Origin of the sequence: Amycolatopsis kentuckyensis, assembly GCF_041679295.1 — a bacterium.
GTDB lineage: Bacteria > Actinomycetota > Actinomycetes > Mycobacteriales > Pseudonocardiaceae > Amycolatopsis > Amycolatopsis kentuckyensis_A.
Window position 1 is genome coordinate 1 of sequence record NZ_JBGDMD010000021.1, and the last position, 53,999, is coordinate 53,999.

General features: G+C 69.6%; 61 protein-coding genes and 4 tRNA genes. 16 read left to right on the forward strand and 49 right to left on the reverse strand.

Annotated elements, in window-relative coordinates:
* Nucleotides 1–242 precede the first annotated feature (242 nt).
* The 7 genes from ACERZO_RS48175 to ruvC all read right to left on the reverse strand — a co-directional run bounded on the left by ACERZO_RS48175 (nt 243) and on the right by ruvC (nt 6,772).
* Nucleotides 243–761 carry an adenine phosphoribosyltransferase gene (locus ACERZO_RS48175; RefSeq protein ID WP_372672739.1) on the reverse strand — a complete coding sequence of 173 codons (519 nt, stop codon included), beginning with the start codon at nt 759–761 and terminating at the stop codon, nt 243–245.
* A gap of 1 nt (nt 762) precedes the next feature.
* Nucleotides 763–1,992, reverse strand: coding sequence for a protein translocase subunit SecF (gene secF, locus ACERZO_RS48180; RefSeq protein WP_372672740.1), 1,230 nt, complete (start codon nt 1,990–1,992; stop codon nt 763–765).
* A 1-nt stretch (nt 1,993) separates the two neighbouring features.
* Nucleotides 1,994–3,778: a protein translocase subunit SecD gene (gene secD / locus ACERZO_RS48185; protein ID WP_372672742.1), complete on the reverse strand. Its 1,785-nt coding sequence runs from the start codon at nt 3,776–3,778 to the stop codon at nt 1,994–1,996.
* Nucleotides 3,779–3,997: 219 nt separating this feature from the next.
* Entirely contained in the window at nt 3,998–4,402 is a 405-nt protein-coding gene (yajC, locus tag ACERZO_RS48190; protein ID WP_372672743.1) for a preprotein translocase subunit YajC, read from the reverse strand.
* Between the two features lie 119 nt (nt 4,403–4,521).
* Nucleotides 4,522–5,589 carry a Holliday junction branch migration DNA helicase RuvB gene (ruvB, locus tag ACERZO_RS48195; protein ID WP_372672744.1) on the reverse strand — a complete coding sequence of 356 codons (1,068 nt, stop codon included), beginning with the start codon at nt 5,587–5,589 and terminating at the stop codon, nt 4,522–4,524.
* Between the two features lie 8 nt (nt 5,590–5,597).
* The gene (gene ruvA / locus ACERZO_RS48200) at nt 5,598–6,191 is read right to left on the reverse strand and encodes a Holliday junction branch migration protein RuvA (RefSeq protein ID WP_372672745.1); all 594 of its coding nucleotides are present in this window, start codon (nt 6,189–6,191) and stop codon (nt 5,598–5,600) included.
* Nucleotides 6,188–6,772 carry a crossover junction endodeoxyribonuclease RuvC gene (ruvC, locus tag ACERZO_RS48205; RefSeq protein ID WP_372672746.1) on the reverse strand — a complete coding sequence of 195 codons (585 nt, stop codon included), beginning with the start codon at nt 6,770–6,772 and terminating at the stop codon, nt 6,188–6,190. The genes ruvA and ruvC overlap by 4 nt, the downstream gene beginning before the upstream one ends.
* A gap of 74 nt (nt 6,773–6,846) precedes the next feature.
* Here ruvC and ACERZO_RS48210 point away from each other — a divergent pair, with 74 nt between their 5' ends.
* A complete protein-coding gene (locus tag ACERZO_RS48210; RefSeq protein WP_372672747.1) occupies nt 6,847–7,287 on the forward strand; it encodes a cupin domain-containing protein in 441 nt (146 codons plus the stop codon).
* Here ACERZO_RS48210 and ACERZO_RS48215 read toward each other — a convergent pair.
* The 5 genes from ACERZO_RS48215 to ACERZO_RS48235 all read right to left on the reverse strand — a co-directional run bounded on the left by ACERZO_RS48215 (nt 7,284) and on the right by ACERZO_RS48235 (nt 10,721).
* A complete protein-coding gene (locus ACERZO_RS48215) occupies nt 7,284–7,832 on the reverse strand; it encodes a DUF4262 domain-containing protein (protein ID WP_372672748.1) in 549 nt (182 codons plus the stop codon). The genes ACERZO_RS48210 and ACERZO_RS48215 overlap by 4 nt on opposite strands.
* Nucleotides 7,833–7,918: 86 nt before the next feature.
* A complete protein-coding gene (locus ACERZO_RS48220; RefSeq protein ID WP_086675256.1) occupies nt 7,919–8,674 on the reverse strand; it encodes a YebC/PmpR family DNA-binding transcriptional regulator in 756 nt (251 codons plus the stop codon).
* A 41-nt stretch (nt 8,675–8,715) separates the two neighbouring features.
* A complete protein-coding gene (gene pdxT, locus ACERZO_RS48225; protein WP_372672749.1) occupies nt 8,716–9,333 on the reverse strand; it encodes a pyridoxal 5'-phosphate synthase glutaminase subunit PdxT in 618 nt (205 codons plus the stop codon).
* Nucleotides 9,334–9,708: 375 nt separating this feature from the next.
* Entirely contained in the window at nt 9,709–10,029 is a 321-nt protein-coding gene (locus tag ACERZO_RS48230) for an AzlD domain-containing protein (RefSeq protein ID WP_257925815.1), read from the reverse strand.
* The gene (locus tag ACERZO_RS48235) at nt 10,029–10,721 is read right to left on the reverse strand and encodes an AzlC family ABC transporter permease (protein WP_372672750.1); all 693 of its coding nucleotides are present in this window, start codon (nt 10,719–10,721) and stop codon (nt 10,029–10,031) included. Before ACERZO_RS48235 ends, ACERZO_RS48230 begins: the two co-directional genes overlap by 1 nt.
* A 69-nt stretch (nt 10,722–10,790) precedes the next feature.
* Between ACERZO_RS48235 and ACERZO_RS48240 the strand changes: the two genes are divergently transcribed.
* Nucleotides 10,791–11,354 (forward strand): helix-turn-helix domain-containing protein, encoded by a 564-nt coding sequence (locus ACERZO_RS48240; RefSeq protein ID WP_086675259.1) that lies wholly within the window; start codon nt 10,791–10,793, stop codon nt 11,352–11,354.
* A gap of 4 nt (nt 11,355–11,358) precedes the next feature.
* Here ACERZO_RS48240 and pdxS read toward each other — a convergent pair whose 3' ends face one another.
* From pdxS to ACERZO_RS48255, 3 genes are all read right to left on the reverse strand, one after another.
* Nucleotides 11,359–12,300 carry a pyridoxal 5'-phosphate synthase lyase subunit PdxS gene (pdxS, locus tag ACERZO_RS48245; RefSeq protein WP_372672796.1) on the reverse strand — a complete coding sequence of 314 codons (942 nt, stop codon included), beginning with the start codon at nt 12,298–12,300 and terminating at the stop codon, nt 11,359–11,361.
* Between the two features lie 75 nt (nt 12,301–12,375).
* The gene (locus ACERZO_RS48250) at nt 12,376–13,359 is read right to left on the reverse strand and encodes a DUF5937 family protein (protein WP_372672751.1); all 984 of its coding nucleotides are present in this window, start codon (nt 13,357–13,359) and stop codon (nt 12,376–12,378) included.
* Nucleotides 13,360–13,389: 30 nt separating this feature from the next.
* Nucleotides 13,390–14,832 carry an FAD-binding oxidoreductase gene (locus ACERZO_RS48255; RefSeq protein ID WP_372672752.1) on the reverse strand — a complete coding sequence of 481 codons (1,443 nt, stop codon included), beginning with the start codon at nt 14,830–14,832 and terminating at the stop codon, nt 13,390–13,392.
* 130 nt (nt 14,833–14,962) lie between these two features.
* Here ACERZO_RS48255 and ACERZO_RS48260 point away from each other — a divergent pair, with 130 nt between their 5' ends.
* Entirely contained in the window at nt 14,963–17,071 is a 2,109-nt protein-coding gene (locus ACERZO_RS48260; RefSeq protein WP_372672753.1) for an elongation factor G-like protein EF-G2, read from the forward strand.
* A 54-nt stretch (nt 17,072–17,125) separates the two neighbouring features.
* On the opposite strand, the gene ACERZO_RS48265 is transcribed toward ACERZO_RS48260, so the two are convergent.
* From ACERZO_RS48265 to ACERZO_RS48325, 13 genes are all read right to left on the reverse strand, one after another.
* Nucleotides 17,126–17,629 carry an XdhC family protein gene (locus ACERZO_RS48265; protein ID WP_372672754.1) on the reverse strand — a complete coding sequence of 168 codons (504 nt, stop codon included), beginning with the start codon at nt 17,627–17,629 and terminating at the stop codon, nt 17,126–17,128.
* Nucleotides 17,630–17,648: 19 nt separating this feature from the next.
* Nucleotides 17,649–17,900, reverse strand: a complete 252-nt coding sequence (locus ACERZO_RS48270) for a hypothetical protein (protein WP_372672755.1) — start codon at nt 17,898–17,900, stop codon at nt 17,649–17,651.
* On the reverse strand, nt 17,897–18,166 hold the full coding sequence (locus tag ACERZO_RS48275) for a hypothetical protein (protein WP_372672757.1): 270 nt from the start codon (nt 18,164–18,166) through the stop codon (nt 17,897–17,899). Before ACERZO_RS48275 ends, ACERZO_RS48270 begins: the two co-directional genes overlap by 4 nt.
* A 1-nt stretch (nt 18,167) precedes the next feature.
* The gene (locus tag ACERZO_RS48280; protein ID WP_372672759.1) at nt 18,168–18,650 is read right to left on the reverse strand and encodes an NUDIX hydrolase; all 483 of its coding nucleotides are present in this window, start codon (nt 18,648–18,650) and stop codon (nt 18,168–18,170) included.
* Nucleotides 18,647–19,792 carry a glycosyltransferase family 4 protein gene (locus ACERZO_RS48285; protein WP_372672797.1) on the reverse strand — a complete coding sequence of 382 codons (1,146 nt, stop codon included), beginning with the start codon at nt 19,790–19,792 and terminating at the stop codon, nt 18,647–18,649. The genes ACERZO_RS48280 and ACERZO_RS48285 overlap by 4 nt, the downstream gene beginning before the upstream one ends.
* A gap of 17 nt (nt 19,793–19,809) precedes the next feature.
* A complete protein-coding gene (locus ACERZO_RS48290; RefSeq protein WP_372672760.1) occupies nt 19,810–20,727 on the reverse strand; it encodes a phosphatidylinositol mannoside acyltransferase in 918 nt (305 codons plus the stop codon).
* Nucleotides 20,724–21,350 carry a phosphatidylinositol phosphate synthase gene (gene pgsA, locus ACERZO_RS48295; RefSeq protein WP_372672761.1) on the reverse strand — a complete coding sequence of 209 codons (627 nt, stop codon included), beginning with the start codon at nt 21,348–21,350 and terminating at the stop codon, nt 20,724–20,726. Before pgsA ends, ACERZO_RS48290 begins: the two co-directional genes overlap by 4 nt.
* 89 nt (nt 21,351–21,439) lie before the next feature.
* On the reverse strand, nt 21,440–21,970 hold the full coding sequence (locus tag ACERZO_RS48300) for a MarR family winged helix-turn-helix transcriptional regulator (RefSeq protein ID WP_372672762.1): 531 nt from the start codon (nt 21,968–21,970) through the stop codon (nt 21,440–21,442).
* A gap of 62 nt (nt 21,971–22,032) precedes the next feature.
* Nucleotides 22,033–22,575, reverse strand: a complete 543-nt coding sequence (locus tag ACERZO_RS48305; RefSeq protein ID WP_372672763.1) for an HIT family protein — start codon at nt 22,573–22,575, stop codon at nt 22,033–22,035.
* Nucleotides 22,572–24,599 carry a threonine--tRNA ligase gene (gene thrS, locus ACERZO_RS48310; protein ID WP_372672764.1) on the reverse strand — a complete coding sequence of 676 codons (2,028 nt, stop codon included), beginning with the start codon at nt 24,597–24,599 and terminating at the stop codon, nt 22,572–22,574. The genes ACERZO_RS48305 and thrS overlap by 4 nt, the downstream gene beginning before the upstream one ends.
* A gap of 134 nt (nt 24,600–24,733) precedes the next feature.
* The gene (locus tag ACERZO_RS48315) at nt 24,734–25,348 is read right to left on the reverse strand and encodes a malonic semialdehyde reductase (RefSeq protein ID WP_372672765.1); all 615 of its coding nucleotides are present in this window, start codon (nt 25,346–25,348) and stop codon (nt 24,734–24,736) included.
* A gap of 628 nt (nt 25,349–25,976) precedes the next feature.
* Complete coding sequence (locus tag ACERZO_RS48320) at nt 25,977–27,503, reverse strand: sugar transferase (protein ID WP_372672766.1); 1,527 nt, start codon at nt 27,501–27,503, stop codon at nt 25,977–25,979.
* A gap of 702 nt (nt 27,504–28,205) precedes the next feature.
* Nucleotides 28,206–28,277 (reverse strand) — tRNA-Val (locus tag ACERZO_RS48325).
* 394 nt (nt 28,278–28,671) lie between these two features.
* Here ACERZO_RS48325 and ACERZO_RS48330 point away from each other — a divergent pair.
* The 4 genes from ACERZO_RS48330 to ACERZO_RS48345 all read left to right on the forward strand — a co-directional run bounded on the left by ACERZO_RS48330 (nt 28,672) and on the right by ACERZO_RS48345 (nt 29,477).
* Nucleotides 28,672–29,097 (forward strand): SsgA family sporulation/cell division regulator, encoded by a 426-nt coding sequence (locus tag ACERZO_RS48330; RefSeq protein ID WP_033293569.1) that lies wholly within the window; start codon nt 28,672–28,674, stop codon nt 29,095–29,097.
* Nucleotides 29,098–29,233: 136 nt separating this feature from the next.
* Nucleotides 29,234–29,306 (forward strand) — tRNA-Gly (locus ACERZO_RS48335).
* 24 nt (nt 29,307–29,330) lie between these two features.
* Nucleotides 29,331–29,401, forward strand: a tRNA-Cys gene (locus ACERZO_RS48340).
* A 1-nt stretch (nt 29,402) separates the two neighbouring features.
* Nucleotides 29,403–29,477, forward strand: a tRNA-Val gene (locus ACERZO_RS48345).
* 49 nt (nt 29,478–29,526) lie between these two features.
* Here ACERZO_RS48345 and ACERZO_RS48350 read toward each other — a convergent pair.
* Together ACERZO_RS48350 and ACERZO_RS48355 are read right to left on the reverse strand one after the other, a co-directional pair.
* Nucleotides 29,527–30,738, reverse strand: coding sequence for a tyrosine-type recombinase/integrase (locus tag ACERZO_RS48350; RefSeq protein WP_372672798.1), 1,212 nt, complete (start codon nt 30,736–30,738; stop codon nt 29,527–29,529).
* Nucleotides 30,739–30,895: 157 nt separating this feature from the next.
* Nucleotides 30,896–31,228, reverse strand: coding sequence for a helix-turn-helix domain-containing protein (locus ACERZO_RS48355; protein WP_372672767.1), 333 nt, complete (start codon nt 31,226–31,228; stop codon nt 30,896–30,898).
* Nucleotides 31,229–31,457: 229 nt separating this feature from the next.
* Here ACERZO_RS48355 and ACERZO_RS48360 point away from each other — a divergent pair, with 229 nt between their 5' ends.
* Both ACERZO_RS48360 and ACERZO_RS48365 read left to right on the forward strand, forming a co-directional pair.
* The gene (locus ACERZO_RS48360; protein ID WP_372672768.1) at nt 31,458–31,889 is read left to right on the forward strand and encodes a histone-like nucleoid-structuring protein Lsr2; all 432 of its coding nucleotides are present in this window, start codon (nt 31,458–31,460) and stop codon (nt 31,887–31,889) included.
* 170 nt (nt 31,890–32,059) lie between these two features.
* Entirely contained in the window at nt 32,060–33,034 is a 975-nt protein-coding gene (locus tag ACERZO_RS48365) for a hypothetical protein (RefSeq protein WP_372672769.1), read from the forward strand.
* 574 nt (nt 33,035–33,608) lie between these two features.
* Here ACERZO_RS48365 and ACERZO_RS48370 read toward each other — a convergent pair.
* The 6 genes from ACERZO_RS48370 to ACERZO_RS48395 form a co-directional block, all read right to left on the reverse strand.
* Complete coding sequence (locus ACERZO_RS48370) at nt 33,609–34,115, reverse strand: trypco2 family protein (RefSeq protein WP_372672770.1); 507 nt, start codon at nt 34,113–34,115, stop codon at nt 33,609–33,611.
* A gap of 2 nt (nt 34,116–34,117) precedes the next feature.
* Nucleotides 34,118–36,538: a CHAT domain-containing protein gene (locus ACERZO_RS48375; RefSeq protein ID WP_372672771.1), complete on the reverse strand. Its 2,421-nt coding sequence runs from the start codon at nt 36,536–36,538 to the stop codon at nt 34,118–34,120.
* 336 nt (nt 36,539–36,874) lie between these two features.
* Entirely contained in the window at nt 36,875–37,150 is a 276-nt protein-coding gene (locus ACERZO_RS48380) for an ImmA/IrrE family metallo-endopeptidase (RefSeq protein WP_372672799.1), read from the reverse strand.
* 21 nt (nt 37,151–37,171) lie between these two features.
* Nucleotides 37,172–37,423, reverse strand: coding sequence for a hypothetical protein (locus tag ACERZO_RS48385; RefSeq protein ID WP_372672772.1), 252 nt, complete (start codon nt 37,421–37,423; stop codon nt 37,172–37,174).
* Between the two features lie 30 nt (nt 37,424–37,453).
* A complete protein-coding gene (locus tag ACERZO_RS48390; RefSeq protein ID WP_372672773.1) occupies nt 37,454–37,633 on the reverse strand; it encodes a hypothetical protein in 180 nt (59 codons plus the stop codon).
* Entirely contained in the window at nt 37,630–37,908 is a 279-nt protein-coding gene (locus ACERZO_RS48395) for a helix-turn-helix domain-containing protein (protein ID WP_372672775.1), read from the reverse strand. Before ACERZO_RS48395 ends, ACERZO_RS48390 begins: the two co-directional genes overlap by 4 nt.
* A gap of 53 nt (nt 37,909–37,961) precedes the next feature.
* Here ACERZO_RS48395 and ACERZO_RS48400 point away from each other — a divergent pair, with 53 nt between their 5' ends.
* Nucleotides 37,962–38,603 carry a hypothetical protein gene (locus tag ACERZO_RS48400; RefSeq protein WP_372672776.1) on the forward strand — a complete coding sequence of 214 codons (642 nt, stop codon included), beginning with the start codon at nt 37,962–37,964 and terminating at the stop codon, nt 38,601–38,603.
* 279 nt (nt 38,604–38,882) lie between these two features.
* Nucleotides 38,883–39,686 carry a hypothetical protein gene (locus ACERZO_RS48405; RefSeq protein ID WP_372672777.1) on the forward strand — a complete coding sequence of 268 codons (804 nt, stop codon included), beginning with the start codon at nt 38,883–38,885 and terminating at the stop codon, nt 39,684–39,686.
* Between the two features lie 164 nt (nt 39,687–39,850).
* Here ACERZO_RS48405 and ACERZO_RS48410 read toward each other — a convergent pair whose 3' ends face one another.
* Nucleotides 39,851–39,982: a hypothetical protein gene (locus ACERZO_RS48410; RefSeq protein WP_372672778.1), complete on the reverse strand. Its 132-nt coding sequence runs from the start codon at nt 39,980–39,982 to the stop codon at nt 39,851–39,853.
* A complete protein-coding gene (locus tag ACERZO_RS48415; protein ID WP_372672779.1) occupies nt 39,937–40,461 on the reverse strand; it encodes an extracellular solute-binding protein in 525 nt (174 codons plus the stop codon). The genes ACERZO_RS48410 and ACERZO_RS48415 overlap by 46 nt, the downstream gene beginning before the upstream one ends.
* A 525-nt stretch (nt 40,462–40,986) precedes the next feature.
* On the opposite strand from ACERZO_RS48415, the gene ACERZO_RS48420 reads away from it, so the two are divergent.
* Together ACERZO_RS48420 and ACERZO_RS48425 are read left to right on the forward strand one after the other, a co-directional pair.
* Nucleotides 40,987–41,199, forward strand: coding sequence for a helix-turn-helix domain-containing protein (locus tag ACERZO_RS48420; protein ID WP_372672780.1), 213 nt, complete (start codon nt 40,987–40,989; stop codon nt 41,197–41,199).
* Nucleotides 41,200–41,315: 116 nt separating this feature from the next.
* Nucleotides 41,316–41,969: a GntR family transcriptional regulator gene (locus tag ACERZO_RS48425; RefSeq protein ID WP_372672781.1), complete on the forward strand. Its 654-nt coding sequence runs from the start codon at nt 41,316–41,318 to the stop codon at nt 41,967–41,969.
* Here the strand turns inward: ACERZO_RS48425 and ACERZO_RS48430 are convergent, their stop codons facing one another.
* From ACERZO_RS48430 to ACERZO_RS48460, 7 genes are all read right to left on the reverse strand, one after another.
* Nucleotides 41,970–43,445 carry an aldehyde dehydrogenase family protein gene (locus ACERZO_RS48430; RefSeq protein WP_372672782.1) on the reverse strand — a complete coding sequence of 492 codons (1,476 nt, stop codon included), beginning with the start codon at nt 43,443–43,445 and terminating at the stop codon, nt 41,970–41,972. It abuts the gene before it with no gap.
* Nucleotides 43,442–44,332, reverse strand: coding sequence for a dihydrodipicolinate synthase family protein (locus tag ACERZO_RS48435; protein WP_372672783.1), 891 nt, complete (start codon nt 44,330–44,332; stop codon nt 43,442–43,444). The genes ACERZO_RS48430 and ACERZO_RS48435 overlap by 4 nt, the downstream gene beginning before the upstream one ends.
* A complete protein-coding gene (locus ACERZO_RS48440) occupies nt 44,329–45,717 on the reverse strand; it encodes a flavin monoamine oxidase family protein (protein WP_372672784.1) in 1,389 nt (462 codons plus the stop codon). Before ACERZO_RS48440 ends, ACERZO_RS48435 begins: the two co-directional genes overlap by 4 nt.
* Nucleotides 45,714–47,054, reverse strand: coding sequence for an MFS transporter (locus ACERZO_RS48445; RefSeq protein ID WP_372672785.1), 1,341 nt, complete (start codon nt 47,052–47,054; stop codon nt 45,714–45,716). The genes ACERZO_RS48440 and ACERZO_RS48445 overlap by 4 nt, the downstream gene beginning before the upstream one ends.
* Before the next feature lie 252 nt (nt 47,055–47,306).
* Complete coding sequence (locus tag ACERZO_RS48450; RefSeq protein ID WP_372672786.1) at nt 47,307–48,620, reverse strand: FMN-binding glutamate synthase family protein; 1,314 nt, start codon at nt 48,618–48,620, stop codon at nt 47,307–47,309.
* 12 nt (nt 48,621–48,632) lie between these two features.
* Complete coding sequence (locus tag ACERZO_RS48455; RefSeq protein ID WP_372672787.1) at nt 48,633–49,313, reverse strand: glutamate synthase; 681 nt, start codon at nt 49,311–49,313, stop codon at nt 48,633–48,635.
* The gene (locus ACERZO_RS48460) at nt 49,301–50,170 is read right to left on the reverse strand and encodes a glutamine amidotransferase (RefSeq protein ID WP_372672788.1); all 870 of its coding nucleotides are present in this window, start codon (nt 50,168–50,170) and stop codon (nt 49,301–49,303) included. The genes ACERZO_RS48455 and ACERZO_RS48460 overlap by 13 nt, the downstream gene beginning before the upstream one ends.
* Between ACERZO_RS48460 and ACERZO_RS48465 the strand changes: the two genes are divergently transcribed.
* Complete coding sequence (locus ACERZO_RS48465; protein WP_372672789.1) at nt 50,169–50,546, forward strand: alpha/beta hydrolase; 378 nt, start codon at nt 50,169–50,171, stop codon at nt 50,544–50,546. The two genes, ACERZO_RS48460 and ACERZO_RS48465, sit on opposite strands and share 2 nt — an antisense overlap.
* 104 nt (nt 50,547–50,650) lie before the next feature.
* The gene (locus tag ACERZO_RS48470; protein ID WP_372672790.1) at nt 50,651–51,064 is read left to right on the forward strand and encodes a hypothetical protein; all 414 of its coding nucleotides are present in this window, start codon (nt 50,651–50,653) and stop codon (nt 51,062–51,064) included.
* 78 nt (nt 51,065–51,142) lie between these two features.
* Here ACERZO_RS48470 and ACERZO_RS48475 read toward each other — a convergent pair whose 3' ends face one another.
* The 3 genes from ACERZO_RS48475 to ACERZO_RS48485 form a co-directional block, all read right to left on the reverse strand.
* Nucleotides 51,143–51,625: a DUF3592 domain-containing protein gene (locus ACERZO_RS48475; RefSeq protein ID WP_372672792.1), complete on the reverse strand. Its 483-nt coding sequence runs from the start codon at nt 51,623–51,625 to the stop codon at nt 51,143–51,145.
* Nucleotides 51,626–51,730: 105 nt separating this feature from the next.
* Nucleotides 51,731–52,618 (reverse strand): pentapeptide repeat-containing protein, encoded by an 888-nt coding sequence (locus ACERZO_RS48480; protein WP_372672793.1) that lies wholly within the window; start codon nt 52,616–52,618, stop codon nt 51,731–51,733.
* A 105-nt stretch (nt 52,619–52,723) separates the two neighbouring features.
* Entirely contained in the window at nt 52,724–52,936 is a 213-nt protein-coding gene (locus ACERZO_RS48485; RefSeq protein WP_372672794.1) for a hypothetical protein, read from the reverse strand.
* Nucleotides 52,937–53,243: 307 nt separating this feature from the next.
* Between ACERZO_RS48485 and ACERZO_RS48490 the strand changes: the two genes are divergently transcribed.
* Nucleotides 53,244–53,366, forward strand: coding sequence for a hypothetical protein (locus ACERZO_RS48490; protein ID WP_372672795.1), 123 nt, complete (start codon nt 53,244–53,246; stop codon nt 53,364–53,366).
* 44 nt (nt 53,367–53,410) lie between these two features.
* On the opposite strand, the gene ACERZO_RS48495 is transcribed toward ACERZO_RS48490, so the two are convergent.
* Entirely contained in the window at nt 53,411–53,680 is a 270-nt protein-coding gene (locus ACERZO_RS48495) for a hypothetical protein (RefSeq protein WP_372672800.1), read from the reverse strand.
* Nucleotides 53,681–53,999 lie beyond the last annotated feature (319 nt).

Below are 53,999 nucleotides of genomic sequence, written 5' to 3' on the forward strand. Positions count from 1 at the left end.
CCCACCACGAACAAGCCCACCACGAACAAGCCCACCACGAACAAGCCCACCACCCCGATGCCCGATTGTGACTACGGCCGGCAGTACCGCGTCAAGGCGGGAAAGATGCCTTGACCCGGCACCGCCGGCCGTGTTCTGGCTTCGGATCGGGGTTGCGGGGAGGCCTGGGTGGGGTGCGGTGCGGGTTGATGCCTGCCCCGCCCTGGCCGCTCTGGCCCGAGAACCCGGCCTTGGCAGCCCTCTCAGCAGGTCTTCAGCGCGTGGACCTTTCGGCCGCCCAGTACCTCGCGGCCGCCGAGTGCGCCCAGTTCCAGGACCACCGACACGCCGTCGACCTCGGCTCCCGCGTCCTCCAGGAGCTTGCCCGTTGCCGCTACCGTGCCGCCTGTTGCCAGGACGTCGTCCAGGATCGCGATGCGCTGGCCCGGCTTCACCACGCCGGCCGGGAGCTCGACCGTCGCCGTGCCGTACTCCAGCGCGTAGTCCACCCGGCCCGCCACCTGCGGTAGCTTGCCCGGCTTGCGGATCAGCACCACGCCGAGGCCGCGGGCGTACCCGACGGCCGCGGCGAGGAGGAACCCGCGGGCTTCCACACCCGCGAGCGCCTCGACACCGGGTTCCAGCGTTTCCGCCAGCGCGTCGGTGACCGCCTTGAACGCGCCCGCGTCCGCGAAGAGCGGGCTCAGGTCGCGGAACAGCACGCCGGGCTCCGGGAAGTCCGGCACCTCGGCGATCAGGCCGAGGGCGTCGTCCAGCTCCACGTCAGCGCTTCCGCTTGCCCGCGGGCTTACCGGACGGGCGCTGCTTCTGGATCCGGGCGGGGACGCTGGCCGCGGCCGCGTACGCCCGCTCCTTGCGCAGCTCCTTCGCCAAGGCGTCGTCGTCCGAGGCGTCGAAGTCCTCTTCGCCCGCGGCCTTGCGCTCCTGGGTGACGCGGCGCTGGCGGACCCGCTCGGCCTGCTGCGCGTACTTCGGGTCGCGCATCTTGAAGTCGACCAGCAGCGGCGTCGCCAGGGCGACCGACGACAGGACGCCGACCAGCGTACCGGTGAGCTGCACCAGCGCGAGGTCCTGCAGTGTGCCCGAACCGAGCAGGACGTACCCGACGATCAGCAGGCCCAGGATCGGCAGCAGCGCGATGAACGCCGTGTTGAACGACCGCATCAGGGTCTGGTTGAGCGCCAGGTTGGCGGCCTCGCCGTAGGTGCGGCGGGTCAGCCCGAGCAGGCCGCGCGTGTTCTCGCGGACCTTGTCGAACACCACCACCGTGTCGTAAAGCGAGAACCCGAGGATCGTCAGCAGGCCGATCACGGTCGCCGGGGTGACCTCGAAACCGATCAGCGAGTACACGCCGGCCGTGACGAGGATGTCGTGCAGCAGCGAGACGAGCGCCGCCGCGGCCATCCGCAGGTCGAAGTAGATCGCCAGGAAGATGACCACCGCGACGAGGAACACGCCGAGCGCGATCAGCGCCTTCTGCGAGATCTCACCGCCCCAGGACGCGCTCACCGCGCTGTCGCTGATCGCCTGCACGCTGGGCTGGCCGTTGGTGCCCTTCGGCCCCAGGTCCTGGAACAGGCCCTGCTTGACCTTCGCGACGTCGGCCGCGTTCAGCGTGTCGGTGCGGATCTGGATGGTCGACGCCGCGCCGGTGCCGACCTTCTGCGCCTCGGCCGCCGGGCGGCCGAGTGCCTTCTCGAACGAGTCCTTCGCCTGCTGCTCGGTGATCACGCCGTGCGTGCCGTTGGCGGGCATCTGGATCTGCGTGCCGCCCTCGAACTCGATGCCGAGGTTGAACCCGCGGATGATCATCGACGCGAGGCACACCAGCACCAGCGCGCCGAAGAAGACGTACCAGCGCTTGCGCTTGCCGACGACGTCGAAGGCGCCGGTGCCGACGTAGAGCCGGTGGAAGACGCTTTCCTTCTTGCCGGGCTTGGCGGCCACCTTGGTGTTGCCTTCGGCGTCCGTGCCCAGTTCTTCGACCCCCACGTCAGGCCTCCTTCACGTTCGCGCGGCCGACCGTGGTCGACTTCTTACGCTGCGAACCCACTTGCTGCACGGCGCCGAGACCGAGGTGCCTCGGATTGGACAGGAACGCGTTCTTCGACGTGGACACCATGGCCACCAGCGGGTGCGTCACCAGGTACACGACGACCAGGTCGAGCACCGTGGACATGCCGAGGGTGAACGCGAAGCCCTGGACGTCGCCGACCGCGATGACGTACAGGATGGCCGCGGCCAGGAAGCTCACCGCGTCCGAAGCCAGGATGGTGCGCCGGGCGCGGACCCAGCCGCGCGGCACCGCGGACCGGAACGTCCGGCCCTCCCGGATCTCGTCCTTGAGCCGTTCGAAGTAGATGACGAACGAGTCCGCCGTGATACCGATGGCGATGATCAGGCCGGCGATGCCCGCGAGGTCCAGCGTGTAGCCGATCCAGCGGCCGAGCAGCACCAGCACCGCGAACACCAGCGCGCCGGACAGGGCCAGCGACAGGATGGTGAGCACGCCGAGCAGCCGGTAGTAGAACAGGCAGTAGATGAAGACGACCAGCAGGCCGATGCCGCCGGCGATCAGGCCGGCCTGCAGCGAGGCCAGACCGAGGGTCGCCGACACCGTCGTGGCGTCCGAAGAAGCGAACGACAGCGGCAGCGAGCCGTACTTGAGGATGTCCGAGAGGTCCTTCGCCTCGGACTGGGTGAACTTGCCGGTGATCTGGGTGTTGCCGTCGAGGATCGCCACCTGGATGTTCGGCGCCGACACGACCTGCGTGTCGAGGACGAACGCGGCCTGCTGGTTGACGTTCTTCGAGGTGAAGTCCGCCCAGATCTTGGTGCCCTCGCTCTTGAAGCTGAGGTTCACCACCCACTGGCCGCGCTGCTGGTCGTAGCCCGAGGTCGCGTCGGCGATCTCGGTGCCCGGCAGGAACTCCGGCTCCAGCAGGTACTTGTAGGTGTCGTGGTCACCGCAGGCGACCAGCGGCAGCTTCGGGTCGTCGTTGCCCTCGAGGGGATCCTTGGCGTTGGGTGCGCAGGTCAGCGCCGCCATCGCCTTCGCGAGCAGGTCCTGGTTCGGGGTGCCGTCGGCGCCGATCAGGTCCTTGTTCTGGCGGACCGCCTTCGCGGCCTGGATCTCCTGCGCGGTCTGCGCGTCCACCGAGCCGTCCGCGGGGGCCGGGGCCTGGCTCGACGCCGGCGGCGGCGTGGTGCTGCTGCTCGGCGGGGCCGGCGTGGTGCTCTGCTGCGGCGCGAGGGCGCCTGCGGCACCGCCACCACCGGCGGCCGGGCTCGACGGCGGCGCGCTCGACGAAGCGGGCGGCGCGGAGCTGCTCGGGGCGCCCGAGGTCGGGGTGCCGGTGGCCGGCGGCGGGGTCGTGGTCTGCGGCGGCACGACCGGCTGGGTCGCGTTCGCGACGACCTTGCGGAAGCCGAGCTTCGCGGTCTTGCCCAGGTTCTTCGCCTGGTCGCCCTGTTCGCCGGGGACGGTGATGACGACGTTGTTGCCGTCGAGGAGGACCTCGGTGCCGCTGACGCCGATCCCGTTGACGCGGCGCTCGATGATCTGGCGCGCCTGGTTCAGGGATTCCCGGGTGGGCTGGCCGCCGTCGGGGGTGCGGGCGGTGAGCGTGACCCGGGTGCCGCCTTGCAGGTCGATGCCCAGCTTCGGGGTCGGCTTGTGGTTGCCGGTGAGGAACACCAGCGCGTACAGCACGATCACGATCAGGGCGAAGAAGGCGAGATAGCGTCCCGGGCGGAGATGCCCGGCCGATGATGCCACGGTGCTTCGGTCTCCTCGGACTGGGTTGCCCCAACTATGCGGTGCCCGCCCGGAGGGTTACCGGGAGGGACTGTGTGCGATTCACTCCCGGGCACGGGTATGACGGCGGACACGCACGCAGCACCGAGACAGTACTCGGTGCTGCGTGAGCCCGGCGTGCGAGGCCACACCGACTTTCGTCGGGCGTTTCCGCGGCCCGCCCCAGGGTGCCGCGGGGGCCTACTTCTTGCCGTGCTCCAGCGGCGGGGCGACCTGAGCCGTGGTCTGCGGCTCCTCGTCCTTGATGCCGGAACTCGTCTCGATGATCGACTCCTCGGCGGGGGCCTCCGCCTCGTCCGCGGTGTCCTCGTCGGTCTCGACGACCGGCTCGACCTTCTCGCGGACCGCCAGCCGCAGCCAGGTGGTGACGACGCCCGGGGCGATCTCGATGTCGATCGTGGTGTCGCCCGAAGCGTCGGCGACGGTGCCGTAGAGACCGGAAGTGGTCATCACGCGGTCACCGGGGGCGATGCTGTTCTGCAGCTCCTGTTGCGCCGCCTGCTGCTTCTTCTGCTTCCGCGTGCTCATCACCAGCGGCACGGCGAGGACGAGCACGAGCAGCAGGGGCAGCAATAGCTGTTGCATGATTCTCCGTTCGACGGACACCGGGCCCAGCCGAAATGTCCGGTTTTTGGGTATGTGCTCCTGTCAAGTGTGCCAGGTACCAGCGCGGACGCCAGCACCCACCCGCCGGTGCGGGCCGTTCAGTCCTGCTCGGACGGCGACGGCCCGCCCTGGTCCGGGCGCCCCGGGAGGTCCGCGGGGGGCACCATGCCGAGGTGTTCCCACGCGGTCGCGGTGGCGACCCGGCCGCGCGGGGTGCGGGCGAGCATACCGGCGCGCACGAGGTAGGGCTCACACACCTCTTCCACGGTGGTCGCCTCCTCCCCCACGGCCACCGCCAGGGTCGAGATGCCGACCGGTCCGCCACCGAACGACCTGGTCAGCGCGGTGAGCACGGCCCGGTCGAGCCGGTCGAGCCCCAGCTCGTCGACGTCGTAGACGGCCAGCGCGGCGCGGGCGACGTCGCGGGTCACCTTGCCGTCGGCGCGGACCTCGGCGTAGTCGCGGACGCGCCGCAGCAGCCGGTTCGCGATCCGGGGCGTGCCGCGCGAGCGGCCGGCGATCTCCGCGCAGCCGTCGCGGTCGATCGGGATCTCGAGGATCGTCGCCGCGCGGCGGACGACCAGCTCCAGCTCGGCGTCGGTGTAGAACTCCATCTGCCCGGTGAAGCCGAACCGGTCGCGCAGCGGGCCGGTCAGCGAACCCGACCGCGTGGTCGCCCCGACCAGCGTGAACGGGGCGATTTCCAGCGGGATGCTGGTCGCGCCCGGGCCCTTGCCGACGACGACGTCGACCCGGAAGTCCTCCATCGCGAGGTAGAGCATCTCCTCGGCGGGGCGGGCGATCCGGTGGATCTCGTCGATGAACAGGACGTCGCCCGGCGCCAGGTTGGACAGCATCGCGGCGAGGTCGCCGGCCCGTTCCAGCGCGGGCCCCGAGGTGATCCGGATGGCCGCGCCCAGCTCCGCGGCGACGATCATCGCCATTGACGTCTTGCCCAGCCCGGGCGGGCCGGAGAGCAGGACGTGGTCGGGCGGCACCCCGCGGCGGCGGGCGCTCTCGAGCACCAGCTCCAGCTGCTCGCGCACGCGCGGCTGGCCGACGAACTCGTCGAGCTTGCGGGGCCGCAGCGTGCCCTCGACGGTGTCCTCGCCGGTCTGGGCCCACGCCGAGAGGGCTTCGTCTTCCTCCACGGCTTCATACTCCACGGCCGCGCCTACCGCTTCCGGCCGAGGGTGGCCAGCGCGGCGCGCAGCACGCTCGCGGTCGTGTGGCCGTCACCGTCGGCGAGGACCTTGTCGACGGACGCCTCGGCCTGCTTGGCCGGGAACCCGAGCCCGGCCAGCGCCTCGACGACCTCCGAGCGGAGCGCGCCGGGCGCGGTGACCGCGGGCGCGTCGCCGGAGCCGAGCGCGGTGACCTTGTCGCGCAGTTCGAGGGTGAGCCGTTCGGCGCCCTTGCGGCCGATGCCGGGCACCGAGGTGAGCACGGTGATGTTGCCTTCGACCAGCGCGGCGCGCAGCTTGTCGGGGTCGAGCACGGCGAGGGTGGCCAGCGCGAGCCGCGGCCCGATCCCGGACACCGTCTGCAGCAGCCCGAACAGCTCGCGCGCGTCGGCGTCGGCGAAGCCGAACAGCGTCAGCGAGTCCTCGCGTACGACCAGCGCGGTGTGCAGCCGGGCTTCTTCGCCGCGGCGCAGGGTCGCCAGCGTCGCCGGGGTCGCCTGCACCGCGAAGCCGACCCCGCCGACCTCGACCACGACGTGGTCCAGGCTGACCGAAAGGACTTCTCCGCGTACGGACGAGATCATCGTGCTGCTCCAGGGTTCTTGGCTTGTTTCGCCGCCGCGGCGAGGCGGGCTTTGTGCGTACGGGCCATCTCGGCCGCCCGGGCTTCGGCTTCGGCGAGCCGGGCCCGCATCGGCTCGCGCCAGAGGTGGCAGATGGCGAGGGCGAGGGCGTCCGCGGCGTCGGCCGGCTTGGGCGCGACCTCGAGGTTGAGCAGCCGCATCACCATGGCCGTGACCTGCGCCTTGTCCGCCCGGCCGGAGCCGCTGACGGCGGCCTTCACCTCGCTCGGCGTGTGGAAGACGACCGGCAGGCCCCGGCGCGCGGCGGCCAGGGCGACGACGCCGCCGGCCTGCGCGGTGCCCATCGCGGTCCGGACGTTGTGCTGGGCGAAGACGCGCTCGACGGCCACGGCCTGCGGCTGGTACTTGTCCATCCACCGCTCGACCTCGTCGGAGATGCCGAGCAGGCGGTGGGCCAGGTCGGCGTCGGGCGGCGTCCGCACGACGTCGACGGCGACGCACCGGACGGCCCGGCCCTTGCCGCCGTCGACCACCCCCAGGCCGCACCTGGTCAGACCGGGGTCGACCCCGAGCACCCGCACCCGCTTTTCCCTCCGCCGCGAACACCAGTTCGAGCCTGCAGGCTACTGGGCGCGTCTGCGGCAGGATGGCAGACATGCCGGAGCCGTCCGATTTCGTCACCCACCTGGGGCTGGCGCCCCTGCCGGTCGAGGGCGGGCGGTGGGCGCAGAGCTGGCGCTCGGCCGCCGGGTCCGCGATCTACTACCTGCTCGCCGCGCCGGAGCGCTCGGCGCCGCACCGGCTGGACCGCACCGAGGTCTGGGTGCACCACGCCGGGGCGCCGGCCGCGATGCTGCTGCTGCACCCGGACGGTTCGGTCGAGCGGCCGGTGCTGGGCACCGACGTCGCCGCCGGCGAGCGGCCGCAGGTCGTCGTGCCGGCGGGGACATGGCAGGCGGCGGTCACGCGCGGTCCGTGGAGCCTGCTGGGCACGGTCGTGGTGCCGCCGTACACCGACGACTGCGTGGAGTTCCGCGCCGCCGCCGACCTGGCTCTGCAGTACCCGGAAGCGGCCGCCGACCTGCGGGAGTTCTAAGGGCCGTCGACGCCCGGGGTCCAGCTTTCCGGGTCGCCGCTCTCGGTGAGCACCAGCTGCCACTGCGCGAAGCCCTCGGGCGCGTCCGGGTGCCAGGGGAACTTGCCCTCCGGCGTCGCGACGATCAGCTGCAGCGCCGGGAAGTCGCCGTCCGGGTAGATCAAGAAGGCCGTGCCGAAGTACTCCGGGTAGTGGCCCTTGTTGACGCGCTCGAGGACGACCGGGACGCCTTCGAAGAAGTCGTCGTAGCGGCGGCCGACCTCGAAGATCTCGCCGTTGGCCGCGCGGTCGACGTAGGCGTCGAGCAGCACCTGGCCCATCTGGTCGGGCAGCCCGACCACGACGGCTTCCGGCACGTGGTGCAGGGCCCACGCGCAGGCGGTGAAGCAGTAGCCGGCACCCTCGTCGTCCCCGGCGACCGTGATGACCGCGTTGCCGCGCTCCTTCGCCTGCGTCTCGATCCATTCGATCAGGCGCAGTTCTTCGGCGGACAGTTCGGCGGTGATGTCGGCGGAGGCGGGGGTCGTCGAGGTCACGGCGCACATTCTGCCTGAGGATCCCGCGGGAACACAGGGCCCGGGCCGGAAAGTTTCCGACCCGGGCCCTGTTTCCTTGCGGAGCAAGGGAAAACTCAGCCGACTTCGGCGAGCACCTCGTCCGAAACGTCGAAGTTCGCGTAGACGTTCTGGACGTCGTCGCAGTCTTCGAGGGCGTCGATCAGCTTGAAGACCTTCTTCGCGCCGTCGGCGTCCAGGGGGACGCTGACGGTCGGGAGGAACGTCAGTTCCGCCGACTCGTACTCGAAGCCGGCCTCCTGCAGGGCCTTGCGCACCGGCACCAGGTCGCCGCCCTCGGAGACGATCTCGAAGCTCTCGTCGAGGTCGTTGACCTCTTCGGCGCCCGCGTCGAGGACCGCCATGAGGACGTCGTCCTCGGTGGCCTCCGCCTTCGGCATGAGCACGACGCCCTTGCGGTTGAACATGTAGGCGACCGAGCCGGGGTCGGCGAGGGAGCCGCCGTTGCGGGTGAGCGCGGTGCGGACCTCCATCGCGGCGCGGTTCTTGTTGTCGGTGAGGCACTCGATCAGCACGGCCACGCCGTTGGGGCCGTAGCCCTCGTACGTGATGTTCTGCCAGTCGGCGCCGCCGGCCTCTTCACCGGCGCCGCGCTTGCGGGCGCGCTCGATGTTGTCCTGCGGGACCGAGTTCTTCTTGGCCTTCTGGATGGCGTCGTAGAGCGTCGGGTTGCCATCCGGGTCGCCACCACCGGTGCCCGTGCGGGCGGCCACCTCGATGTTCTTGATCAACCGCGCGAAGAGCTTGCCGCGCTTCGCGTCGAGGTTGGCCTTCTTGTGCTTCGTGGTGGCCCACTTGGAGTGGCCGCTCATCTCTCCTCCATCTGTTCCGTACCCCGGCCGGGCACCGCGTCTCAGGCTGCCTTCCGCGCGAGGTCGACGAACAGCCGGTGCACCCGCACGTCGGGCGTCAGCTCCGGGTGGAACGCGGTCGCCAGCACCGCCCCCTGCCGGACCGCGACGATCCTAGCGGTGCCGCCGTCCACACCGGGCACGCCGCTGACGGTGGCCAGCACCTCGACGCCGTCACCGGCCTTCTCGACCCACGGGGCCCGGATGAAAACGGCGTGCACTTCGCCTTCGACGCCGGCGAAGTCCAGGTCGGCCTCGAAGGAGTCGACCTGCCTGCCGAAGGCGTTCCGCCGCACGACGACGTCGAGGCCGCCGAGCTGCTGCTGGTCGGGCCGCCCGTCGAGGGTCTGCCGGGCCAGCAGGATCATCCCGGCGCACGACCCGAAGGCGGGCATGCCTTCGGCGATCCGCGCTTTGAGCGGTTCGAGCAGCTCGAAGCTCTCCAGCAGCCGCGACATGGTGGTCGACTCGCCACCGGGCAGCACGAGACCGTCCACTTCAGACAGCTCCCCGACCCGCCGGACGGGCACAGCGCGCGCACCGGCTTCTTCCAGCATGGCGACGTGCTCCCGCACGGCGCCTTGCATGGCGAGCACACCGATGACCGGTTCCGACGACACCCGACCTCCCGAAAGACCTTCCCACCAGCCTAGACGCTCTGTCAGTTCACTTGCGCGGCAGGTCAACCCCGGTCCCGCCGCCCGCCGCCCGGGTCTTGAATGAGTCATTCAGGACCTCCGGAGACCTGAATGAGTCATTCAAGACGTCCGGCACCCCACCGAGCGCCCCAAGGCGGCCTTGGTTGCGTCTCACGCACCCAAGGTGGCCTTCGGTGCGTAAGACGCACCGAAGGCCACCTTGGGACGCTGGCAACCCGCCAACAACGCCTTGTCCGAGCCGCGGCCATCCGAGCCGCCGGCCGAGAGCATCGCCGCGAATGGCGCATTCGCGGCGCCGGAGGTCCCGAAGCGTCATTCGCGACCTCCGCCGGCCGATCAGGGAACCCCGGCCAGCCTCAGCAGCGCCGCCGTCGCCGCCGCGGCCACCACCACCAGCACGAACGGTGCCTTCCGCCACGCCAGCACCCCCGCCACCAGCACCCCGGCCGGCCGGGCGAAGCCGGCGAACCCGTGTCCCTCCGTCAGCGCGCTCACCGCGACCAGCGCCGCCAGCAGCACCACCGCCGCCAGTGCCATCAGCCTCTCCGCCCGCGGCGACAGCTTCACCCGGCTGCGCAGCACCGGCCCGGCGAACCGGAACGCGAACGTCCCCAGTGCCAGCACCGCCGTGCCGACCAGCAGCTCCACCCCGTCCATCAGCTCACCTCCTGCAGTTCCGGCTCCTTCGCCACGGCCCCCACGACGACGCCCGCCAGCGCGAGCAGCACCGGCAGCCCGGCCGGCAGGAACGGCGTCGCGGCCAGCGCGACCACCACGCCGACCAGCACCGGCAGCCGCGCCGCCCGGTCGCGCAGCGACGGCAGCACCAGAGCCAGCAGCACCGCCGGGAACGCCGCGTCCAGGCCGAACACGTCCGTGTCGCTGATCGCCGTCCCCGCGAACGCGCCCGCGACCACGCCGAGGTTCCAGCAGGCGAACAGGCCGATCCCGCACGCCCAGTACGCCGCCCGCCGCCGGCCGACCTCGCGCTGGGCCAGCGCGAACGCCACCGACTCGTCGATCATCAGGTGACTGCCCGCCAGCCGGGCCGCCCACCGCTCGCCGAGCACGTCTCCGATCGCGAAGCCGAACGGCAGGTGCCGCGCGTTCGCCAGCAGCCCGGCGAGCACCGCGGCGAACGGGTTGCCGCCCGCGGCCACGATCCCGATGAACATGAACTGCGACGCGCCGGCGAAGACCAGCAGCGACATCAGCATCGGCAGCCACAGCGGGAAGCCCGAGCTCACCGCGATGGCCCCGTAGGACACCCCCACGAGACAATCGGCCAAGCAGACCAGGCCGATGTCACGGGCCAGGCCCCGATCGAGTGTTCGCCATATCGAACGCATGTGTTCTATGGTGAACACAGGGACCCATGTTCGTCAAGGCGAACAGAACGACCGATGGAGCGAACAGCAATGTCGCAGGAAACGACGGGCGCGCCGCTGGAGATCATCGCGGCGTCCCTGCGTCGCGAACGGACCCGCGCGGGCCTCTCCCTGACCGAGGTCGCGCGCCGCGCCGGGCTGGCCAAGTCGACGCTGTCCCAGCTCGAGTCCGGCACCGGCAACCCCAGCGTCGAGACGCTCTGGGCGCTCGGCGTCGCCCTCGACGTCCCGTTCTCGCGGCTGGTCGAGCCCGAACGGCCGAAGGTCCGCGTCATCCGGGCGGGCAAGGGCCCGACGGTGTTCGCCGAACACGCCGACTACGCGTGCACGCTGCTGTCGGCCTGTCCCCCGTCCGCGCGGCGGGACATGTACCTCATCCGGGCGGAACCCGGGACGCCGCGGCGGTCCGACCCGCACATGACCGGCGTGATGGAGCACATCGTGCTGTGCGCGGGACGCGCCCGGGTGGGCGTGCTGGAGGCCCCGGAGGAGCTGAACCCCGGCGACTACATCTCCTACCCGGGCGACGTCCCGCACATCTTCGAAGCCCTCGAGCCGGGCACTTACGGCGTCGAGATCTCCGAGTACGTCTAGCGGATCACCAGCCGCGCTCGGCGAGGCGGTGGGGCTCCGGGAGCTCCTCGACGTTGATGCCGACCATGGCCTCACCCAAGCCGCGCGAGACCTTCGCGAGCACGTCCGGGTCGTCGTAGAACGTCGTCGCCTTGACGATCGCCTCGGCGCGCTGGGCCGGGTTGCCCGACTTGAAGATGCCCGAGCCGACGAACACGCCCTCGGCGCCGAGCTGCATCATCATCGCCGCGTCGGCCGGGGTGGCGATGCCGCCCGCGGTGAACAGCACCACCGGGAGCTTGCCGTTCTGCGCCACTTCGCGAACCAGCTCGTACGGCGCCTGCAGCTCCTTCGCCGCGACGAACAGCTCGTCCTCCGGCAGCGACGTCAGCTTTCGGATTTCGGCGCGGATCTTACGCATGTGTGTGGTCGCGTTGGAGACGTCGCCGGTGCCGGCCTCGCCCTTGGAGCGGATCATCGCCGCGCCCTCGGTGATCCGGCGCAGGGCCTCGCCCAGGTTGGTCGCGCCGCAGACGAAGGGGACGGTGAAGGCCCACTTGTCGATGTGGTTGGCGTAGTCGGCCGGGGTGAGCACCTCGGACTCGTCGATGTAGTCGACGCCGAGGGACTGCAGCACCTGCGCCTCGACGAAGTGGCCGATGCGGGCCTTCGCCATCACCGGGATCGAGACGGTCTCGATGATGCCGTCGATCAGGTCGGGGTCGCTCATCCGCGCGACGCCGCCCTGGGCGCGGATGTCGGCGGGCACGCGCTCCAGCGCCATGACCGCGACCGCGCCGGCGTCTTCGGCGATCTTGGCCTGCTCGGCGGTGACCACGTCCATGATCACGCCGCCCTTGAGCATCTCGGCCATGCCGCGCTTCACCTTGGCGGTGCCGGTGACGGACTGGACGGTGCCGCCGGTGGCGGTGGTCTGCTGCTCGGACACGACGAGGCCTTTCGACACGAAATCGGGGGGGGGGGTACGCATCCGAGGGTAGGTCCGTGGTGGACCCTTCAAGCAGGCCAGTACGCGGGTATCTCAGGAGTCCACTTCCGGCACCCCCGCGACCAGGACTTCCGCAGCCCGCGTGCGTGCGTAGAGCACGTGACGTCCGGCACGGTGCCCGCTGACCAGGCCCGCGGCCTTCAGGATGCCCAGGTGCTGCGACACCGCCCCGGCGCTGAGCCGGGTCCGGCGGGCGAGCTCGGCGGTGGACGCCGGCGCGGTCAGCTCGGTCAGCAGCATGGCCCGGCCGCGGCCGACGACGGCGGCCAGCGCGCCGGGCGCGGTGGCGGTGCCGGTCTCCCAGAGCGTGGCGATCCCGCGCGGCGGGTAGCGCAGCACCGGCTGCCACCGCGGGTCGGTCTTCGAGAACACCCGCGGCCAGACGAACGCCGAGGGCACGAGCACCAGGCCGCGCCCGTCGAGCGGCACGGCCGCGTGCAGGTGGCGGTGCGCGACCGTGAGCGTGCCGCCCTGCCAGCGGACCAGCGGCGTCAGGTCGTTGAACAGCTCCGCGGCCCCGCCCTGGGCCAGCATCCGCGACCGGTGCAGCACGTCGGCCTCGAGCAGTGCGCGGATGCGCGGCCAGTCGGGCGCGAGCACGAGGTCCCAGTACCGCTCCATCAGCGTCGCGAGCCGGTCGAGCCCCGCCTCGGGCTCGCGGTGGAAGCGGTTCAGCGCGGGCGTGCGCGGCCCGGCCATCGCGTCCAGCTCGCGCCGGACGACCCGGGGCGGCACGTCGCGCAGGTCCGCGAGCTCGTCGGCGAGCTCGGGCAACGGCGTCGACGGCGTGGCGGCGAGGAAGCCGGGCAGGTGCCGCAGCGGGACGAGCTCGCGCAGCAGCCCGATGTCCAGCCCGGCCGCGTCGAGCGCGGCGGTGGCCCGCTTGACCCACGGCAGGTGCAGCGCGTGCTCCCCCGGCTGGTTCAGGACGCGGACGCTCGCCACGACCTCCCACGCCGGGGAGAACGCGAACCGGGTGTGCGCCAGGTCCTCTGTGGAGAATGCCAGGTCGAGCACGCGCTGCCTCTCTGCCGAGTGCCGCGGAGCTTACGTCTCTCCGATATGGACAGTCGAGCGGGGCGCCGAAAGCCCTTGCGGGAAAGCGAAAATTCCTCGCGGGTCATACTTCCGGGCGATCGCGAGCAGCCTCGGCAGGTTCACCCCGTAGTAGGCCTCCGCCCAGTGCGGCATCTCCGGGTCGAGGTAGTTGACGTAGCCGGTGCGGCCGAACTCCGGCCCGAGCCCGTCGCGCACCGCGGCGAGCGACCGCCGCGCGCCGGCCTCCCCGCCTTCTTCGGGCGCCGCGCCGTGCAGGAACTGGAGGCTGGCGAGCGCACTCCGGTACGGGAAGGCCGTTTCCCGAGCGCCGACGCGCGCGATGGCGCCGCCCGCCGAGTCCACGATCGTGCGGACGCCGGGGTCGCGGGTCAGCACGCCGACCACCGCGCCCGGGTCCGCGAGCGGCCGGGTCAGCATCCGCGACGTGCCGATGTAGGTCCCCCGGTCCGCGGCCGCCGACGGCCGGGACTCCTGGTCGTCGAACGAGCGCATCGCGCTCAGGTGGTCCTCGACCGCCTCCTCCCACTTCGTCGGCGCGGTGCCGACGCGGCGGACGAGGTCTTCGAGCAGCGCGTGCATCCGCGCGCGCGGGCCGAGGAAGGTGCCGCCGAGCGAAGCCTCGTTCCAGGCCAGGCCCATCCCCGACCACAGCTCGTCCGGCGCCGCCGGCTGCCACTCCTGCCACGCGGCGAGCAGCGCCGCCCCGGCGGCGGGCGGGAACTGGAGGGCGAAGGTGGCGACGTCGGCGACCGGCACCGTCCGGAAGGTGAAGCCGGTGACGATCCCGAAGTTGCCGCCACCGCCGCCGCGCAGCGCCCAGAACAAGTCCGGCTCGGCGGTCGCCGACACCGTCCGCACCCGCCCGTCGGCCGTGACGATCCGCGCCGCTTCCAGGTGGTCGCACGTCAGCCCGTACTTCCGGTCGAGCACGCCGACCCCGCCGCCGAGGGCGAGCCCGGCGATGCCGACCGTGCCGCAGCTGCCCGCCGGCAGGACCCGGCCGGCCGCGGCGAGCGTCGTCGAGATCGGGCCCAGCCGGGCTCCGGCGCCGACCGCCGCGCGACCGTCCGGACGCACCTCGATGCCGGAAAACCGGCTCAGGTCCACGACGATCCCGCCGTCCACTGTGGAATAGCCCGGATAGCTGTGCCCACCGCTGCGGGCCGCCACCGGCAGGCGGTGGCGCGCGGCGAAACCGACGGCCTCCTGGACGTCTTCGACGCGCGCGGCACCGACGACGGCGGCCGGCGTCCGGTCGTCGTACATCGTGAAGAAACCCTGCTTGGCCTCGGGATAGCCCGGGTCGCCCGGCCGGAAGAGCGGCCCCGAGAGCCGCTTCCGCAGCCGTTCCCAGTCGTCCGGCGGCGGCCACCCCGCCAGGCCCGCCACCGGCACCGCTCCGGAAATCCGCAAGAAAGCCCGCCTGTCCACGTCACTCCCCCTGCCCCGTGTCCCCCCGGGCATTCGGCTGGTCCCGGGGGCCCTGCCTTGCCGTGACCAGGGTAGCGGGTGTGTGATCGAGGACACATCCCGTACACGAGCCGTTCGCCGAGGAGTCGTCATGGCAGACAAACAAGCCAAGAACGCCGACACCGGGGCCGCCGTCGCTGTGGACGACCCCGCCAAGGTCCGCAACGTCGTGCTCGTCGGCCCGTCCGGCTCGGGGAAGACGACCCTCACGGAGGCCTTGCTCGCGGCGTCCGGCACCGTCCCGCGCGCGGGTTCGGTGGTCGAGGGGACGACGGTGTGCGACCACGACCCGGCGGCGGTGCGCCAGCAGCGGTCGGTCGGCCTCTCCGTCGCGCCGGTGCTGCACCAGGGCCACAAGATCAACCTGATCGACACGCCCGGGTACGCCGACTTCGTCGGGGAACTGCGGGCCGGGCTGCGCGCGGCCGACGCGGCGCTGTTCGTCGTCTGCGCCGCCGAGGGCGTCGACGCGGCGACGGTCGCGGTGTGGGAGGAGTGCGCGGCGGTCGGGATGCCGCGCGCGGTCGTCGTCTCCCGGCTCGACCACCACCGGGCCGACGCGATGGCCGAGATCGCCGCCTGCCAGGCCGCGTTCGGCGACGGCGTGCTGCCGCTGTACCTGCCCGCGGGCAACGGCCTGGTCGGGCTGATCACCCAGCGGTACTTCGACTACTCCGGCGGGCACCCGCCGAAGCTCGGCGAACCGGACCCGGCCGACCTCGAGCGGATGGCCGAGGCCCGCAACGAGCTGATCGAAGGGATCATCGCCGAGAGCGAGGACGAGTCCCTGATGGACCGCTACCTCGCCGGCGAGGAGATCGCCGAGGAAACCCTCATCGCCGACCTCGAAACCGCCGTCGCGCGCGGGTCGTTCCACCCGGTGATCCCGGTGTGCGCGACCAGCGGGATCGGCCTGGCCGAGGTGCTCGACGGGATCGTCCGCGCGTTCCCCTCGCCCCTGGAGCACAAGCCACCCGACGTCACGACGCCGGACGGCGCGGAGCACGCCGCCATCACCGCCGACCCCGCGGGCCCCCTCGCCGCGGAGGTCGTCCGGACGGCCGTGGACTCCTACGTCGGCCGGGTGTCCCTCGTCCGGGTGTTCTCCGGGACGCTGCGGCCCGAGCGGCCAGTGCACGTGTCCGGGCACGGCCTCGCCGAACGCGGCCACGAGGACCACGACGCCGACGAGCGCGTCGCGCACCTCTACTCCCCGCTCGGCGCGAACCTGCGCGAAGTGCCCTACTGCGTCGCGGGCGACCTCTGCGCGCTGACGAAGGTCGGCTCGGCCGAGACCGGCGACACCGTCTCCTCGCCGGACGAGCCGCTGCTGATGGAACCGTGGGCGATGCCGGAGCCGCTGCTGCCGGTGGCGGTGGTCGCGAAGACCCGCAGCGACGAGGACACCTTGGCGCGCAACCTTTCCCGCCTGGTCGCCGGCGACCCGACGCTGCGGCTGGACCGCAACGCCGAGACCGCCCAGCTAGTGCTGTGGTGCATGGGCGAGGCGCACGCCGACGTCGTCCTCTCGCGGCTGCGGGCCGGCGGCGCGGACGTCGAGACCGAACCGGTGAAGGTCAGCCTGCGCTCGACGTTCACCAAGCCGGCCAAGGGACACGGGCGGCACGTGAAGCAGTCCGGCGGGCACGGCCAGTTCGCCGTCTGCGACATCGAGGTCGAGCCGCTGCCGCGCGGCGGCGGGTTCCAGTTCGTCGACAAGGTCGTCGGCGGCTCGGTGCCCCACCAGTTCATCCCGAGCGTCGAGAAGGGCGTGCGGGCCCAGCTGGCGCGCGGGCTGGCCGACGGGCACCCGGTGGTCGACGTGAAGGTGACGCTGGTCGACGGGAAGGCCCACAGCGTCGACTCCTCCGACGCGGCGTTCCAGACGGCGGGTGCTTTGGCGTTGCGCGAGGCGGCGGCAAACGGGCACATCACGATGCTGGAGCCCCTGGAGGAGGTGGCGATCCGGCTGCCGGACGAGCACCTCGGCACGGTGCTGGGCGACCTGTCCTCGCGCCGGGGCCGGGTGCTGGGCACCGAGGCCGGCGACGGCGGCCGGACGGTGATCCGGGCGGAGGTCCCGGCGACGGAGCTGGTGCGCTACCTGATCGACCTGCGCTCGATGACGTCGGGCACGGCGACGTTCACCCGTCGCCACGCCCGCTTCGAGCCGATGCCGGAAGGGATGGCGGTCCACTGACCCGGTCGTGAGTGAGAAACAGTGTTCTAACACTGTTTCTCACTCACGACCGGGTCAGAAGTCGAAGCCGCCGGGGCGGTTGTTGCGGTCGGCCAGGAGACCGGCCAGGGTCGCGATGGCGATCTCCGGCGGCGTGCGCGAGCCGATGTTCAAGCCGACCGGCCGGTGCACGCGCGCGATGTCGTCGTCGGTCACGCCCAGCCCGCGCAACGCGGCCACGTGCGGACCGGGGTGCCGCGGGTTGCCGAGCACGCCGATCCAGCGCGGGTTCCCGCCGAGCGCCGCCTTCAGCACCTCGCCGAGCTCGGGCCGGTGGTGGTCGGTGACGACGACGTCCGCGGACGCGTCGAGCGGCGGCAGCGTCGTGTCCGCCTCGATGCCGTCGGGGACGTCGGTGGCGCGCGCGGCGTCCGGCTCGAACAGCGCCACGTGGTAGCCGAGGTCGCGGGCGAACTTCAGCAGGTACCGCGAAACCGGCGACGCGAACACCGCCACCAGGGTCCGCACACCGGGGTCCGCCTCGGCCGTGCCGTGGGCGACGTCGCAGGTCTCGCTCATGCCGCCCAGTCTGTCAGCTTCAGATCTCTTCGAGCACGCTCAGCCGGAAGTGGAACGTCGACGTCCGGCCCTCGACGATCACCAGGTACCCGCCGGCCCCGCGCAGGACCTTCCGCGACTTCGGCGCCCACGGGTAGGCTGGCTCGTACTCCCGCGCGAGCCGCAGCGCATCGGCTTCCGCCGTCTCCTGGTCGGCGCAGGAGAACGTCTCCGACAGCGACCAGTTCCGATCCGAGCCGCGCTGTTCCTCGACGACCACCCACCAGCTCATTCGGGTGCCGCCACGGTCTCGCCGAGCGTGACGCGGAAGTGGAACGTCGCGGTCCGGCCGGTCGCGATGACGAGGTAGCCGTCGCCGACCCGCAGGACCTTGCGCTCCTTGACCCCCGACGGGTGGACGGGTTCGTGCTCGAACGCGAGCCGCCGGGCCACCTCGTCGGCGTGGGCGCGGTCGCCGCCCGCCGGCTTCGTCTTGGTGACGTTCCAGGCGCGGGCGTCCCCGCCGCCGCGCTGCTCTTCGACGACCACCCACCACATGTCAGACCTCCGGTTCGGCGAACTCGAAGTACTCCGGCAGCGGTGCCGTCCCCGCCAGCCGGAAGTACCGCACCTTGCGCCGCCGCCGCAGGCGCAGCGTGTCGCGGACGGCGTCGTTGTGGACGCGGCGCGCGATCACCACCCGGTGCTCGGCGTCGGTCAGCTCCTCGGCCAGCTCGGCGGGCAGGCCCGTCCGGTCGACGCGGCTCAGCTGCAGCGTCAGGTCGCCTTCTTCGGCCTCGCGGTCCGCGCGCGGCGCCGCTTCCGCGCGTTCGGCCGACGTCCGCAGCTCGGTGTCGCCCAGCACCACCGCGACCGCGCGGGCGACCACCGCCCGGCGGGCCAGCGCGGCGTCGAGCGCGGCCCAGCCCGCGTCCATCCGGACGTGCAGGCGGTCGAGCCGGTTCGCCGTCGCCACCAGGAAGAGCCCGCCCAGCACGACGACCAGCGCCAGCAGGGGAAGCAGCCAGCCGAGCACGCTCACCGGGCCGGCTCCCGCTCCGGCGCCGCGACGCGCCGCGGGTCGGCGGCCACGGCCGTCTCGTAGACCCGCAGCACCTGCGTGGCCACCACCGACCAGTCGAACATCGTGACGCGCTCCCCCGCCGCCGCGGCCAGCGACGCCCGGCGCGCCGGGTCGCCGAGCAGCTCGCGCAGCCCGTCCGCGAGGGCCGCGGGGTCACCGGTTTCGACGAGCATCCCGGCGTGGCCGTCGTCGAGCACCCGGCGGAACGAGTCGAGGCCGCTGGCCAGCACCGGGGTCCCGGCCGCCATCGCCTCGGTGAGGATCATCCCGAAGCTCTCGCCGCCGGTGTTGGGCGCGCAGTAGACGTCGACGCTGCGCAGCGCCTGGGCCTTCACGACGTCGTCGGCCTGCCCGAGCAGCTCCAGGTGCGGCGCCAGCTCGGGGCCGGCGTCGCGGCGCAGCTGGTCTTCGTCGCCGCGGCCGACCACCACGAGCCGCAGGTCCTCGAACTCCGGCAGGATCCGCCGCAGCGCTTCCAGCAGCACGCCCATGCCCTTGCGCGGCTCCCCGAACCGGCCGACGAACCCGACCGTGCCGCCGGCCCGCGGGTAGCCCGGCAGCGGGGTCGCCGAGGAGAAGAACTCGACGTCGACGCCGTTGGGGATCTCCACGGCGTCGCCGCCCGCGTGCTCTACCTGGACCCGGCGGGCCAGGGCGGACACCGCGATCCGCGCGGTGATCTTCTCCAGCAGGGGCCGCAGCACCGGCTGGAACGCCGAGAGCGTGCGCGAGCGCGTGGTCGCGGTGTGGAACGTCGCCACGATCGGGCCGTCGGCGATGAGCAGCGCGAGCAGGGAGAGGCTCGGCGCGGCGGGCTCGTGCAGGTGCAGGACGTCGAAGTCGCCGTCGCGGATCCAGCGCCGGACGCGCGCGTAGGACACCGGGCCGAACTGCAGCCGCGCGACCGAGCCGTTGTACGGGATGCCGAGCGCCTTGCCGGCGGGGTGGACGAACTCCGGGAGTTCGGCGTCTTCGTCGGCGGGCGCCAGCACGGACACCTGGTGGCCGCGGGCGAGCAGCGCCTTCGTCAGGTCGATCACGTGCCCCTGGACCCCGCCGGGCACGTCGAACGAGTAGGGGCAGACGATCCCGATCCGCATCGGGCGCGCGCCCACGTCTAGCTCGCTTCCTCGAGGCTGACCCGCTCGCCGGCCTCGAGGTCGGCGGGCCAGAACTTCTGCAGCATGTGCCAGTCGGCCGGGTGCGCGGCGATGTCGCCGGCGAAGATGTCGGCCAGCGCCTGGGTGGCGGCCGCGACCTCGGCGCGTGCGGTGACGCGGATGCGCGGGTGCAGCCGGATCTGCCAGCCGTCCTCGGTGAACCAGCAGCCGGCCGGGATCAGCGCGGCACCGGTCGTGGCGGCCAGCCGCGCCGGGCCGCCGGGGAAGCGGGCCGGCTCGCCGAAGAACTTCACCGGGATCCCGCTGGTCGTCAGGTCGCGGTCGCCGACCAGGCAGACGGCCTTGTTCTCGCGCAGCCGCTTCAGCAGTACGCGCATCGCCGAGCTGTCGCCGGTCAGCGGCACGATCTCGAAGCCGAGCGACTCGCGGTACTCGACGAACCGGCGGTAGAGCGACTCGGGCTTCAGCCGCTCGGCGACCGTGGTGAACCCGCCGAGGTAGTCGGCGAGCCAGACGCCGGCGATGTCCCAGTTCCCGCTGTGCGGCAGCGCCATCACCGCGCCGTTGCCCTCGGCGAGCGCGGCGTCGAGGTTCTCCACGCCGGTGATGGAGGCCGCGACCTTGGCGCTGACCTCCTTCTGGTCCATCGACGGCAGCCGGAACGTCTCGTGCCAGTACCGGGCGTACGAGCGCATCGCGCGGCGGGTCAGCTCGTCCATTTCGACCGGGTCGGCCTGCGGCACGACGCGGGCGAGGTTGGCCCGCAGCTGCCGCACGCCGCCGCCGTCGCGCCGGACGGCGAGGTCCGCGCCGAGCGAGAAGACCGTGCCGCCGAACCCCGGAGGCAGCCAGCCGGCCAGCTTCCACCCGGCCGCGTAGCCGAAGGCGCTCAGCCGTTCCGACAGCGCACTCATGCCGGCTGCTCCCCCGCGGCGGCTTCGCGAGCCGCCTTCGCCACCGCCGCGAAGCGCTGCCCCAGGGTGATCACGGAGCCGGCGGCCAGCAGCCAGAGCGTCACGTCCACGGTGTACGGGATGCCGAAGCCGTGCAGGCCGGTGCCGACGAGGGCGATGATCAGCCGCTCGGCGCGTTCGACGAGCCCGCCGTCCACCGGCAGGCCGGAGGCGTCGGCGCGGGCCTTGACGTAGGAGATGACCTGGGCGAGCACCAGGCACAGCAGCGCCGCGGCGGCGGCCGGGTGGTTGTCGTCGACGACGAAGCACCACCAGGCGATCGCGGCGAACAGCGCGCCGTCGACCAGCCGGTCGCACGTCGCGTCGAGCACCGCGCCGAAGGGCGTGCCGTAGCCGCGGGCGCGGGCCATGGCACCGTCGAGGATGTCGAGCATGGCGAAGCCCCACACCGTGAAGGTGCCCCAGAGCAGGTAGCCGTTCGGGAAGAAGACGAGGGCGCAGACGATCGCGCCGGCGGTGCCGAACACGGTCATCACGTTCGGGGTCAGCCCGGCGCGGACCAGCGCCTGGCCGATCGGGTCGGTGACGCGGGAAACGGAGGCACGCGCGAAGATATTGAGCATCGGTTCGTCTGAGGCACCTGGCTACGAGGGTCGGGTGGGCGAATGCAGCCTATCCACCCGCTCCGGTGAACCCGACGCGCCGCCCCGGCTCAGCCCGATTTCGGCAGCGCGACGACGTCGGCGCGGTACTCGCGCGCCTCCTCGGCGGCCTGCGCGGCGGCGCACTTCGGCGAAAGCCGCTGCCGGATGGCGGCGCTGATTTCCCCGAGCGCGGTGACCTGCTCGGGCGTCAGCGGGTCGAAGAGGCTCTCGCGGACGGCCTCGACGTGCCCGGGCGCGGCCGCCTCGAGCGCGGCGAAACCTTCGTCGGTGAGGACGGCCCAGGCCCCGCGCTTGTCCGTCGGGCAGGCTTCGCGGCGCACCCAGCCGTTGGCTTCCAGGCGCGCGACGGCGTGCGAGAGCCGGCTTCGCGACGCCTGGCGGGCGTCGGCGAGCTCGCTCATCCGCAGCCGGCGGCCGTCGGCCTCGGAAAGCGCGACGAGGACCTCGTAATAGGTGTGCGGCATGCCCGAGTCGTGCTGCAGCTGGCCTTCGAGGTGCGCGCTGAGCATGCGGGTGGCCGCGTTGAACTCACGCCAGACGCGCTGCTCGTCGTCGCTGAGCCATCGGGTTTCGGACATACCCCCATCATACCCTCGGTTGAACACTCAATAAGGGCTTTCCGGGTGCGCCGAATCGGTGCTCACCAGGCGTCGGCCAGCAGGTCCCGCGTTTCGCCCAGCAATTGCGGCAGCACCTTCGTCTGCCCGATGATCGGCATGAAGTTCGCGTCGCCGCCCCACCGCGGCACCAGGTGCTGGTGCAGGTGCGCCGCGATGCCCGCGCCCGCGATCACGCCCTGGTTCAGACCGATGTTGAACCCGTGCGCGCCCGACACCGCACGGATCACCTTCATCGCGTGCTGGGTGAACTCGGCGACCTCGCGCGTCTCCTCGACCGTCAGCTCGGTGTAGTCCGCGACGTGCCGGTACGGGACCACCATCAGGTGCCCCGGGTTGTACGGGTACAGGTTCAGCACCGCGTACACCGTTTCGCCGCGCGCGACGATCAGGCCCGTCTTGTCGTCCAGGGACGGGATGCGGCAGAACGGGCAGCCGGTGTCCTCGTCGTTCTCCGGCTTGTCCTGGCCCTTGATGTAGGCCATCCGGTGCGGGGTCCAGAGGCGCTGGAACGCGTCCTGGACCCCGATGCCCTGCTGCTCGACGAGCTCGGGACCCTCGCTCACCGAACGACCGTCTCCAGCGCGTCGGCCGACGGCGACGCGTTTTCGCGGCGCTCGACCCAAGCCGCGATCGCCTCGACCGCCTTCGCCACCGGCACGCCGTTGATCTGGCCGCCGTCGCGGAAGCGGAACGACACCGCGCCCGCCTCGACGTCCTTCGCGCCGGCCAGCAGCATGAACGGCACCTTCTGCGTGGTGTGCGTCCGGATCTTCTTCTGCATCCGGTCGTCGCTCGCGTCGACCTCGGCGCGGATACCCTTGGCGCGCAACGCCTTCTCGACGTCCTGCAGGTACTCGACCTGGTCGGCGGTGATCGGGATGCCGACCACCTGCACCGGCGAGAGCCACGCCGGGAACGCGCCCGCGTAGTGCTCGGTCAGCACGCCGAAGAAGCGCTCGATCGAGCCGAACAGCGCGCGGTGGATCATCACCGGCGTCTGGCGCGAGCCGTCCGGCGCGGTGTACTCGAGCTCGAACCGCTTGTTCTGGTTGAAGTCCAGCTGGATCGTCGACATCTGCCAGGTACGGCCGATCGCGTCCTTGGCCTGCACCGAGATCTTCGGGCCGTAGAAGGCGGCGCCGCCCGGGTCCGGGACCAGCTCGAGGCCGGAGTCGACAGCGGCCTGCCGCAGCGTTTCGGTGGCCTCCTCCCACTCCCAGTCCTCGCCGATGAACTTGTCGGAGTCACCGCGGGTGGACAGCTCGAGGTAGAAGTCGGAGAGGCCGTAGTCGGCGAGGAGGTCGAGGACGAACTTGAGCAGCGACCGCAGCTCGCCCGGCATCTGCTCCTTGGTGCAGTAGATGTGTGAGTCGTCCATCGTCAGCCCGCGCACGCGGGTGAGGCCGTGCACGACGCCCGACTTCTCGTAGCGGTAGACGGTGCCGAACTCGAACAGCCGCAGCGGCAGCTCGCGGTAGGACCGCCCGCGCGAGCGGAAGATCAGGTTGTGCATCGGGCAGTTCATGGCCTTGAGGTAGTAGTTCTCCTCGTCGAACTGCACCGGCGGGAACATCGTGTCCGCGTAGTACGGCAGGTGGCCGGAGGTGTGGAACAGCTCGCCCTTGCTGATGTGCGGGGTGTTCACGAACTCGTAGCCGGCCTCTTCGTGGCGGCGGCGCGAGTAGTTCTCCAGCTCGCGGCGGATGATGCCGCCCTTCGGGTGGAACACCGGCAGGCCGGAACCGATCTCCTCGGGGAAGGAGAACAGGTCGAGCTCGGCGCCGAGCTTGCGGTGGTCGCGGCGCTCGGCCTCGGCGATGCGCTCGAGGTGGGCGTCCTGCGCCTCGGTGGACTCCCACGCGGTGCCGTAGATCCGCTGCAGCTGCGGGTTCTTCTCGCTGCCCCGCCAGTACGCGGCGGCGACGCGGGTCAGCTTGAACGCCGGGATGAACTTCGTCGTCGGCACGTGCGGGCCGCGGCAGAGGTCACTCCAGACACGTTCCTTGGTGCGCGGGTCGAGGTTGTCGTAGATGGTGAGTTCACCCTCGCCGACCTCCATCACCTCGGAGGTGTCCACTTCGGACTTGAGGTCGACGAGTTCGAGCTTGAACGGCTCGTCCGCCAGTTCCTTCTTCGCCTCGTCCACGGAGTCGAAAACGCGCCGCGAAAACTGCTGGGCGCCCTTCACGATCTGCTTCATGCGCTTTTCGAGCGCCTGGAGGTCTTCCGGCGTGAACGGCTTGTCGACGGCGAAGTCGTAGTAGAAACCGTCCTTCACCGGCGGGCCGATGCCGAGCTTGGCGTCCGGGAACTGCTGCTGCACGGCCTGGGCGAGCACGTGCGCCGCCGAATGCCGGATGACGCTGCGGCCGTCCTCGGTGTTCGCGGCGACCGGCTCGACCTCGGCGTCGGCTTCGGGAGCCCAGGCGAGGTCGCGCAGCTTCCCGTCGGCGTCGCGCACGACGACGATCGTGTCCTCGCCCTTGGTCGGCAGGCCGGCTTCGCGGACCGCCGCGCCCGCCGTAGTGCCCGCCGGTACCACCACACGGGAGGCGGCCACGGGGGAAACGGGGGGCGACTGGGACACGATCGGCTCCTCAAGCTGGAGTGACAAAGATGACGCCGTCGATGCTAGTCGGCGGCGTCTTCGGGCCTCACGCGCGTGGCGCGAACGCCGGACGGGCCGCCTCCGGCTCCGGAGACGGCCCGTCCGATCGAGGATCAGAGGGTTTCGACGACCTGGTCGAAGTCCAGCCGCGGCAGGCGGTCGAACCACGGGTTCTCCCCCGGCTTGCCGACGTTGACGACGACGAGCGAGCGCCACTTCTTGTCCGCGAAGAACTCGTCGTCGACGCCCTGGGCGTCGAAGCCGGTCATCGGGCCGGCGGCCAGCCCGGCGGCGCGGACGCCGATGATGAAGTAGCCGACCTGCAGCAGCGAGTTCAGCTTCGAGAACTCGACGCGGCCCTGCTCGTCGGAGAAGTTGTCCTTCACCTGCGGGGCGTGCGGGAAGACCTGCGGGATGTTCTCGTGGAAGTCGACGTCCGCGGCCAGCACGACGGTCAGCGGCGCGGCTTCGGTCTTGTCCCGGTTGCCCGGCGCCATGTGCGGCAGCAGGCGGGCCTTCGCCTCGGCGGTCCGGAGCACCAGCGCGCGCAGCGGCTGGGTGTTCAGCGACGTCGGGGCCCACTTGACGAGGTCGTAGATCGCGCGGACCTGCTCCTCGGTCACCGGCTCGGAGCTGAAACTGTTGGCCGTGCGCGCCTCGCGGAACAGGAGGTTCTGGACGTCCGCGGGAAGCTCGAGGGCCTCGGTCTGCTCGGCAAAGGTGGTCATGGGGCTGGATTCCTTCCGTTGGGTCGGTTACCCCGTCCAACCAGGTTGAGCGTTGAACTATTTCGCGTTCAACCATGCCGGTCCGGTGAAGTGGATCACAACGGTGACGCGGCGGTCACAGTCCGCGAGCAGCGGTCAGCCGATGGGTGCGGGCAACCGCGGCGAACGGCGCATCCCGGCGGCGCGGCGGGCGCAGGGGCCGCGTGGCGAACAGAGGTGCCCCGGCGGCCTGACGGGCTGTTCAGCGGGGGACGTGGTCGCGAACCGGGGCTGGAGCCGGTCGCGCTTCGCAGCCGCGGCCCGGTTTTGACGGCCGGGTTTTGCACTCGCCCGGCAGCACCCTCGGCAGGGGTGGCCGCCTCGCCCGCGGTCCGGTCCGGATGGCCGGCCGGGTGGGGTCGGGTCCGGCCCGGCGACCCGGTGAGGTGCCCCGCCGCGGTCGGGTCCGGCCCCGCGGCCGAGTGGGGTCCCCCGCCGCAGTCGGGTCCGGCCCGGCGGCCGGAGCAATTTCCCCCGGAGGCGTCGGGTGCCCTGCATCCCACAGCGCGCCCCTGGAACGCGAACACGGCCGCCGACCCCCCTCGGCGGGGATCGGCGGCCGTGGTGCGCGATGCGCGGCCGGAACGGGTCAGTAGGCGCCCTGCCCGCCCATCACCGCGCGGAACGTCTTCCACAGGATCACCAGGTCGAGCGCCAGCGACCAGTCCTCGACGTACCGCAGGTCGAGCCGGATGCTCTCGGCCCACGTGAGGTCGCTGCGGCCGCTCACCTGCCAGAGCCCGGTCAGGCCCGGCTTCACCAGCAGCCGGCGGCGGGCGTCGGGGGCGTACTGCGCCGTCTCCTCCGGGAGCGGCGGCCGCGGGCCGACGAGCGACATCTTCCCGGACACGACGTTGAACAGCTGGGGCACCTCGTCGAGCGAATACCGGCGCAGGAAACCACCCACGCGGGTGATCCGCGGGTCGCGCTTCATCTTGAACAGCGGGCCCGCTCCCTCGTTGTCCTGCTCGAGGGTCTTCCGGATTTCGTCGGCGTTCGTGACCATCGTGCGGAACTTGAGCATGGTGAACGTCGCGCCGTCGCGGCCGACGCGGCGCTGGCGGTAGATCACCGGGCCGCGGTCGTTGAGCTTGATCGCCAGCGCGATCGCGAGCAGCAGCGGGGAAAGCAGCGTCAGCAGGAACGCCGACCCGGCGCGGTCGACGATCTCCTTCACCACGCGGCGGCCGCCGGTGAACATCGGGGCCGTGACGCGCAGCAGGGGCATCCCGAGCACGCCGGTGACGTTGAGGCGGGGTCCCGCGACCTCCATCAGCACGGGGGCCACGACCATCTCCGCGCCGGTGCCTTCCATGTCCCAGGCCAGGCGCTGCAAGCGCTTCGGCGTCCAGTACTGGTCAGCGGTGATCGCGACGACGCGGTAGCCGCCGCGCCGCACGTAGCGGGACAGTTCCTCGAGCCGGCCGACGACCGGGACGCCGTCGATCTCGCCGCTGTCGCGGTCGGCGCCGTGGCCCGTGAACGTGCACGCCGCCTCGACGCGCCAGCCGACGTGGACCTCGGACTTGGTGCGCGCGATGAGGTCGGCGACGGTTTCCGGGCTGCCCGCGGCCATCACCGGCAGCAGGCAGAGTCCCTTGGCGCGCTTGCGGTGCAGCACCTGGCGCAGCAGGTACCGCTGCGGGAAGGCGACGAGCGCGATCGCCGGGACGACGACGAAGACCCAGACCTGGACCTCGAGCGCGCCGAACAGCAGGCCGCCGAGGGCGACCAGGACGGCCGCGGTGATGAAGCCGCGGCCCAGCGTGCGGTACTCCTCGGCGCCTTCGCCGAGCACGCGGGAGCTCCAGGCCCGGCTGGCGGGCAGGGAGACGAAGACGGCGAGGATGGTGCCAAAGGCGTGCATGTCGTGCGGGGCAACGCGATCGATGACGAACGCGCTGATCGCGATCACCAGCAGCGTGATGAAGACGTCGCTGCCGATGACCCAGGCTCTGTACCTCGCCTCCCAGGCCGCCGGGAGTGCCTTGGGGGACGGCGTGGCGGCCGGTTCGGCCTGCCGGTCGTCCCGCTGGGTGGGGCGGGGAATGGCCTGGAGGTCGATGTGCGGCGGTGGCTGGCTCACCGTGTACGACGGCCGCACCGACTCTTCCATCTGACCTCCCGGGACCAGGGATCGCGTTGGGTCCGCACGCACGCTGCGTCACCGGAAGTGATTTCGTAGAGTCACCACTACTGGGTCTCGCGCTGTGCCCGCGGAGGGCTTCACACGGCAAGGTATCGGCGACCCTCTCAGCATCGTTACAAGGATTTCCAGCCACATGCAGCGCGTCTTTCCCGCCAGAAAATGGCCGCATGATAACAAGATGATGACGATGCGTAATAGAGCGTATCCCTGCAAAAACTACGGAATGTAGTCAAGAAGACGATGCCCGCACCCGGGTGGACCCACGCTCTTCCGAACGGCCGAACGAGCCCCGCGGCTCTACTGTGGACACTGAGTGCAGCCACCCGTCCACAGTGGACGCGAACGGCCCGCCCGTGACGATCGTCGCCGAACCGTCACGCGCCCGGCTCGTTCCACAAAAGACTGCCGTCACGACGGCCCGCTGACGCAGTTTCGCGGCACTGGCGCGACCGAGCCGGAAGAGCTCTCGTGAACAGATACGGAGGACCCGAACGGATCGTTCACTCCGCTTGAGAGGTGGCGGTCACCACAGCCGTGGCGAACCTCACAAGGCAACCACGACGGGGGTCCGGGGGCGCGCCCCCGGCGGGGGCGTGGGGGCTCGGCCCCCACAAAGCAGAGAGCCCCTGTTCGCGTTGTCTGCGAATAGGGGCTCTCTCTGCGAACTCGTGGGCGATACTGGGATCGAACCAGTGACCTCTTCGGTGTGAACGAAGCGCTCTCCCGCTGAGCTAATCGCCCGCTCGCGGTGTTGGACGAAACACTAGCTTACGACTTCCGGGCGCCTGCAAACGGGTGGTCCTGGGCGACCACACTCCGCTTACCGGCGAGTACGGAACGAACAACCCCGAGCTAGCCGGGGTTGTGGCCGGTGGGGGCCGCCCGACACGACGTTCGACATCCGTGCGACGGTGCTATCGCCCGGCGACTAAACCGCGCAGTATGGAGGTGTGGGCTCACACGGGGCGCGCCGGTCGATCGCGCGCCGTGGGGGTGAACACGGGCGCAAACGGGGGCTGATGGGCCCGTACGGGTGATGTGCTGCGCACCTGCGACGGAATCGGCCTCCCGATGCGTCCCATGTGGTGACGCCCTCGGCCGGGCCGGGCCGGGAAGGGAGACGAAGGGTAGGACGATGCGCAACGATCACGTGACGCTCCGCTCGACGGCGGTCTTCGACCTGCTGGCGCCGCGGACGCCCGCGGTTCCGGTGAAGGTGGAGCTGCGCTACGACACACGCGACCCGTATGCGGTCGTCGCCGCCTTCCGCACCGGCCGCGCCGGCTGGGTCGAGTGGGTGTACGCGCGTGACCTCCTCGCGGACGGCCTGCTGGCCGACGCGGGTGACGGGGACGTCCGCATCCGCCCTTCGGTCGAAGACCCCGAGTCCGTGCTGATCGAGCTGAACTCGCCGTCCGGGCACGCCATGTTCGAGGCGTCGGCCCAGGAGCTGGCCGACTTCCTCGACCGCACGTACGACGTGGTGCTGCCGGGCAACGAGCACCTGTGGGTCGACGTCGACGACGCGCTCACGCACCTGATCCCGCACGATCTGGCCTGATGACGGGCTTGCAACGGCTCAGTGACACCCCGGTGTCGGAGCCGTTTCCGGGGTCCGATATGGTTTTCCCACACCACGGCGACGGGGTGAGCGACAGGGCCACGGCCCCGGAGCTCCCGAACCGCAGCCGGGAAGTGCGGATGTAGCGCAGCTGGTAGCGCATCACCTTGCCAAGGTGAGGGTCGCGGGTTCGAATCCCGTCATCCGCTCGGAAGGGCTCTCGGGCCTGTCACGGTGGAGTGGCCGAGAGGCGAGGCAACGGCCTGCAAAGCCGTGTACACGGGTTCGAATCCCGTCTCCACCTCGCGCGATTAGCTCAGCGGGAGAGCGCTTCCCTGACACGGAAGAGGTCACTGGTTCAATCCCAGTATCGCGCACCACCTAGATCTGCAGGTCACAAGCCCTGTCCCTCCCCGGAGGGGCAGGGCTTCAGTCGTCAGTCGGCGACGATCCGGCGACGGCCCCCGGACCGGGCCCGATCACGCGCTGGGACCGCAGGTGCGGGAACCACGACACCAGCTTCGCCCGTTCGCCCGGGTACAGGGACGCCAGCGACCGCAGCCAGCGTTCCTCCAGGGCGTCCAGGATTTCGTTCACCATTGCGGGCGTCACGTGGTCGTAGACCCGGGCCATGCCCTTCATCTTCTGCCCCAGCCGTGCCCGCCGCGCCACCTCCGGGATCCCGTCTTCGATCAGCCAGGTGCTGTGCGTGTGCCGACCCTCATGGAAGGTGAACGTCGGCAGGATCGGCGGACGCCGCTCCCCCGCCCCCGCGTCGTCGAGTTCGACGCCGTCCCACGCCGGCCGCCAGAACCGGATCCGGAAGTTCGACCGCCGCCACGGATGTCCCTCCGGCGTGCACAGCACGAACGGCTCGCGGTGGCTGTCCATCAGTTCCTCGTAGAGCACCGCGACACCGGGCGGCAAGGCGACGAACCGAGTCCCCGCAGGGGTTTTCGTCCGACCCTTCTTGGGCCTGGTGTTCCCGCGCCGCGTCGGCGGACGCTGACGGCCATCCGAGTGGTGATCATCACTCTTCCGGCCTCCCTTGTAGACCTTCCCCGCCACCTCCTTCAGCGGCGTCCGGATCTCAATCCCGCGCCGTTCGGAGTCGTACTCATGCCGTTGCTGCCCGACGAGTTCACCCCACCGGGCGCCGGTATAGAAATCCATGAGGCACAGCACGAAACCCGACATCCCGAGACCCAACTCGTAGAGCCGCATCGCGGCCCGCAACGCCTGCGCCGGCGTAGCCACCAACCGCTCGGTGTCGAACTCGCCCTTGGACACCCGGACACCGCTGCACGGATTCGCCGGGATCATCCGGGCGCGCACCGCGGCGTTGAGGATGGTGGAGAACAGCGCGAAGTATGACGAGACCGACGACTCGGCATAGTCCTCGTGTAGCTCCGAGAGCCACCGCTCGATCTCGACGTAGCCGTTGAAGATCGCAATCAGCGGCCAGGCCTTCCATTGCGGAAGCAGCTGGGTGTCCAGGAACGATCGGTACTTCGCGACCGTGTTCAGCTCCAGCCGCGGCGACACCGCCTCCAGCCACTCCTCGGCGAAGTCGTCGAACCGGGTCTCACCGTCGCGTGGGTCCAGCCATAGGTTCCGCCGGATCAACGCTTCCTGCTCCAGGCCCCAGTCCTCGGCGGCCTTCTTGGTGGGGAACCCTGACCTGCTCCCCCACGTCCCGTCGGGACGCTTGTACCGGGCACGCCACTCGCCCGTGCCGGGCTCTTCCTGGCCGTGGGCCATCCTTCAGCTCCTCTTCTTCTCTGTTACTCCGCCCGCCTCACGCGGCACGGAAATCCTGGGCAACGTCCGCAACGGACACCCACCGCCGCGGCGGCTTCACCGGCGCTGCGCTGATCCGTACGATCTCGGCCACGTCAGCTCGGGTGAACCGGTAGTGCTTCCCAAACCGGTGATGCGGCAACACCCCGGCGGCGGCTTGGTCCTTCAACGTCCTCGGTGACAACTGCAACAACTCCCCCACCTCCTCCGCGGTCAGCAGTGCGTCCGGGTCAGCGGGCGGCTCGGGCGAAGCCGCCCGGACCGCTGCGGCGAGTTCCCTGATCGCGGCCGCAACGCCATCGATGCGCTCCCAGCACGTCTCGGTTCCCATCGTGTCTCTCCTAATCGTCTTTCGACAGCCGCAGGACTCGAATTCAAGGGAAGTGTTCGCGGCCGCATACAACCATCCATGCCGACACGGGCACAAGCAGTCAACAACCTTGCGCAAGAAATGCAAAGAGTCTCGTCAGCGGACATCCCCGCCGATCACTCACGATCACACGACGCTACCATTAGACGGATTCAGTAGATTCACCCCAACTCGAAGGAAGAGATAAAGAATGGCCAAGCGAATCTCGATCGATATCTCCGACGACACAGACGGCAGCCACGCTGACCAAACTGTCCCATTCGGACTCGACGGCGTGACCTACGAGATCGACCTGTCCAACGCGAACGCCGGATCCCTGCGCGCAGCGATGGAACCCTACGTTTCGGCCGCTCGGCGCACCGGCGGTCGCCGCATCAAGGTTGCTGTCGGCCAGCCGACCCAAAGCACGAAGGAAGAACCGGAGGAAAGCACCGACTATGCGGCGGCCCACGATATCCGTGCATGGGCTCGACAAAACGGATACGAAGTAGCCGATCAAGGTCGCATCTCCAAGTCGATCGTCGAGGCATTCCACTCCTCTCGTCAGGAGAGCAAAACAAAGCCCATCCAAGAACCTCGAATCGCAACGAAGCCAAAGCGACGGACCCGGCGAAGCAAATGAGACTCGACTAGGAACGAATACGGCCTTTCGTGGTCGCGAGTGAGGCACGCTGACGCCTCTAACTCCGCCAGCCGGCTCGTTTGGAGACATGCGGCTACACGTGTGTCCGACTCCGCCGCTGTTGCGCGCGCCTGCGGTCGCCTCGATGTCGCCCTGCTTATGCTCAGCACATGCCGAAGCGGTCAACTCCCTTCCAGGCGATCGTGCACCTGGCTCGCCAGCAGCTCGCGACGCAAGGAGTGACGGTCACGGAGTCCAAGCTCCTCGTCGACAAGGTGCTGGGCATCGAGCGCGAGGTCGACGTCGTCATCGAAGGCGAGCTCGACGGAGAACCCATCGTCATCAGCATAGAAGTGATCGAGCGCAGCCGACCCGCCGACGTGACCTGGGTTCAAGGCATGCTGCAAAAGCACCTCAACCTGCCGACCAACCGGCTACTGCTCGTCTCGAAGGCAGGCTTCAGCCGATCAGCCGCCATCGCCGTCGAGCGCGCAGGCGATCGTGTCCAGGCATTGACGCCCAAGATGATCGAGGCTGACGGCGAGGCCGTAATCACGACCCTCTACATGGACTACGTGACATACAGTGCCACGGGTTGCCGTGTCCACGTATGCGAGGACGACGGCTTGATCACCGTCGAAGGACAAACCGACATTGACGTCTACTCCACCGATCGGAAGCTCCTCGGCTCCTTGGGAGTTCTGGCTCACGAGGTGATCCATCTCCAGCCGATATCTGATCATCTCAGCAAGTCTGCTCACAACCATCCAGAGCGCGAAGACCTCACGGGCTTCTCGCTCGGCATCGCGCTGGAAACGCTCGGCTACCAGCTCCAGAACACCGAATCGGGCACCTTCCACCTGATCAAGGCCATCGAGGTCTGGGGTTCCTTCACCTGGAAACAAACTGCGATACCCCTCGCGTTCACAGACCTCGGCGGACGCGTCTTCGGTGCCGCAGAAGCACCGTTCGCCGATCGACCAGCGGTCTGGGTCGGCACGACCGACGTCGCCAATCGCACAACGACACTCTCGTGGCGAACCACCGACACAACCGGGCCACCCCAACGACCCACGCCATTCCAACCGACGTGCTTCGCAGAGCTGGCCGGACTCGTTGAGAAGCTGACTTTTCCAGAGGAATAACGTGGCCACCAGGTCGCCTCGCAGTTAGGGCGAAGTTCTCGCCCATCAGCCCGAACGCTCGATCGTGGTGGCCGGCACCGATGACGTGCTCGCAACGACTCTTCACGTCGATGAGGACCCGACACCCTCTCGACACAGGTCCAGCACAAAGCCGGTACTCCCCTGCTCTGGTGGGGCTTCGGTCCCAGTCGGAGGACCGAGTTGATCTATAACCCCACCCTGAAGTTCGCCACCGACCTGCAGCTTTAGTGAGCGCGGCCGGCTAGTGAACTTCGCAGCGCGAACGACAGGACCCAACTGATCTCTTCCCGAGCCAGCGCAACCTTGGCGAGCGCAGACCACGGGCGGGGCACCGAGATGCGAAGCCACCGGCGACCGGTCCATCTTGAACTGCTCGTAGGGACGTCCACCTCATCTACCAGCGCGAGCTGGTAGATGCCGTTTTCGGCCAACTCGTCGGCGTTCTCTGCCGGCGGACTCGTCTGTCAGTTTGCGCATATCGAGCCAACTGCTGGGGCGCCCCCAGGGGCTCGTCGATCATCACCCGGGCGTAGGCACTGCTGGAGAGCGCTGCTCAAACTTCCGTCAAAGTCAGTTTCATCGTGTGAGTGACTTCGTCACCTGAGTCGCGTTCGAACGCGATAGAAACAGAGCCGTCCGCGGTGATGGCAAAAGCCAGCTCTACTGTGCTTTCGTCGAGCCTGAATGAATCGTCGCCATCGGCGGCTCCCCGCAGAACGGTGCGAATGGTATTGATCGCCTCCACAAGGATAGCCTCAACAGGATCGTCCCGAGTCTCGTGTCCGGCGGTGACTTCCTGTGCGATGATGCTGAGATCGATCGCGTGCGTGTGCTTGCTCAAGGTGGTGCGGCCGATCTTAATTCCCATTCCGATGACGGGCACCTTGAATTCGAGCTTGCCGCCGCTGCTGTAAGTCGCCACCGTGTTGAGGGTGAGTCGAATCGAGGTGACTTTGAGATCTCGGTCCGCATCGGTTGCGGACACCTGCGCCAGCTTGATTGCGTTCTTGATCGAAGCGAGCAGCTCTCCGACCGCTACACCGTCCGCGGTGACGCGCATAGCTACCCTTCCGTCCGGTCAGCGGCGACAGCTGCCGGGTCGCCATAGACCGCGTAGGCAAGCCACGTGGGATCGACGTCGTCGTTGCTTGTCGTCCGGCGTGCGTGGTGAGCGGCCTCGCCCAGGGTGTGGCCAGCGCGCAGCTTTTCATAGAACGTGCAGGCGAATCCGGCCGCAGTTTCGCTGCGGACCGGCCAGAGCGTGCCGACAAACGCGCCCGCTCCGGCCGCCATGAACTGCTGGGCCCAGCCCATCATCCGGCCATACTCAGGCACTGCTCCGGCGGTCCGGCATGCGTTGAGGAACACCAGCGGTGATCGTTTGGCAAGGCTATGTCGGGTTGCTGCGCTGTTAAGCAGGGCCGGCACGAATGGACCGCCGTCAAGCCCGATCGACGACCCGCCGGCATCGGCCGCGAAGCTGTTGTGGCAGGCAAAGTGCAGGGCGCCGCAGCGCTCGGAAGCGATGAGGTCCAGCAAAGTGTCGAGTTGGTCGATCACGGCACCGGTTCCGAGGACTTTCGCGATGGCCTCGATCTCGCCGCGAGCGTTGGCCGGGACTCGCGACGAGACCACGTATGAGCAGTCACGCAGGTCCACCGTGCGGGGCCGGTGTTGTCCGAAGACTCGTCGCAGCACCGGGAACTGCTCGACCAGGAACCCATCATCCTCATCCTGACGCAGGGGGTAAAGCAGCTCCCAGGGGAGAATGTCGTCGGTTGTCGCGACACTGAGCGAGGTGATGTTGCGGCGAAGCTGCCAGTACTGATCCTTGATCACCTCCGGCACCACGTCGTTCCACAGACCGATCCCGGTTTCCCGCATCCAGCGCCTGGCGGTGGATGCAACGTAGGGCCCGCGCCCGGCGGCTAGTTGCTTCAACGTGGAGACTGCGCGTTCCACCGCAACGCCGGGATCTGCCGTGAGCGTCTGGGCGACAACCGGCTCGAACACACAGTCCTCGGACAACAGTTGGAAGACGTACCGTTCGCCATCGGACCGGACGAGCAGCGTGACCTCACCAGTCCGCGCCTGCGAATCGTTCATGCGCGCGAGCGCGGAGACATTGCTGCCGTAACTGCTCGAAGTTCCGATGGCGATCTCGATCTCGAGATCCGCGAGGAACGTGCCGCCAGCCCACGCGGTTACCTGAATTCGCTGCGGACCGGGGGCGCGGGTGTGGAAGCCGAACCGCACCGGTGGTGCATCGCCTGTGAAGGGTACGGCAATCATCTGCTCCAATGGGCCAGCCGGGGCCAGGCCGGCAGGTGCCTGCACAACGATCATGACCGCCTGCCCCTCCTCGGCGACGACCAGACTGTCCATCGGTGCCGAGTTGCGGGACCACGCCGCGCCGGATCCGGTGATCTGGACGACGAGGCTGATGTCGGCCGACAGCGGCGCCTGTGACGGCAGCCCGGCGTGCAGGAACCGCTGCGAACTCAGGCGATCCGGCCCGGGATCCGCCCCTCTCGGTGTGCTGGCCGCCCCGTTCTCGTCCGGGCCTCCAGGACCGGCGGGCCCACCACCAGCACTCGGTTGCGCAGAGCTGCTCTTACCTGGCTCTGCCCCGGTTGGTCCACCAGATGCTGCTGCAAGTTTGCGGCGCTCGTCGCCCGACACGACGTCGGTCTCTGCTGGAGAAGCGCCCAGCACGTGGTCGCCCCTCTCTGCGGGTCGGCCTGACGTGCTGGCGACCTCGGCTGACTGCCATATGCGCGCATGGACCGGTTCCGCCTGGCCGACGGCCGCCTGGGCGTGGCGGCGAAAGCGGCGCCAGGTCAGGTGATCGTCGACTGCCGCGACGCTTGCCGGGCCCGCCAAGCTCGCATTGGAGGGATATGGCCGGTCGGGCAACGCGATCCAGCCGGTCGTCCTGGTATCCTTGACCGCGACCGGCACCGGCCGGAACGTCGTCGGGTCGAGCCCGTCGCTGTGCCGGACGACCTCGTCGTAGAACCACGCCGACGTGATCAGCGCCAGCACCCCGCGCGAGGATTTGAGCGCGTCCTTCAGCGGCGCGGCCTCCAGGAGCCGGAACGTCTGGTTGATCGCCGCCGCGGTGACCCCGTGGTCGTCGAAGGCGACTTCGCCCGCGTGCAGCGCCATCCGGAGCCGGATCCGGGCCTCGGCGTGGTGCGTGAGGTTGTGCCGGTGCAGCGCCACGGCGAGCGCGTTGGGCAGGAACTCGACGAAGGGCGCCTTGGGGATCTCCGCGGGGGCGAGGACGAAGACGCCGTCGCCGCAGTCCTCTCTCCGGCAGCGCCGCCACGGGACGCCGGCGTCGTCGAAAGCCCGGAACAGCGCGCGGTACAGCCCTTCGCGCAACGCCAGGCGGTGTGGAGTGGTCCGGCGTCGGTCGCCGTAGCCCTCGACGTCCACAGCGAGGATCGTCGGGTGTTGCGTCGGCCGCTCGTAGTTCATCGCGCCCTCCAGACGATCACACAAGAGCATTGAATTGCTACGCTACGTGACACGAAGCGAGCAGCCAAGACCTCGTTGTGGCCATCTTTGGCCTAGTTTCTTGCGTACGCCCTTGAAGTAGAAGGCGACGGACGTCACAACCTCAGCCCAGGCGGGGGTTCGGTGCTGATCGCGAGTGCTTACGGCGCGTATTGACCGGCGTTCTCAAGTGTGCCTGGCTAGTCAGCCAGGCCGCACCCGTAACTCGGCTACGCTTCCTGTTTGCGCCGGCGACGTCGCCGGGATCGTCGTCCTGACCGCGTGTTCCTCATGGGGGCATCTCCGTGCTAGGCGTAGCTACCGAAAGCGCGCTTGTTTTGCGAGAGCCTGCCGGGCCATCACATGCGCGCCGGACATCCGCATTTGGGCCAACTGCTCGCTCACCCCGTACGTCGCGGCGACTTCGGCGTTGGTCCTGTCATCGAATGCCGCGCGCTTTGCCGCGTCGTCAGAGATGAGCAGCTGGCCCGAGAGGTACTTGGCTTCCTTTTCCTTCACTACGTCGAAGCGCCGGCAGCCGTCCTCGCCCATCAGCAGCTCGGTGAACTCGTGCTCGAGCAGATGGTGGCCCAGCTTGTGGGCCGGGCTGGCACGTCAACGGGCCTCGGAATGGGCCGTGTTCTCGATGATGATGCGGCTGCTGCCGACGGGGATGATGGCCGCCGACCAGATCGTCGAGCTGGCTGACATGAAGTGGCGGATCGCGGCGTCTGCACGAGCGCAGTCGCCGAGCTCGTCGATCGGGTACACGCGGATGCCGTGCTCCTCGGCGAGCAGGTACGGATCCAAGGGCGCGAGCCGGGACAGCCCGAGACCCGCTCGTTCTTCCGCGGCGACCTTCCACATCTCTGCCTGAGTCCACCGCGTCCCCACGGCTCAGTCCGCCTGCGCCTGCCGGTCGGTGTTGAAGCGGCGCACCGCCGAGCCGATCAGCTGCTCCAAGTGCTCGACGTCCTGCGGCTGCAGATCCGAGCGGGCCCGCAGCAAGGGCGCCAGCTCGGCCACCAAGTCAGGCGGATCCTCGGTCCGCCTCTGCAGCTCCGCGTCGTCGATCATGAACTTCTCCGCCGGCACATCGAGCCACCGCACCATCGCGGCGAACGCGTCGACGTCCGGGTTCTCCCGTTCGCCAACCTCGACATCGTCGACGGGCTGACGTCCAGCAGCTTGGCCAGCTGCCGCCATGACAACTCCCTGGCCTCCCGGGCCGCGTCCAGCGCCCCGTGTAGAGCGATCACGTCGATGCTCGCGTTGGCCACCCGGGCCCCTGTTCCTGCTGATCGTCTTCGCCTGACACTCAGTGTTCGACATGTCGAGCACCGAGTGAACATAGGCACCTAATCCCCGAAGGTGTGCGCCAGGCCCCAATGCAAAGGAGAACGCCATGTCCACCACCGACGAGCGTCACGCTCCCGGCCACCACGACCGGCCCCCGGTCCGGATCGCCGTCACGGTCAACGACGACCAAGTGATCCTCTCCGAGCACCGGCTCAGCGGTGCGCAGATCAAGGCTAAGGCCGTCGACCAGGGCGCCGACCTGCAGGTCGGCTTCCAGCTGTCGGTCAAGCGCGGTCACCGATTCCACGTCGTCGACGACGAGGGGCCCGCCATAGCCGGCCCCAATCCCGGACGTCACCAGCTACGGCGTTGTCCTTCTGGCCAGCAGCCCGTGGAACGTCCGCCCGCCGATAATCACGCGAACCTTCGCCTAGCGACTCGACTGCACCGGCAAGACCGTCCTTCCGGTGACCACCTACGCCGTGAGCGGCCTCGGCTGGGCGACCGAGGAGTACGCGCAGGCCTGCCGCGGCGCGACCATCGGCGAAGGCCTGGCGGTGGGCGGCGAAGAGGTGGCCCCAGTCTCGCGACGCTGTTTCGGCTTGACTCCAGCGCGTTGGCCTGCGATAACGAGAGATCCGGGCAGAACTGGAACCGGGTGACGCGTGCCGACCGTTTCTACCCGACAACGGATTCAGCAGGCGCACGCCGCGCAACATCCAAGGGATCCGTTGGCCGTCGGCATTGAAAGTAGGTTTCATCAGCTTTTCACGACGCACTGATACCACGCATGTCAATCGACCAAGCGGACGGACCATTGAATCCCTTTGGGGCAATTTCACGACCTTACCCGTGTATGAGTACCGCCGACGGGGCACACCCTGGACCGGAATCAGGCTCTTCACCACCATCAACCGGACGACTCCAATGAGCTTGCACCGAGACCCCAGAACGCGAAGCGGGTCGAAGTACACCACATTGGAAATGCCTGGTGACACACAACTACCCCCTCGGTACCATCCAGACCATGGAAGTTGCGATCATCGGCGGCGCCGTTACGTTGACAGCCGCGCTGATAGCCGCATTCGTAGCCCTGCGCGCTAAGAGCATCGACCTACGCGGACAAGGAAAACAACGCAGAGCCGAAGACCTGAGAAAAGGGTACAACCAGGCGCTCGCAGCCATGGACACTACATGGCACTTCCATTGCCACGCCGAGTTATCGAACCTCGGCTGGAAGCCACCATTTGACTGGGATACTAAATGGCCGCCCGTGCGCGACGAAGTTCAGAGTGTCCTAAGCAGTGCCATCGACTTACTCAAAGCCAACTCACACAATTATCATAATGTTTCTGCAGCGCTGTCTTGGGCGCTCAGGGTCATCTGGGATGGATACACCTTGAAAATGGAGGCATCCACACCCGACGACTACGCCGAGGTCCGAGAAATGATCAACTATTGCTCACGCCTCGACGACGACCTCGAGAAGCCGATCACAAAGAGATCCTGGAGGAAGCTCAGGAAAATAAACCAACCTCGGCCAGCAAGGTCAGGCGAGGAACAACTCTCCAGAATGCACGCCATGCTACGCGAAGCATCCGCACGCGGAGATAAAGATGTAACCTTTATTTCTCAAGATCAAGACTTCATGCTTGCTTATCTCAAGAGTTTTGAGACTCGTCCCCCAGTATTTGTATCCAGCCTGGCCCTCTCATGGCGCCGAATGAAGTCGTGGTCCGAAAGTGATTTCATTGCGTCCGAAGTCATACCTTGTCTCACCCTCGATCCACCCTGCCACGTGACCGCGAACGACAAACTGCGAGAGCAGTAGAGGCAGCGACACGAAGGAGCGGATCATGCGGAGTCGTTATCTCGTCGGTTTTCCATCTCTGCCCGAACACCGCCGTAGATAGCATGTGCACCGTAGGCCGATCCGCGCCGCTCAGCGAGGAGGGACTCGGCATGCCGACCCGCGACGCCGATGATCTGCCTCGGTCAGGTGCCGGACCTGCAGTCATAGTCCATGGCGGCGAGGACCTTGTCCGGGGTCGACTGCTTGCTGAAGACGTCCTGGATGCCGGTCAGCATCGTCTGCTGGACCATCGGATTGGGCCACAGCTGGTCCATGAACGGGACGGTCTTGTTCTGGTTGATGGGGTCGGCAGCTCCGTGAGCGACGGGTCGGGCTTGTACCCGGTGTCCGCGAGCGCCGGCAGACCGCCCTGCTTCTCTACGAACAGGCTCACGCCCTGAGAGGACAGCACGAAGCTGATGAACTTCATCGCCAGCACAGGGTTCTTGGCCTTGGCGTTGACACCGTAGCCCGCGCCGGCCGCGGCGGGGACGATCGTCTGGCTCGAGTCGTCGGTGGCTGGGACCGGCTTGAGGGTAAACGTGCCGCTCGGGTTGTAATTCTTGAGCAGCGCGATGATCCAGTTGCTCTGGATGATGCCCAGGGTCTTGCCAGTCGCCGCCAGCTTCTGGCTGGCCTCGTAGCTCGTGCCGATCGGGTTCGCCCGGAAACAGCCAGCCTGTTCCATTTCGCCGTACTTGGCGAACGCCGCCGCCCACGGCGAACTCGCGAACGACGTCTGGCCGGCGACCATACAGGTGCTGCTCGAGCCCTCGGACCGTGCCGTAGTCCTGCGAGGCGTGCTCCTGCTCAAGCGACCCCACGCAGTTGGCGAATCACTAGATTTGAATAACAGACCAGCCGTCGATCGCCCTCAAAGACCTCCACCGAGACAAGGTAATTCTTCCACGGATTTGTGCTCAATGGGGGACTTGAACCCCCACGCGTGGGGTATCTCCCGTGTTTGGGGAGATCATGCAGTCACTGTAGCTCAGAGTGATCGCACATGCATTCCGGGACCGAGCCATCAACGGACAACTGAACTGACGAGCGCGGGGCCTGAGGTGCGTCCTGGCAACTGTCGTCAACGGCTCGAGCGATAGGTTAAACGCGCTCCCAACAGCAGCTCGGCCGTGCTGCCTGACCGAGATCGTCGCGCCGAGAGCGGCGCCACCAGGCCACTGATCCGCGAATTCGTCGCCTCGACGTCCGGGGACGCGCGCACGAGCTGCTCGATCCCGTCCTGGCCGAACCGAGCGGCGACCGGCTGCTGGCTTCGATGCGCACCTACCTCGACACCGGCACCACGATCGCCAAGACGGCTTCGACGCTGGGAATCCACCCGAACACGGTCAAATACCGGATCCGCAAGGTCGAGCAGCTCACCGGGCTGTCGCTGACGCGCATGTCGGAGCTGATACTCCAGGTCGCCATCGTGGTGCACGACCTCGATCCGGCCCGGTTCGACGCCGAGAACCACGGGGCTCGATGAGCGGGCATGCCCCCGCTCCTCGTCGAGCCGACCGCAGTCAGGCGGTGCTGTGAAATTTCAGACCACGTGCACATAAACTGGGTAGAGATACCAACCCGGTGATAAGGCGGTGGACCGTGAGCGAAGGCCTCGTCGGCGGTGAACGGCTGGCGGACCAGGCGTACCGGCGGATCCGCGACGCCATCGTCGCGGTCGAGCTGCCGCCGGGCGCTCCCCTGGACGAGAAGGCGCTCAGCTCGTCCCTGGGCTTCGGCCTCACCCCGATCCGGGAAGCGCTGCGCCGCCTGACGCTGGAGAAGCTCGCGGTCATCTACCCGCGGCGAGGCACCTTCGTCGCCGCCATCAACCTCTCCGACGAAGCTCGCCTGACCGAGGTCCGTCTCGAACTCGAGGGCCTCGCCGCCGCGCTGGCGGCCGAGCGGGCGACCGAGGCCCAGCGCGCCGAGCTGGTCGAGCTGGCCGAAGCGCTCGTGCACGGCAGCCGTGAGCGGGTGGACCACACCGAGCTCGACGCGCGCGTGCACCGGGCCATCTACGCCGCCGCGCACAACGACTTCCTCGAGTCCTCGCTCAACCAGTACGTGAACCTGGCCCTGCGGATCTGGAACCTCAGCCTGCGCGACCGCGAGGCCGATCCCGCGCACCTGGCCAGTCAGCGCGCGGTGGTCGACGCCATCGTCCGCCGTGATGCGCCCGCCGCGCGGGAGGCCGCCGAGGCGCACCTGCGGGAGTTCTCCGAGCAGGTGCGCTCGGTCGTGCACCGCGCGTGACTAGCGGCCGAGGTTGTGCATGACGTGCTTGGTGCGGGAGAAGTCGTCCAGCGCGTAGAGCGACAGGTCCCGTCCGTAGCCTGAGCCTTTGAAGCCGCCCCAGGGCATTTCGCTGGCCAGCACCAGGTGGTCGTTGACCCACACCGTGCTGGCGTCCAGCCCGGCCGCGACGGCGTGGCTGCGGCGGGCGTTCTCGGTCCACACCGAGGCGGCCAGGCCGTACTGGGTGTCGTTCGCTCTCGCGACCGCCTCCTCTTCGCCGCGGAACTTCTCGACGGTGACGACCGGGCCGAAGATCTCCTCGCGTGCGCACTCCGCGCCTTCGGGGACGTCGGCGAGCACGGTCGGCGCGACGAAGTACCCGTCGCCGGGCAGGGCCGCTCCCCCGACGGCGGCCCGGATGCCCTGCGCGCGGGCCCGGTCGAGGTAGCCGGTGACGCGGTCGAAGTGCGCCCGCGAGACCAGCGGGCCGATCTCGACATCCTCGCCGGCGCCGGGCTCACCGACCACGAGGCCGCCGACCTGCTCGGCCAGCAGTTCGATGAGCTCCTCGGCGACGGAATCCTCCGCCAACACGCGACAAGCCGCTCCGCACTCCTGGCCGGAGTTCCAGTAACCCGCCGTCCGCAGCGCGCTCGCGGCGGCCGGGAGGTCCGCGTCGGCGAAGACGACGACCGGGGCCTTCCCCCCGAGTTCGAGGTGGACGCGCTTGAGGGAGTCCGCCGCGGCGCGGGCCACCGCGCGGCCGCTGGCCACCGAGCCCGTCAGCGCGATCATCGCGACGTCGGGGTGTTCGGCCAGCCGGGCGCCCACGACCGGCCCGGTGCCGGTCACGACGTTGAGCACCCCGCGCGGGAGCAGGTCACCGGTCAGCTCGGCGAGCTTGAGCGTGGTGAGGGACGTGTACTCGGATGGCTTGAGGACCACGGTGTTGCCCGTGGCCAGGATCGGCGCGATCTTCCACACCGCCATCAGCAGGGGGTAGTTCCACGGCGTCACGACCCCGACCACCCCCAGGGGCTCGCGGTGGAGCACCGAAAGGTGGTCGACCGCGTACCGCTCCGCCGCGGCGGAGGTCGGCGCGCGCACCGCGCCGGCCATGAAGCGGAACGTGTCGACGGCCTGCTCGAGGTCGTCGCGGGCCACCGCCACCGGCTTGCCGGTGTCGGCCGATTCCAGGCGGGTGAGCACGCCGGTGTGCTCGACCAGGCGGTCGGCGATGCGGTGCAGCAGCTCGGAACGCTGTCGGGGAGTCGTCCGGGCCCAGTGCGGCGCCGCGGCGCGGGCGGCCGCCACGGCGTCGTCGACGTCCGTGGACGTGCCCTCGCCGATCTGCGCGAACACCCTGCCGGAACAGGGATCGACGACGTCCAGAAGTGCTTTCGCCGCGCGGAACCCGCCGTCGACGAAGCGGCCGGGCGAGGTCAGGCCGACGAGCGGTTCGGCCGTCCGGGCCCGGTGGACGACCGGTGTCACGCCGGTACTCGGCTGAGCGCGGATACGAGTTCCGCGATGTGCGCGGCCGCGTCGGCGGCGAGCCCGGCGATGGGGGCGCGCGGCTTGCCGATCGGGAAGCCCGCGGCCTCCAGGCCCGCGCGCACCGCGGGGATGAACGGCTGCGCCATGATCGCGTCGATGAGCGGGAAGACCCGCGCCCAGGCTTCGCGCGCCGAAGCGAGGTCGCCGGCTCGCACCGCGTCGTGGACGGCGACGAGCTCGGCGGGCACCACGTTCGCCGTCCCGGCCATCACGCCCGCCGCGCCTTCGACGAGTGACGCCAGCAGCAGGCTGTCCCAGCCGACGAACGTCGAAATGACGTCGCCGTGGTGGTGGATCAGCCGCGCCGACTGCGCGAGGTCGACCGTGGTGTTCTTGATGTAGCGGATGTTCGGGACTTCGCGGGCGAGCGCGCCGACGGTGTCCGGGTCGAGGTCGACGCCGGTGGCGCCCGGCAGGTTGTAGAGCATCACCGGGATGTCGACCGATCCCGCGACGGCGCGCAGGTAGGTCAGCGTTTCGGCGAGCGACAGGGGCTCGTAGTAGGGTGCGACCGTCATGACGACGTCGGCGCCGGCGGACTGGGCGTGCCGCGACAGCCGGATCGCTTCGGCGGTGCTGGTGGCGCCGGTCTGCGCGATCACCGGCACCCGCCCGGCGACCTGCTCGACCACCGTCTCCACGACCAGGCGGCGTTCGTCGCCGCTCAGCGCGCTGAACTCGCCGGTGGAGCCGCACGCGACGACGCCGTGCACGCCGCCGTCGAGCGAGCGGTCCACCAAGGCGCGCAACCGGACCTGGTCGACGGCACCGTCGTCGGTGAAGGGGGTGGCGAGCGCGGTGAGCACTCCGTGCAGCTCGGTCATCGGGGGTCTCCTGCGGTGAGGCGGGCGGGGCTCTGCTGTCGTTCGGTGGCGAGGAGGCTGACGGCCTCCTGCGCCGCGGAGAAGCCGGTCTGGATCGCGGTTTCGGTGTACAAGGTGCCGAGGTAGTCCCCCGCGAGGAACACCCGGCTGTCGCGGCGGGTCAGCGCGGGCTGGAGCGCGCCGCGGCCCGGGAAGCAGTACGGCGCCCCGGTTTCCCAGCGCTGCACCTGCGCTTCGACGACCGAGCCGCCGAAGCCGGCACCGAGGACGTGGTCGAGGTCGTCGGTGTAGGTCCGCAGGATCTCCTCGTCGGACTTCTCCAGCAGCGTCCGGGCGAGACTCGCCGGCGAGAACGTCATGATGCTGCTGCCCGGCAGGCGTTCCCGTTCGGTGGCCCGCACCGCGCTCGACTGGTTGAGCGTGATGTTGAACGACCGCTTAGGCGTCGCGATCGCGTAGGCGGCGTCCCAGGGCTGCGGGGACGTCTCGTCCGTGAGGAAGGCGGCGCTCACGTACGGGCCGTAGCGCACCTGCCCGAGGGCGTCGCGGATGTCGGCCGGGAGGTCGACGGCGACCCGGTACGCCGTCGTGGCCGGCGTCGCCAGCACGACGCACTTCGCCTCGACCTCGTGGTCGGCGCCGTCCTGGCGGTAGCGAACCACGACCGACTGTCGCTTGTGGACGATCTCGGTGACCGCCGCACCGAGGCGAACCCTGCCCGGCAGCGCAGCGGCGAGGCTCTCGGTGAGCGTCGACGGCCCGCCCACGATCCCGCGGTTGAGGCCTTGGCCGATGTTCAGCACGAGGCTGAAGTAGCCGATCCCGGCCCCCGCGGCGAGTTCGTGGGGGTCCGCGGCCGATCGGGTCACGGTCGGGCGGAACAGCGCCTCGGCGTCTTCCGGTAGTTCGCCGACGAAGTCGCGGAAGCTGCGGCCGTTCTCGAAGTCGTAGATCCGCTGCTGGCGGGTGGCCGGCTCCTCCCCCGGCCGTTGCCGCACCAGCTTCGCGTACTCCGCGACCCGGGTCCCGACCTTGAGCCCGGCCTTCAGCAGCGCGACCCGCGAGGAGAGCGGCATCGGGACGCGGAACGGGTAGGTCGCGACGCGTCCGTCGAGCAGCAGTTTCCCGTTCATCGACAGCCCCGCGAGCTGTCCGGGGACCTTGGCCGCGGTCACGCCGGACTCGCTGAGCAGGGCGTCCGTGGCAGTGCCGGGGCCGGCGAAGACGTGGCCGCCCCAGTTCAGCCAGTAGCGGCCGCGGCGTTCGGAGCGGATCCGGCCGCCGACCCGGTCGCCGGCCTCCAGGACGAGGGCGTCCCAGTGCCGCAGCCTCCAGCCGGCGGCCAGCCCGGAGAGCCCGCCTCCGACGATGACGACGTCCTTCACGACGCGACCTTCCTTTCCACCGAAGCGTTTTCGAGCGCGGCGCATTCCGCGAGGGTCTTGCCGCGGGTCTCGGGGGCCCACGCGAAGGAGACGACCAGGCCGAGCAGGGTGATGACGCCCGCGATGATCATGGTGGTGCCGATGCCCAGCCCGGAGAGGACGAGCGGGACGAGGTAGGTGCCCGCCGCCGCGCCGATCCGGCTCAGCGACGACGCCAGCCCGACGGCGGAGCCGCGGATCTCGGTCGGGAACAGCTCGTTCGGGTACACCCACTGCAGGATCTGGGTTCCGCCGATCAGCAGGGCGTAGGCGGCGAAGAGCGTGATGATCACGCCGGTGCCGGCGCCCGGGAACAGGCCGAGGGCCAGCAGCGCGAGCCCGCTCCAGGCGAAGCTGTGCATGATCAGCGCGCGGCGGCCCATCCGGTCGATGAGCGCGACGGCGACCAGGCAGCCGACGAGGAACAGCACGGTGATGACGGCCGAGCCGATGTGCGAGAGGTCGCCGCCGAGGCCGAAGGCGTCGAGGATCGCCGGGCCGAAGGCGTAGACGGCGAACAGCGGCACGATCGAGCAGGTCCAGAAGATCGTGATGAAGGCCATCCGCTTGCCGTAGCCGGCGCGCAGCAGTTCGCGGACGCCGACGTTCGTGGTGCCTTCGTCGGCGAGGTCGTCGATGGTGGCCCCGGGACCGTAGACCTTGGTGAGGACCTGCTGGGCTTCTTCGGTGCGGCCGACCTTGACCAGCCAGCGCGGTGACTCGGGCGTGCCCAGCCGGAGCAGGATGATCACGAGCGCGGGCAGGGCGGAGCTGGCCAGCATCCACCGCCAGCCACCGTCGACCTCGAGGAGGAACTGCCCGACGACGTAGGCCGCGGCCGCGCCGACGAACCACATGGTGACGTAGGCGCCGAGCAGCTTGCCCCGGTAGCGGCGCGGGGTGAACTCGGCCAGCAGCGAAGTGGCGATCGGGTAGTCCGCGCCGACGGCGACGCCGATGAGCAGCCGCAGCACGATCAGCCACACCGCGTTCTGGACGAACGCCTGCAGGACCGAGCAGCCGAGCAACGCGATCAGGTCGACGGTGAAGAGCAGGTGCCTGCCGAAGCGGTCGGTGAGCCGCCCGCCGAGGAAGGCACCGAAGAAGATGCCGATCAAAGCGGCGGCGCCGACCAGGCCCTGCTCGGAGGCGGACAGGCCGAACTCGGGCGTCACCTGCACCATCGCGACGCCGATGATGCTGAGGATGTAGCCGTCGAGGAACGGCCCTCCGGAGGAGTAGATCGCTAACCGCTTGTGAAAGGACGACAGGGAAGCGTCGTCGAGTGCGTGAGACATACGTTGTCCATTCGACGCAGGCGAGCAGTACGGGACCGGTCGTTCGAGCACGCGATGACGGCCGTGAACCCGGACCGGACGGGCCCGTTCCCCTCTTCGTCCACAAGTTGATCTGACATCGCGCTGATATATCAGTCCAATGAAGGTACGACGAGAGCTGTCTCACGTCAACACCGACTGCTGGCGCAAACGAGCCCCGGCTGCGTAGCCGGGGCTCGTGAGCTGCGAGGAACCAGAGAAAAAGAAGCCCGCTCAGCCGCTTCGGCCGGGGATCCAGTCCGTGCCCGCCAACGGCACTCGCGCCATCGCCGCCGCCTCGATGGTCAGGGCGACGAGGTCCTCCGGCTCGAGGTTGCGCAGGTGCGCCTTGCCGCACGCCCGGGCCAACGTCTGGGCCTCCATCGTCAGCACCCGCAGGTAGTTCGCCAGCCGGCGACCGCCCTCGACCGGGTCCAGCCGTGAAGCCAGCGAGGGGTCCTGGGTGGTGATCCCCGCCGGGTCGCGGCCGTCCTGGAAGTCGTCGTAGAAGCCCGCCGCCGAGCCAAGCCGCTCGTACTCCGCCGCGTGCCGCGGGTGGTTGTCCCCCAGTGCGATCAGGGCCGCGGTCCCGATCGCCACCGCGTCCGCGCCCAGCGCCATCGCCTTGGCGACGTCGGCCCCGGTCCGGATCCCGCCCGACACGATCAGCTGGACCTCCCGGTGCAGGCCCAGTTCCGCAAGCGCCTGCACCGCCTGCGGGATCGCGGCCAACGTCGGGATTCCGACGTGCTCGATGAACACGTCCTGGGTCGCCGCGGTCCCGCCCTGCATCCCGTCGACGACCACGACGTCCGCCCCGGCCGCCACCGCGAGCTTCACGTCGTAGTACGTCCGCGTGGCGCCGACCTTGACGTAGATCGGCTTCTCCCAGCCGGTGATCTCGCGCAGCTCGAGGATCTTGATCGTCAGGTCGTCCGGGCCGGTCCAGTCCGGGTGCCGGCACGCCGACCGCTGGTCGATGCCCGGGGGCAGCGTCCGCATGTCCGCGACCCGCTCGGAGATCTTCTGCCCCAGCAGCATCCCGCCGCCACCGGGCTTCGCGCCCTGGCCGAGGACGACCTCGATGGCGTCGGCCTTGCGCAGATCGGCCGGGTTCATCCCGTACCGCGACGGCAGGTACTGGTAGACGAGGTGCTTCGACTGGCCTCGTTCCTCCGGGGTCATCCCGCCGTCGCCGGTCGTGGTCGATGTGCCGACCTCCGACGCGCCGCGCCCGAGTGCTTCCTTCGCCTGCGCCGACAACGCGCCGAAGCTCATCCCGGCGATCGTGACCGGGGTGTCCAGGTGCAGCGGGTACTTCGCGTGCCGGGTGCCGAGGACGACGTCGGTGCCGCACCGCTCGCGGTACCCCTCCAAGGGGTAGCGGGACATCGAGGCGCCCAGGAACAGCAGGTCGTCGAAGTGCGGCAGCGGGCGCTTGGCACCCCAGCCGCGGATGTCGTAGACGCCGGTCTCGGCGGCGCGCTGGATCGCGGCGATCGTCGCGCGGTCGAACGTCGCGGACTCGCGCAGGGCGGGGTCGGTCATCGACGCTGCCTCTCAGTAGGTGTTGTGGGAGGCGAAGTGGTAGAGCTTGCGCGCGGAGCCGTAGCGCCGGAACTCCGTGACGTCGTAGGGGAATCCGGCCGCGGCGAGCAGGGCGGCCAGCTCGGCGCGGTGTTCGTCGCCGAGGGGTTTCTCGACGCAGTCCGCGCCCAGCGTCCCGACCTTGCCGCGGACGTAGATCTTGGCTTCGTAGATCGAGTCGCCGAGGTCGTCGCCGGCGTCGCCGCAGACGACGATCCGGCCGGCCTGGGCCATGAACGCGCTCATCGGCCCGATGTCCCCGCCGACGACGATGTCCGCGCCCTTCAGCGAGATCCCGCACCGCATGGACGCCGAGCCCTCGATCACCAGGAGCCCGCCGCGCGCCGTCGCACCCGCCGACTGCGAAGCGTCGCCGGTCACGCGGACCCGGCCGGACATCATGTTCTCCGCGACGCCGGTGCCGGCGCTGCCGTGCACGGTGATCGTCGCTCGGTCGTTCATGCCCGCGCAGTAGTACCCGGCGTGTCCTCGGATGTCGACCGAGACCGCGGAGTCCAGGCCGACCGCCAGCGCGTGGGCGCCTTGCGGGTTCAGGATCTCGTAGGCGTCCCAGCCCGGTCGCTGGAGTTCGGCGTTGACCTCGCGGACGGTGGCCGAGGCCAGGTCCCAGGTGGTGGCGGTCAGCGTGTCCACGAATAGACCCTTTCCGGTTCGGGTTCGAAGATGCGGGCCGAAACGATGCCGGGCAGCCCGGCGAGCGCGCGGAACTCCGACGCCATCGCCACCCAGCCGGGGGTTTCGGCGATGATGGCGGGCTTGCACGCGATGGCGTCGCGGACGACGGCGAACCCGTCGGCGCTGGTGACCAGCAGCGTGTAGAACCCGTCGAACCGCTCGCACACCGCCCGCAGCGCCTTCTCCAGGTCCTCCCCCTGCGCGAGCCGGTGCGCGACGAACCGCGCGCCGACTTCGGAGTCGTTCTCGGAGTCGAACTCGACCCCCTGGGCGCGCAGTTCACGGCGGATCGTCGCGTGGTTGGCGAACGATCCATTGTGGACAAGGCACTGGTCCGGGCCGACGGAGAACGGGTGGCAGCCTTGGGGGTTGACCGCCGACTCCGTCGCCATCCGGGTGTGCGCAAGCGCTTGCCACCCCTGGGCATCGGCCAGGTCGTAGGTCCGCGCGAGGTCGCTCGGCTGGCCGATTCCCTTGTAGACGGTGAGGTCGGTGCCCGAGCCGATGACGACCGCGTCCGGCGCGACGTGCCGGATCGCCGCGACCACGACGTCGACCGACGCCGGCGCGGACACGATGGTCGTGTCGCCGGCGACCGTCACCCGCGCGCCCGGGAGGTCGAGCGCGGCCAGGTCGGAAGCGAGCACCGACACGGCCGAATGCCCGTCGGGGCAGCGCCGGTGGTCGCCGTAGACCGCGACCCCGGCCGAGTCGGGGCCCCGGTCCTCCACCTGGCGGAGCATGCCCTCCAGCAGCACGCCCAGCCGCGGGTACAGCCGGCGGTCGCGCAGGTGCAGGCCCACGATGCCGCACATGGGCGGCCTCCTCTCCGTCGTTGGCCAGACCGCTCGCGACCTCGGCCTCCCGGTGGACAACCTGGTCATGGTGGCCAGCCCCGGCGTCGGGGTCCAGCACGCCACGGACCTGCACCTCGACGGAGTCTCACCCGATCAGATGGGCAACCACTTCTTCGCCACCAAATCGGCGGTGGACCCGGTGCCGGCGTTGACCAACCTGCACAGCCCGGCCTTCGACCGCATCGACCCGCTCGGCCCTGACCCTGCTACCAGCTGGTTCGGCGGGCACCAGTTCGACTCCGACCCGGCCACCGGCCATACCGAGTACTGGGATCCCAACTCCAGGTCGTTGCAAGGAATGGCGAAGTTGATAGCAGGTGCGTCGGCACCGTGACCGCCACGACGCGAGGACACCGGGAGGCTCCGAAGACACTTCGGTGGCTCGTGGTCCTCGTAGTTCTGCTGGCCACCACTGCCGGATGCGGAGACGACCACCCCATGGAACCCACCATCACCCTCGCTCAAGCCCAACAGGCCGTCGGTGACCAGATCCGAGAAGCCGCTGCCGGGACCTTCCCGCCCGGGTTCACCCTGGAAGGGTTGCCACCCCAGCCGCTGAACTGCACCGACTCCTCCGGCAAACCCACCGGCCAAGTCCTGCTCGGGGTGACCTACTGGGTCAACAACCTTCCCGGCAATCAGGACATCAACACCTACTTCGACGCACTCAGAGCCTGGTGGAAGGGTCACAGGTGGACGCTCAGCACCGACAGCCGACCGGCGGACATGTTCATCAACGCCACCCGCGACGGCTACCTCATGAGCCTGCGCGCCAACGTCAACCACCGCCTGGCCATCGGCAACAGCACGCCTTGCGTCTGGCGCGACGGAACACCGAGCACTTCGCCCTGACCAGGCCTCCTGGAGTCCGGGACACGGATGCCGTGGGGGCCAGGTCGGTCTTCCCACGGATTGGCCGGCCAGGCCCGATTAAGGCTGCTGGAGCCGGACGTACACGAAGAACGTGATCGCCGCGATCGCGAGGATCGCGGACAAGCCCGCCATCGCGTTCCTAGAGCCGGAGAGGTCGAGGGGCTCGCGGGCGTCCCAGAGCGTCCGGTCCGGCCGCTGCGGGTCGTAGCCGACCCGCAGCGCCTCACCGGGACGCAACCCGGGATCGCGAGGAAAGTCGGCAAGGAGGGCGACGACCTCCCGCCCCGCAGCCGTGACGAACCGGACCCATACGTTGTACCCACCACGAATGTCGACCCGCTCCGTGACCACGGCAGTCGCCTCCAGCGCCCGGCCGCGCATGTCGTTCTCGTACCGCTGGACGGCGACCGCGCCGAGGCCGACGGCCGCCGCGAGCACGAGCCCGGCCAGGGTGATCCCGAGGACGACCCGGGTGCCCAGGACGGCTCGGTCCGGCGCTTTCCGCTTCCACGGAGCCGGGATGCGCTCGGGCTCGCTCACTGGCCGTCCGGCCGGAAGCAGCGGGGCGACCGAGCCGGCCCAGGCCGACGCTCCCGGTGAGGTGTGCTCGCCACCGCGCGATCGTACAGTCGGCCTCGTCGTCTGTCAGTCCATTCGACTCTGGCCGAAGAACCAATCACGAGGCGACATCTCCAAGCAACCACGGAAAATTTCGCCGACGGAGGTGAACACGGCGGCACTGTCGTGCTCACAGGAAGCGTCGAACCTGTCAAAGCCCGAGACGTACCGTGGCGAGCGCCGTTTGCGTGCTCGACCACCAGAGCGATCGATCGTCCAACCGGGAGGCCAGCGGCTGGCATCGTTCGCAGGAACCAGCGCCACCGACGCCAGGAACCGGGCGGCTCCACGGTAAAGATCGTTGTCGCCGTCATCGAACGACGCGTTCGCAAAGTTCACGGCCTTGAAAAAGCAAGCGCTTCCGAACCAGGCCATCCCAAGTTTCGCCTCTTCGAAGGCGAGAGGACCGTCCGCTCTCACGCCTTCGAAGCGAAGGTACCGAAAGGAGGTGAGCCGGAAGTTGCCGCTCCCGAGAAACCACGTCTTGAAGAACCACGCAGCCGCGGCGAACACTGCGTTGGAGAATTCCGCCCGGCCGGTGAACTGCGCTCGGCTGAACGTGGCTTTGCCGTCGAACGCCGTGTTCGAGAAATCGGCGTCACCGATGAACGTCGCGTCGGCGAACTTGGCTTCACGCACCCGGCGGTCGTGGAAGTCGAAGTCGACGAGCGTGGCACCGGTAAGGTCCAGATCGATGTCCGCCCACCGCTTCTCGCTGTCCTCGGTGATCAAGTGGTCGGCCAGGATTCGCTGAGCCGCCAGCCGAACCTGCAGCTCCTGATGACGCGGATCGATGTCCTCGCCGACCTTGCCCGGCCGCACCGAGGGCTCCCGGCGCACGGTCACGTCGAAGGTCTCGGCCAAGCGAACCGGCGGCGTGAACGGCATCCGCAGATACGCGCAGAGGACGTTCACGATGGTCTGCCGCTGGCCGGGGTTGTTCTGCGCCAGGCGTTCCAGCGCGTACAGGCCGCCGAGCCGGACCGGCGCGCTCTGACCGAGCTGCTCGACGGCCTTGGTCTACTGCTCGGTGATCCGCCGGTCGATGACGTCGTCCCGGGCTTCCTGCGCGGCGCGTTCTGCCAGCCGGTGAACCTCGTACTTCTGGAGCACGTCGAGCTCGGTCGACCGTTGCCGCCGGACCGCCAGCCACAGCGCCACCACCCCGCCGAGACCGACGCCGAGCGTGCCGCCGGTCCGGATGGCGTCGAGCCTGTCGCCGTCGACCCGCATCCCAGCAGTAGCCAGACCGCGGCAACCGCGACCACGATCATCATCGGCAGCCCGGCGGCGATCACCCACCGCGGGATCGGCGTCAACACCGGACGCCGCGGCGACCCGGGCTCAGTCGGTTCGATCACCTACAGGTGTCGCACCGGCGACCGGAAACGCAACACCCACCGGCAGCAGTGCCAGCTCCGTCGCTGGGCGATGAACACCGCGTCGGCGTACCTCGCGGCCTGTCACGGCCGTGCTCCGACGAGCTGGCCTGGAAGTTGACGGGCCGGCATTGCGTTGTCCGGGCGAACGAAATCGTGCCGTGGACGGCGAAGTGTTCGCCGACGTGGTCGATCTCGTGCATCAAATCTTCCCCGGCGAAGACGCCGCCAGCCTTATCGCTGGCCTTCAGCAGAGTCGCGAACACCCGCCTGCGCAGGCCTGAGGTGCTTCCCGCCAGCTGAGGTCGAACGCCCGACGAAGCGGTTGTCATCTCGACCACCACGGAGCAAGCCGTCGGAGGTGAGCGCGGACCGCGTCGATGTAGACGGTTTCGTGGTTCGTCAGCTCCCCGAGGTCGACGAGCGACGGAGGGATGTTCATCGCGCTGTCCGTATTGTTCGCCGGCGCGTTCCCCGCTTCGTGCATGGCCGTCCCGGCGGTCGCGCGGACCTGCTTGATCAGCTCCGCGAAGGCCTTGCCGACCTGGTCGGATTCGATGACGATCCAGGCCGCGTGATACGCGAGGTCCGCTTGCACCGAGCGCAGCGCCTCGGACAGCCTGACGCGCTCCTCGCCGGGTGCGTCGACGCGGCGGCGCCGGATGGCGTACGGGAACTCTTATATGCCTGGTACGCCGGGAACGCTTCAGCGAACGCCACCCGAAGCCGTGCCAGCGATAGGGAGGAACGCCTTCTTCAGCCTGAGCTAGAACCGCCGCAGTCGCTGTCGCGGCAGGCCGGGCGGGTGCTGGAGATCGACGACGAGATGACGTCGGGCTTCACCGCGCTGGCCACCCGCGTCCGGTCGTGGTGGCGGCTGGCGGTGTCCGGCCCGACCGAGCGGGACGCGCTGCGCT

Bases quoted from the DNA above. Each gene is read 5' to 3' on its own strand.
- ACERZO_RS48290 (WP_372672760.1), bottom strand. From the start codon at position 20,727: ATGAGTGCGCTGTCGGAACGGCTGAGCGCCTTCGGCTACGCGGCCGGG.
- ACERZO_RS48470 (WP_372672790.1), top strand. From the start codon at position 50,651: ATGGAACCCACCATCACCCTCGCTCAAGCCCAACAGGCCGTCGGTGAC.
- ACERZO_RS48460 (WP_372672788.1), bottom strand. From the start codon at position 50,170: ATGTGCGGCATCGTGGGCCTGCACCTGCGCGACCGCCGGCTGTACCCG.
- ACERZO_RS48320 (WP_372672766.1), bottom strand. From the start codon at position 27,503: ATGGAAGAGTCGGTGCGGCCGTCGTACACGGTGAGCCAGCCACCGCCG.
- ACERZO_RS48265 (WP_372672754.1), bottom strand. From the start codon at position 17,629: ATGAGCGAGACCTGCGACGTCGCCCACGGCACGGCCGAGGCGGACCCC.
- ACERZO_RS48485 (WP_372672794.1), bottom strand. From the start codon at position 52,936: ATGCGGGTCGACGGCGACAGGCTCGACGCCATCCGGACCGGCGGCACG.
- ACERZO_RS48445 (WP_372672785.1), bottom strand. From the start codon at position 47,054: ATGTCTCACGCACTCGACGACGCTTCCCTGTCGTCCTTTCACAAGCGG.
- ACERZO_RS48275 (WP_372672757.1), bottom strand. From the start codon at position 18,166: ATGTGGTGGGTGGTCGTCGAAGAGCAGCGCGGCGGCGGGGACGCCCGC.
- ACERZO_RS48215 (WP_372672748.1), bottom strand. From the start codon at position 7,832: ATGTGCGCCGTGACCTCGACGACCCCCGCCTCCGCCGACATCACCGCC.
- ACERZO_RS48355 (WP_372672767.1), bottom strand. From the start codon at position 31,228: ATGGGAACCGAGACGTGCTGGGAGCGCATCGATGGCGTTGCGGCCGCG.
- ACERZO_RS48285 (WP_372672797.1), bottom strand. From the start codon at position 19,792: ATGCGGATCGGGATCGTCTGCCCCTACTCGTTCGACGTGCCCGGCGGG.
- ACERZO_RS48235 (WP_372672750.1), bottom strand. From the start codon at position 10,721: ATGCGTTCGATATGGCGAACACTCGATCGGGGCCTGGCCCGTGACATC.
- ACERZO_RS48410 (WP_372672778.1), bottom strand. From the start codon at position 39,982: ATGGACCAGCTGTGGCCCAATCCGATGGTCCAGCAGACGATGCTGACC.
- ACERZO_RS48300 (WP_372672762.1), bottom strand. From the start codon at position 21,970: ATGTCCGAAACCCGATGGCTCAGCGACGACGAGCAGCGCGTCTGGCGT.
- ACERZO_RS48365 (WP_372672769.1), top strand. From the start codon at position 32,060: ATGCCGAAGCGGTCAACTCCCTTCCAGGCGATCGTGCACCTGGCTCGC.
- ACERZO_RS48415 (WP_372672779.1), bottom strand. From the start codon at position 40,461: ATGGTCGCCGGCCAGACGTCGTTCGCGAGTTCGCCGTGGGCGGCGGCG.
- ACERZO_RS48315 (WP_372672765.1), bottom strand. From the start codon at position 25,348: ATGACCACCTTTGCCGAGCAGACCGAGGCCCTCGAGCTTCCCGCGGAC.
- ACERZO_RS48240 (WP_086675259.1), top strand. From the start codon at position 10,791: ATGTCGCAGGAAACGACGGGCGCGCCGCTGGAGATCATCGCGGCGTCC.
- ACERZO_RS48375 (WP_372672771.1), bottom strand. From the start codon at position 36,538: ATGAACTACGAGCGGCCGACGCAACACCCGACGATCCTCGCTGTGGAC.
- ACERZO_RS48260 (WP_372672753.1), top strand. From the start codon at position 14,963: ATGGCAGACAAACAAGCCAAGAACGCCGACACCGGGGCCGCCGTCGCT.
- ACERZO_RS48220 (WP_086675256.1), bottom strand. From the start codon at position 8,674: ATGAGCGGCCACTCCAAGTGGGCCACCACGAAGCACAAGAAGGCCAAC.
- ACERZO_RS48395 (WP_372672775.1), bottom strand. From the start codon at position 37,908: ATGTTCACTCGGTGCTCGACATGTCGAACACTGAGTGTCAGGCGAAGA.
- ACERZO_RS48450 (WP_372672786.1), bottom strand. From the start codon at position 48,620: ATGACCGACCCCGCCCTGCGCGAGTCCGCGACGTTCGACCGCGCGACG.
- ACERZO_RS48370 (WP_372672770.1), bottom strand. From the start codon at position 34,115: ATGCGCGTCACCGCGGACGGTGTAGCGGTCGGAGAGCTGCTCGCTTCG.
- ACERZO_RS48420 (WP_372672780.1), top strand. From the start codon at position 40,987: ATGCGCACCTACCTCGACACCGGCACCACGATCGCCAAGACGGCTTCG.
- yajC (WP_372672743.1), bottom strand. From the start codon at position 4,402: ATGCAACAGCTATTGCTGCCCCTGCTGCTCGTGCTCGTCCTCGCCGTG.
- ACERZO_RS48210 (WP_372672747.1), top strand. From the start codon at position 6,847: ATGCCGGAGCCGTCCGATTTCGTCACCCACCTGGGGCTGGCGCCCCTG.
- ACERZO_RS48435 (WP_372672783.1), bottom strand. From the start codon at position 44,332: ATGACCGAGCTGCACGGAGTGCTCACCGCGCTCGCCACCCCCTTCACC.
- ACERZO_RS48385 (WP_372672772.1), bottom strand. From the start codon at position 37,423: ATGTGGAAGGTCGCCGCGGAAGAACGAGCGGGTCTCGGGCTGTCCCGG.
- ACERZO_RS48360 (WP_372672768.1), top strand. From the start codon at position 31,458: ATGGCCAAGCGAATCTCGATCGATATCTCCGACGACACAGACGGCAGC.
- ACERZO_RS48405 (WP_372672777.1), top strand. From the start codon at position 38,883: ATGGAAGTTGCGATCATCGGCGGCGCCGTTACGTTGACAGCCGCGCTG.
- ACERZO_RS48400 (WP_372672776.1), top strand. From the start codon at position 37,962: ATGTCCACCACCGACGAGCGTCACGCTCCCGGCCACCACGACCGGCCC.
- ACERZO_RS48330 (WP_033293569.1), top strand. From the start codon at position 28,672: ATGCGCAACGATCACGTGACGCTCCGCTCGACGGCGGTCTTCGACCTG.
- pgsA (WP_372672761.1), bottom strand. From the start codon at position 21,350: ATGCTCAATATCTTCGCGCGTGCCTCCGTTTCCCGCGTCACCGACCCG.
- ACERZO_RS48390 (WP_372672773.1), bottom strand. From the start codon at position 37,633: ATGATCGACGACGCGGAGCTGCAGAGGCGGACCGAGGATCCGCCTGAC.
- ruvA (WP_372672745.1), bottom strand. From the start codon at position 6,191: ATGATCTCGTCCGTACGCGGAGAAGTCCTTTCGGTCAGCCTGGACCAC.
- ACERZO_RS48270 (WP_372672755.1), bottom strand. From the start codon at position 17,900: ATGAGCTGGTGGGTGGTCGTCGAGGAACAGCGCGGCTCGGATCGGAAC.
- ACERZO_RS48465 (WP_372672789.1), top strand. From the start codon at position 50,169: ATGGGCGGCCTCCTCTCCGTCGTTGGCCAGACCGCTCGCGACCTCGGC.
- ACERZO_RS48230 (WP_257925815.1), bottom strand. From the start codon at position 10,029: ATGGACGGGGTGGAGCTGCTGGTCGGCACGGCGGTGCTGGCACTGGGG.